This window comes from Alcanivorax sp. IL2 (genome assembly GCF_047495475.1).
Taxonomy (GTDB): domain Bacteria; phylum Pseudomonadota; class Gammaproteobacteria; order Pseudomonadales; family Alcanivoracaceae; genus Alcanivorax.
This window is the reverse complement of sequence record NZ_CP179932.1, coordinates 2681120-2738043: the sequence shown is the minus strand read 5'-3', so window position 1 is coordinate 2738043 and position 56924 is coordinate 2681120. Positions and strand designations below refer to the sequence as shown.

Below are 56924 nucleotides of genomic sequence, written 5' to 3'. Positions count from 1 at the left end.
CATTGAGCGTCTGTAAACCGCGTCGAACGAATTCGGAGAAAGAACATGAGTGAACAAACTGCAATCCGTTGGGAACAGGACGCGGACAACATCGTTACCCTGATTCTGGATGATCCCAATCAGTCCGCGAACACCATGAACGAGCTGTACGGCAAGTCCATGGCAGCCACCGTGGAGCGTCTGGAAAAAGACAAAGACAACATTGCCGGTGTCATCATCACTTCCGCCAAGAAAACCTTCTTTGCCGGTGGTGATCTGCGTGACCTGCTCAAGGCAAAAAAGGAAGACGGCCAGGTTTTTCTGGATAACGTCACCGAGATCAAGCGTCAGCTGCGGGTGCTGGAAACCCTCGGCAAGCCGGTAGTGGCGGCGCTGAATGGCACCGCCCTGGGTGGCGGCCTGGAAATCGCCCTGGCCTGTCATCACCGTATCGCTATCAACGATAAATCCGCCCAGTTCGGTCTGCCGGAAGTGACCCTGGGTCTGCTCCCCGGTGGCGGCGGTGTCACCCGCGTGATTCGCATGCTGGGTATTCAGGATGGCCTGATGAAAGTGCTCATGCAGGGTCAGCGCATGAAAGCCGACAAGGCCCAGAAAACCGGGCTGATCGACGAGTTGGCCGCTGACCGTGACGAGATGCTGGCCAAGGCCCGCGAGTGGATCAAGGCCAATCCGAAAGCCCAGCAGCCCTGGGACCAGAAGGGTTACAAGATCCCCGGGGGCGACCCCAAGAACCCCAAGTTCGCCATGAACCTGCCGGCCTTCCCGGCCAATCTGAAAAAGCAGATCAAGGGCGCCAACTATCCGGCCCCGCTGGCGATCATGTCGGCGGCTGTGGAAGGGGCCCAGGTGGATTTCGATAATGCCTCCACCATTGAAGGTCGCTACTTTGTGTCTCTGGTTACCAGCCAGGTCGCCAAGAACATGATCACCGCCTTCTTCTTCAACCTGCAGGCGATCAACGCCGGTGCCAGCCGTCCCAAGGATGTGCCGAAATTCCGTGCCGAAAAAGTCGGCATCCTCGGCGCCGGCATGATGGGCGCGGGCATTGCCTACGTGACTGCTCGCAGCGGTGCCCAGGTGGTGCTGAAAGATATCTCCCAGGAGAACGCGGAGAAGGGCAAGGATTACTCCCGCAAGCTGCTCGACAAGGACATCTCCCGGGGCAAGATGACCGAAGAGAAGAAAGAGCAGATCCTGTCGCTGATCCATGCCACGGCAGATGCCAAGGATTTGGACGGGGTGGACTTCGTGATCGAGGCGGTGTTCGAGAGCACCGAACTGAAGCACAAGGTCTTCCAGGAAATCGAGGATGTGGTGAAGCCCGATGCGGTGCTGGGTTCCAACACCTCGTCTCTGCCGATTACCGGCCTGGCCAAGGGCGTGAAGAAGCAGGACAACTTCATCGGTATCCACTTCTTCAGCCCGGTGGATAAAATGCCACTGGTGGAAATTATTTCCGGCAAGGACACCAGCCCGGAAGCACTGGCGAAGACCTACGATTACTGCCAGCAGATCAAGAAGACCCCCATCGTGGTCAACGATGCGCGTGGTTTCTTCACCACCCGTGTCATCGGCACCTTCGCCAACGAAGGCATTGCCATGCTGGGTGAAGGTATCAATGCCCAGTCCATCGAGCAGGCCGCCATGCAGGCCGGTTACCCGGTAGGCACCCTGAACCTGATCGATGAGATCAACATGGAAACCGCCCTGAAAATCGGCAAGGCAGCCCGTGACGATGCCAAGCGTGAAGGTCAGGAGCTGCCGCCAGAGCATCCAGCAGAAGTGGTCATGAAGAAAATGGTCGAAGAGCTGGATCGTCCCGGTAAAGTCCAGGGCAAAGGCTTCTACGAGTACCCGGAAAACGGCAAGAAGCACCTGTGGTCAGGCTTGAAAGACGCCTTTGGTGGTGACAAGGAGATTCCGTTCGAAGATATCAAGGAGCGGATGATGTTCGTGGAAGCCATTGAAGCAGTGAAATGCTTTGATGAAGGCGTGATGGAGTCTGTTGCCGATGCCAACATCGGTTCCATCTTCGGTATTGGCTTCCCGGCCTGGACCGGTGGCGTGATCCAGTACATCAACCAGTACGAGGGCGGCCTGCGTGGATTCGTGGCCCGTGCCCAGGAACTGGCCAAGTCCTACGGTGATCGCTTCAACCCGCCAGCTTCCCTGGTGGAGAAAGCGGAAAAGGACGAAATCTACAAGTAACGGTGGGTTTTGTCTGATAAGAAAACCCGGCCCTGTGCCGGGTTTTTTTATGTCTGTACGTTGCGCCGATACAGGGCTAGCGTGGCCCTACCCAGAAGTGCGGGTTACAGGCCACTTCCCACAGATGGCCGTCCGGGTCGGCAAAGTAGCCGGCGTAACCGCCCCAGTCGGTGGGCTGGCCCGGCTTGATCAGTTGTGCGCCGGCTTCCTGGGCCTGGGCCAGCAACTGGTCGACCTGTTGTGGGCTTTCCACATTGTGGGCCATGGCCACACCCCGAAAACCCTCACCGGATGCTGCAACGCCAGCATCAGCGGCAAGATCGTCATGGCCGAACAGGCCCAGCCAGGTGCCGTTCAATTCAAAGAACGCCACCGGCGCATCGTCGGGCATGGCACGGCGGGGCAGGCCCAGGCCCTGTTCATAAAAACGGATCGCCGTGGTCAGGTCCCTGACGCCAAGGGTGATCATGCTGATCCGTGGTTCCATGAAAATCTCCTGTTTGTCGAGCACGCTGCCCTTTATGCTCAATACGGTATACCCAAGGGAGTACGTATGGAACTGGACCGCTTTGGTTGGCCCTCAGGGCCCACCCTCAACGTGCAGAGTTTGCCAACAGATTACCAGGAGCCGCCGCAACAGGATCTGGATGCGGTGCTGGACGGTCTGCACGAATACCAGCGGCGTCTGTTTGCCAATCGACGTCACGGGGTGCTCCTGGTGGTGCAGGGGCTGGATGCTGCCGGCAAGGACAGCCTGATTCGCACCCTGGCCAGGGCCATGGACCCGGCCGCGTTTCGGGTGCATGGGTTCAGTCGACCGCTGGGTGAAGAGGTGGATCATGATTTTCTCTGGCGAGTATGGCGCCACCTGCCGGCCCGCGGCGAAGTAGTGGCCTTCAATCGCAGCCATTACGAATCCGTGCTCGCTGAACGGTTGTGGCCGGTTACCGAACACAGCAGCGATGACTGGCCGCTCAAATACCAGGCCATCAACGCCTTTGAGCAACACCTGCATCGGGAAGGGACCCGGATCATCAAGATCTGGCTGAATACCTCGCAGGAAGAGCAACGCCGCCGCCTGTTGAAACGACTCGACAAGCCGCGCAAGCGCTGGAAGTTCGATGCCGCAGACGTAGAAAGCTGGTTGGCCAGAGACGCTTACCTGTCGCTGGTGAACGAGACCCTGACGGCCACCCATACCCTGCATGCTCCCTGGCATCTGATTCCCAACGATAACAAGCAACACGCCAGGGCGGCGGTGGCGCAATTGCTTTTGTCTACCCTGAAGGAACTGGCGCCTGAGTATCCCCAGGAAAATCCGCAGTGCATCGAGCACTATCGGCGTGTATTGACGCAACAGAATGATTGAGTGGCAGCGATGAACAGTGTGCTGACAATGGTGGCCGGGCTTGGGCTGTTCCTGTTTGCCATGCAGCTGGTGGAGCAGGCGGTGCAGACCCTGTTCAGCGAAAAGGCGTCCCACTGGTTGCAGCGCTCCACCAATACCACCCTGAAAGGCGTGCTTGCCGGGGCCCTGATTACCGCCGTGATGCAGAGCAGCTCCCTGGTCGGATTACTGGTGCTGGCCTTTGTGTCAGTGGGGATACTTCCGCTGCGTCATGCGATGGCGGTGATGCTGGGGGCCAATCTGGGCACCACGGTAACCGGCTGGTTGGTGACCCTGTTGGGTTTCAAACTCTCGCTTTCTGCGATCAGCCTGCCACTGGCCGGGGCCGGCGCGCTCTGCTATGTACTGCTGTCGAAAGGTGTGTGGCGTTCTGCGGGCTTGTTCCTGCTGGCTTTCGGCTTGCTGATCTTTGGGCTGGATACCATGAAGGTGGCCGTTGAAGGCGTCGGGCAGCGTTTTGATGTGAGCTGGCTACAGGGTTATCCGCCGCTGGTGTATCTGCTGGCCGGGGTGCTGCTGACCGCTATCATCCAGTCCTCGTCGGCAGCCATGCTGATTACGTTATCGGCACTTAACGGGGGCTTGATTGCCTTGCCGGAAGCCCTGGCGCTGGTGATCGGTGCGGACCTGGGGACCACCAGTACCTTGCTGCTTGGAGCGATCAAGGGGTCCGTGCAGAAGAAACAGGTGGCGGCGTTTCATGTGTTTTATAACCTGGGAACGGCGCTGCTGGCCTTTTTCCTGATGATGCCGGTGTGGCCAGAGATCTCTGGCTGGTTGGGTCTCAGTGATCCGCTATATGGCCTGGTGGCCTTCCATACCGGTTTCAATCTGGTCGGGATTGTGGTGTTCGCGCCGTTACTGGGTGCCATGGAGCGGAGTATTGAAAAGCATATTGGCAAGCGAGGACATCATGACCTGTTCGCCGATATCAGCCCGCAATCGGTGGAGCCGGCGTTGTTGGTGCTTGGTCGCGAGACTGACAGCCTCATCGAGCGGGTCAGGAACTATTGCCTTCACCCCCTGCAGGGGCGCTCTTTGTCTCGTTTCCTTGAGGAATACGGCCGGGTGACAGACATGGAAATGGAATTGGCTGACTATGCCAACCGGCTGGCTCAACAGCCCATGACCGAGGGGCAGGAACAGCGCCTGCGGCGTCTTCGCGCCCGGGTGCGTGAAGCGGTTTATGCCTTGAAGGCGCTGAAGGATGTGGCGGATGATCTGGCGCTTCTGGCAGCAAGCCGTGACCCCGGCCTGCAGGGGTTCAGTGAGCAGATCCTGCAGGCGCTGGAGCGACTCTATCAGGCATCACCCTGCGATGAGCTGGCGGCACAGCATCGCCTGGCCATGGAACAGCTTCAGCGCGACGCCTATTTACTGGTGGCAGATGCCCGTTTACGGGGGATCAGCGTGCTGAATCTGGCGCGGGAAGTGGATGAGAGTGGCCGCCACTGGTTGCGGAGTCTGGCTGTGATGGATGGCGATACCCTGTGAGGGCTGGCGTCAGGCTGACGCCCCGGTGGGGGAGAGGTTGCCGGTGGCTAACTGGCTGAAAGCCACTTCCAGCCAGCGTCGCAATTCACTGGGGCGCAGGGGCTTGGGCATCAAGGTCTCGCCGCCTGCGTCCAGGCATTGTTGCCGGTAGGCCTCGCTGTTGTTGCCGGAGATAAACAGAATGGGGGTCTGGCCATTCTGGTTGCGGATATCCCTGGCCACGCTGAATCCATCCAGTGTCGGTAGTTCCACGTCTAGGATCAGCAGGTCCACATTTCGCTGTCGGTAAAGACGTAGCGCTGCCTCACCGTCGGCGGCCAGTACATATTCATGGCCCAGCTCTTCGATGATACGGCAGATGATAAGACTGACAGCTTTATTGTCTTCGACAACGAGAACATTCATGAATGATTTTGTAACGTAACGGCGCGCTGATAACAAGGGTGAAAGACACGTCAAGGTAGTTTTTGTTATTTCAACGTACAATGGCGCGACCGGATCGGGTAAACACTATGTCAATTATGGCCAGTTTCTTTATTATTGGCGGTCCGGATTCCGGTCAGAGGATTCGAGATACAAGCCCGGCGGACAAGAATGCTGAACGGGTAACGATTTCAGGATACTGAAGAAGCGGTTGAACCGCTTTTTGGCATTGCCAATGGTGTGAGGGTGGCGGTCGATGTACCAGCGCAGAACAATCAATATCAATCGCGTAGTGAAGTTGCTCCAGGGGGCGGGCCGGTCCGGTGCCAGCATTCCCGATCTACTTGATCAGTGCGATATCCCCCGACAGTTGCTCGATGACCCGGACGGTACCATCGAGCGAGACACCTTTATCAAGATGATGCTGCTGATTATGCAGCAGACCCAGGACGAGTTTCTCGGTTTTGGCCAGGGTCGCAAATCAAAGCCCGGCACCTTTTCCATGATGGCCCACGCGGTGATCAATTGCCCGACCCTGGGGGCGGCCATCGAGCGGGGTATCCGCTTTTATGATCTGTTCGAGCTAAGCATGCATTCCCGTATAGAGCGGCACGGAGACATCGCCCGGCTGGTGGTAAAGGCCGACCCGCGCCTGGATTTTCGGGAAGTGATCATTGAGACGTCCCTCTTTGTCTGGCTGCGTTTTATGAGCTGGCTGGTGGGCAAGGCTATCGAGCCCCAGCTGGTGAAGCTGGATTACACCGATGTGAGGAACGATGAGGAACACCGTTTCCTGTTCGATTGCCCCATCGAGTACAGCGCCGACGAAAATGCGGTGAGTTTCCGTGCTGATTTTCTTGACCTGCCCCTGGTGCAAAACGAGCTGTCTCTTTCCAAGTTTCTCAAGGATTCCCTGGCTCAGTTGTTCGATGGCAATATCCACAATGTGGGGTTGCCGGCGCAAATCCGGGCGATCATCTCCAACGAATACGGCAACAGCTTCCCCGATTTCACGGAAATCTGCGGTAAACTCAACATGACGCCGCAAACCCTGCGCCGCCGGCTGAAAGAGGCCAATACCAGCTACCAGGAGATCAAGGACTCCATCCGCAAGGATGCGTCAGTCTATTACCTGTCCAAGCCGGATCTGAGCATCGATGAAATTGCCCTGTTGATGGGCTTCAGTGAAGCCAGCTCTTTCCACCGTGCCTTTAAAAAGTGGACGGGCAAGACCCCATCCAGCTTCCGTAAGGAGCATTTCGGCGTCAGTCATTAATCTGACCGATTACCAGGACCCGCAATGACAGTGCAAGACGCCAACACGGCCCGCCTGCTGGTAACCTGCCCGGACAAGCCGGGTATTATCAGCGCCGTCAGTACCTTTCTGTTCAACCACGGTGCCAACATCACCGATTTCGACCAGCACTCCAGCGATGCCCGGGGTGGCACTTTCTTTCTGCGCCTGGAATTCCAGACACCGGAGCTGGACTGCTCCCGGGAGGCGCTGCGCAACAATTTCGCCAGCCGGGTCGCTGAACCTTACGGCATGCAGTGGCAGATCAGCTATGCCAGCGAGAAAAAGCGCATGGCGGTGTTGGTATCACGCCATGACCACGTGATCATGGATTTGTTGTGGCGTACCTCGCGGGGCGACCTGCCGGCCACCATTCCCATGGTGATCAGCAATCATGATGATCTTCGCGGCGAAGTGGAGCGCTTCGGTATCGATTATCACCATATTCCGGTGAACGGCGATAACAAGGCCGAGGCGGAAGCCAAGGCGTTGGCGCTGTTGGAGGGCCAGGTAGACGTGATCGTGTTGGCCCGCTACATGCAGATTCTGAGCAGCGAGTTTGTTTCGCACCATCCGCACCGCATTATCAACATCCACCATTCCTTCCTGCCAGCCTTCGTGGGCGCCAACCCCTATCAGCAGGCCCACGATCGTGGCGTCAAACTGATCGGTGCCACCAGCCACTATGTGACAGAAGATCTGGATCAGGGGCCGATCATCGAGCAGAACGTGCAGCGGGTCAGCCATCGGCATTCCGCTGACGAGCTGAAGTCGCTGGGGCAGGACGTGGAACGGCAGGTAATGCTGCGCGCGGTTCGCTGGCACCTGGAAGACCGGGTCATCGTCGATGGCAACAAGACAGTGGTGTTTGTGAAGTAACCCCGGACACTGACGCCTGACGCCAAAAACTAAAATCGCACAGGCGTCAGGCGTCAGGTGGTCAGTTGCTATAACGCAGCCCGATCCCCAACGTGCCAAAGTTTTCGGATTCCAGTTGCGTGTGGCGGTAATCCGCAGTTACAGACAACTTATCCAGCACCGGGATTGCCAGGCCTACGCCGAGATAGGGCGCAATACCACTTTGACTATCGCTGCTAGGGGCTTCCGATAGCGACAACACGGTGTCGCCATTATTATCCAGCAGGGTGCGCTGCTGACGGTTCTCCAGCTCAAAATCGTAGATATAGGCGCCGCCTTTCAAGTATACCCAACGCCTGGTCTGCCACAGGAGCCCTACAGTGAAGCCATTGATCTCCAGCGAATCTTCTTCGTTGATGCGGACACTGCTGGCCCCGGCACCCTGTTCCGACACCGTTGGTGCTCTTACAAATTCACTGTCGATGGAATCCTTGCTCTGACGCAGGAAACCTGCCTCCAGTCCCAGACGGGAGTCACCACCCAGATCCACACTGTTGAGCCACATGCCAATGCGTATATTCAGCCCATCGGTGGTATCAAAGCCATAGGGGGCCAGGTCAGCACGTAGCATCTGCGCCTCGGCGTAGAAGTCCACATCCGGTGGCGCCAGTTCTTCCTCGGCATGAGCCAAAGAGACAAAAGGGGAGAGCAGGGCGGCGCCAAGGCCCAGAGTCAGCGGCAATATTGTTTTCATTATTGATCCAGCCGTTGTGATAAGGACAATGTAGAGCCTCAAAGAAGCTCCCATATTGTAACCAGCGCGAGACCAACATGCACAGTGACTTGCAGCACGCCCATGATGAAACCCTGCTGGGGTTGTGCCGACCCGGCTTCGAGAACGATCTGGCGGCGGAGCTGAGCTACCATGCGGCGGAGCAGATGGTTGGCGGTTATCCGCGTACCGTCCCGGATAGCGGCTATGTGCTCTGGCACAGCCAACAGGGTTCCATGGCGGCACTGCTGGATAGTGGGCTGATTTTTGCCCGTAGCCTTAGCCTGGCCGAAGGGCAGTTCGTGGATATCGGCGATGACCGGATTGCTGAACTATGGCCACTGCTGAAGCAGGCGGCTCCTTTCAGTGCGGTGTTTCTGGAACATCCGGACACCAATGACGGTCGTGAAATGCAGCGCTTTCTGCGCGGCTTTCGCAAGGCGCTGGAGCCACGTCTGAAAAAGGCTGGTCTGTTGAAACCCGGTGCCCGCCAACGGCTGCACCTGTTCTTCAGTGATTCCCACAATGGCTGGGTGACCAGCAGCCCGACCGCTATCCCACTTGCTGAAGGCGGGGTGCGACGGCTGAAATTGCCGGCTGAAGCACCCAGCCGCTCCGCGCTCAAGGTTGAAGAGGCGCTGATCCGTTTTTTTGGCAGCACGGACGGCCTCACAGCAAAAACCGCTGTGGATCTGGGCGCTGCCCCGGGCGGCTGGAGCTGGCAACTGGCCCGCCGTGGCATCAAGGTGCAGGCGGTGGATCACGGTAAACTGGATACCCGCCTGATGGATGAATATCCGGTGGAGCATATCCACGGTGATGCCTTCACCTGGCGGCCCCGAAGCAGTGTGGACCTGGTGGTTTGCGATGTGGTGGACAAGCCGGCGCGCACCCTGCAGCAAATGGAAAAATGGCTAACCCAGGGTTGGTCCAGAGCGGCCCTGTTCAATCTCAAGCTACCCATGAAGCGTCGTTTCCAGGAGGCATGGCAATTGCTCGAGAAACTGACCGTTGCCATGGAGCGTCACGAGAATCTGGGCGTGCCCGAGATCAAGGCGGCCCAGCTTTACTATGATCGTGAGGAAATTACCGTGTGGGCTGCGTTCCACCGGGACTATTGATCATGCCCACAACCCGTGCCACCCCGGCACTCTTTGCCACCCTGGGTATGCTGTACTTTGCCCAGGGTCTGCCGGCCGGCTTGTTGGGTAAGTCCATGCCGGCCCTGGCCAGGGATGCAGGCCTGTCACCGGAATGGATCGGCCTGCTGGCGCTACCGGCGTTGCCCTGGGCGCTGAAATTTCTCTGGGCGCCTTGGGTAGACCGCTGGGGCAGTGGCAAACCCAATCACCGCAAGCGATGGATTCTGGCCTGCGTATTTGCCGTGATGGTGGTGCTGGCCATCACCGCACTGTTCCCCCGGGAATGGCTGTTCGGCCCGGGCTTTGTGCTGCTGGTGGCGCTGCTGTTCCTGCTCAACCTGTTCAGTGCCACCCAGGATATCGCCACCGACGGTCTGGCTACGCGCTTGTTAACGCCGGACCTGCGTGGGCTGGGCAACAGCATCCAGGTCAATGGCTACAAGATCGGCATGATTTTGGGTAGTGGTGCGTTACTGATTTTGGTCGGTCGCTGGGGTTGGCAGGGCACCATGGCGTGCATGATCATCGCCTTGATGCTGGTTGCCCTGGTGGCGTGGCGATTCCGGGAGCCGCCAGAACCGGTGAAGCCCCGCCGGCCGGTTACCTTGCGCTGGTGGCGGCGGCAACTGACGTTATTCTGGTGGCGACCGCAAATGGCGGTCTGGTTGCTCATTCTGCTGGGTTACAAGGTTGGCGATGGATTCGGTTCCCGTATGATCAAACCCTTTCTGGTAGATCGGCAGTGGAGCCTGGAAGCCATTGGGCACCTGGATCTGGTGTCTTCCCTGGTGGGGCTGGCCGGGGCCGCGTTGGCAGGCGTGCTGATGATGAGGATGTCGCGCAAACTGGCCCTGTTCGGTTTTGCCGGCTTGCAGGCCGTGTCCTTTCTTGGCTGGTGGATGGTGGCCAGCAGCCCGGCGGATCACTGGATCTGGCCGGTGGCCCTGTTCGAGCAATTCGCCGACGGCCTTTCCACCGTCGCCCTGTTTGTACTGATGATGGACTATTGCCGCAGCGGCCACGAGGGCAGTGACTACACCATGCAGGCCTCGGTGCAGTTGTTTGCGGTGGGAGCCTTCACCCTGGCCAGCGGCTTCAGTGTGGCCTGGCTGGGCTATGCCAGCCACTTCTTGCTGGCTGCGATTCTCTGCACAGCCGTTATAATGGCCGCCTTTTTCTGGCAAGCGCCCATTGATGGCAACGCAAAAAAGGTAACTCCATGAGCCACGACGCCCAGCACCACCTCGATGCCACCGGCCTGCTGTGTCCTGAACCGGTGATGATGTTGCACAACAAGGTGCGCGACATGGCCCCAGGCGAGGTCCTGGAAGTGCGCGCCACCGACCCGTCCACCGAACGGGATATTCCCAAGTTCTGCCAGTTTCTTGGCCATACCTTGTTGGGGCAGGCGCAGGAAGGGGAGCTTTGGGTTTATTGGATACGGAAAAAGCAGTGAACAGTTAATAGTTAACAGTGAATAGTTGCGCGCCCAAGCGCATTGAAAGTTGAACGCAAAGAGGCCGCGTCCATGGCTTGGACGCGGCCTCTTTGCGTTGTGGATTCACTCACGGATCAATCCGCGTAGCTTTTCACTATTCACTATTCACTGTTAACGATTAACTGCATTTTCAACTCCTTGCCAGCATGGCCACCGCCGCCAGTGCTTCCGGGTCGCGTTCTTTCAGTTTGTTGGCGATGCCGTGCTGAAAGAAGTAGCGGAAGTCCGGCAATTGTTGCGCCTGGATCAGGCATTTGGCGCCGGGTAGTACCGGGGTTTCCATGGTGCCGCTTTCATCGGCCACCATAGCGGCCAGGGTGCCGTCTGCGGTCAGCCGCCAGCTCACCACTTCCATCAGGCTGATGGTGTGAAAATCATCCTCGGAAAATACTGCATGAGTGCCGATGGTATCGGGGATTTCCTGAATCATCTGTTGGCCGGGCTGGGGTTTGCCAAAGAAGCCCAGTGCCGCATCCAGCTCCTGTACCTTGTGCTCGGGAGCCTCAACGAACAGGTAGTCGCTTTCCGGCAGCCGGTAGCCTTCCCAGCGACCGTTCAGAGGGTCCGCCAGCGCCATGGCGGTCACCGGTTCTTTCAGCCAGGGAACCATGGCCACGGTATCGCCATTGGCGAGACGAGCCCAGGCCAGGATTTTCAGGGAGAAGAGTTTATCGGGGTGGTGGTCGTTGGCGTACAACAGCTCAATGCCATCGTATTCCGGGGAAAGACGCAAAATGGGGGGCTGTGCCGCTTTGCGGCGTGGAGAGAAAGGAACCACATTGTTCCCGCCAGGGTGTTGCCGGTGAGCCTGAGTCATGGGCACCTCCCGGTACAAGTCCTTGGCGCCGCCAGCCCGACACACAGTGTTCGTTCTGCACGGCCCGTTAATTCACGTTAGCCTGTACGAGGCGGCCATGCAAGCCGGTGCAGAAAGCAATTGATAGTTGATAATGGATAATTGATAGCTGCGCGGTTTTGGTACTGAGGTGGCTCGCCGCGAAGGTGCCCGCGCGTCGGGGTGGCGTAGCCTGTAGGCCTGAACGCGGTTGACTTGTGGTTCGGCTTTATCCCCTTTTAATGTTCATTTCATCCAGGAGGCGGGTGTGCAGTGTGAGTATTATTTTGCCTATGGCTCGAATATGAATCCGGCCCGCATGGCGGTACGGGGCATGCAGTATCGGGAGTCCACGGCGGCGCGGCTGGAAGGGTGGGCGCTGGCATTTAACAAGCGGGCCCATGGCAAGCAGGGCATTGCCTACGCCAACATTGTGCCGACCAATGATGTGGTGGAAGGGGTGTTGTACCGCTTGCGCGATCACAATGAAATCGAACGGATGGACCCCTTCGAAGGCCACCCGGTACGCTACCGGCGTGAATGCCTGCCGGTACTGACCGGCGCAGGGGAGATCCCCACCTGGGTCTACATTGCCAACGCAGACTGGCAGGCAGAAAACCTGAAACCGGAGCGCTGGTATCTTAATCATCTGTTGAGCGGGCGCCCCTGGTTGACCGACAGTTATTACCGAAGGCTGTTGCAGGTGCCGGTATTTGAAACGTAGGCGGGCGGCTGCCGAGAAGATGCCGGACAGTATCGTAGGGTGGATTAGCCTAAGCGTAATCCACCTGCTGCCTGACTGGGCAACCTGTCATCACGCCAAAACGATGGTGGATTACGCCCAGGCTAATCCACCCTACGGGAGACGCGGGACAGGGATGATGTCAGGTGGTTGGTGACAAGGTTTGCTGCATCCGCCAGCGCAGTCGCCAGCCTAGCAGAATGGCCGCCACGGTCAGGCCGGCTACCAGCCCGATCCAGAAGCCGGCCGGGCCCATGGGCTCGCCGAACCACTGGGTCAGGCCCAGGCCGTAACCCAGTGGCAGGCCTACACCCCAGTAGGCGAACAGGGTCATGATCATCGGCCAGGCAGTGTCTTCGAAGCCGCGCAGGCAGCCGTTGGCGCAGACCTGCAGGGCGTCGGATACCTGGTATAACGCTGCGAACAGCAACAGATAGGTGGCCAGTTCGATCACGTCCCGGTTATTGGTATAGATATGGGGGATCCAGCTTCTTGCCAGGACCAGCGCCGCTGCTGCCGTCACCCCCACCACGGTGGTGATACACAGTGCCACCTGCACCGCATGTCGCAGTCCCGGCTCGTCGTGGCGTCCCCTGGCATGACCCACCCGGACCGAGGCGGCCAGGGAAAAGCTGAGCGGCACCATGAAAATCAGCGAGGTGAAATTCAGGGCGATCTGGTGGCTGGCCACGATCTGTGCGCCCAGGCTGCCAATCAACAGGGCAATCACGGCAAAGATGCTGACCTCGAAAAAGATCGACAACCCCACCGGCAGGCCCAGGCGCAGCATGTACCCCAGGCTGGCCATTTCAAAATGGCGCCGGCGCAGATTGAGCGGGGCGTGCTGGTACACAGGATGGCGATGGGTATAAAACAGCATCATCAGCGCCATGGACCACATCACCAGGGAGGTGGCCCAGCCACAGCCCACACCGCCCATGGCAGGAAAGCCCAGCTTGCCGTAAATCAGCACATAGTTACTGGGAATATTGATCAGCAGCCCGATCACGCTGAACAGCAGCACCGGGCGGGTGTGATTCATGGATTCCGTGTAGCTGCGCATGGCCAGCATCAGGGCGGCACCGGGCATGCCCCAGCTGAGCGCATCCAGATAGCCGCTGACCAGCGGGCGAATGGCCGGGTCCACATCCATCCATACCAGTACCGGGGCGATGCTGCGCAGGATCAGGGCGCAGAGAATCCCCAGCCCCAGGCCCAGCCAGATGCCCTGCTGGGCGAGCGGGTTGATGCGATGGTAAGCTTCGCCGCCGAGATGGCGGGAGAGAATCGGGGTGGCGCTCATCAGCACGCCGGTCATGAACAGAAACAGGGGCACCCAGATACTGGCGCCCACCGCCACTGCGGCCAGATCATTGGCACTGACTCTCCCTGCCATCATGGTATCCACAAAGCCATTGGCGGTCTGGGCCAACTGGCCGCCGAGAATGGGCAGGGCAAGTGTGAGCTGGGCGACGAGCTCCTGACGACGGGATGACATAGGCGCGACGAATCTTATGGGTGATCTTGGCGGTAAACCACAGGGCCAAACAAAGGCGGCTACCATACCGCAAAGCGCTGTCCGGGGGCACCGTAGCGAGGACCTGGACAGACTGTTTAGGGCCACTTTTTTTCATTCCCACACCACTGTGCTGGAAGGTGGCGCGGACGAGCCTGTATATCGTCCGGGCAACCCCCATCGTATCTGTTATACCCGCGATTATTTCCGCAGCGCCCTGCACGAAATCGCCCACTGGTGCGTGGCGGGTTCGGCGCGGCGTCAGCAGGAAGATTATGGCTACTGGTATGCCCCGGACGGACGCAATGCCGAGCAGCAGGCGCAGTTCACCCAAGTAGAAGTGTTGCCCCAGGCTTATGAGGCGCTTTTCTGCGCTGCTTGCGGCCATCCGTTCCGGGTGTCACTGGATAACCTGAATGGGGATGCGGGGGATGAGAGGGACTTTGCAATGAAGGTGCATGACAAGGCGCGCTCCTTGGTAAAAAACGGCCTTCCAGAACGCCCCCGACTCTGGTGTCAGACCCTGGCAGATTTCTACGGTCGGACGTCTATTTCCCTGGAGGAGGGGCTTGGCGAGGTTTTTGATTGCCCCTGATGAATGGACTGAAGTGTTTCAGTTAACAGTGAACAGTTAACAGCGACGCGACCGGGCTTTTCTGGTGCTGAAACGAAAGAGGCCGCGCTCAAATCATGGGCGCGGCCTCTTTCGTTGTAGATTGTGCTGACCTTTGGCGCGAGCTATTAACTGTTAACTATTCACTGCCCTTAAAGTCTGCCGCTGCGTTTCAGCATCAGATAAAGGTTGTTGAGCTGCGCCGGCATGTGCTGCGGGGTGGTAGCAGTGACCAGGGCGCCGGCGTGGCGCAGGCGGGTGTGCAGCTCGTGGCGGGCCTGTTGCTCTTGAGCATCGGCGCACACTTGCAGGGCCTGATCAAAATCGTTGCCCACCGGTTGGCGTGACAGCTGTTGCTGCTCTGGCAGCAGCATGTCGGCAATCAGCACCAGATGGTGACGGCGCAACAGCGACACGGCAGTCATCAGATCGTCCAGGTCTTCCTGCTGCAGGCGGGTAACCAGTACCACAAGGGCTCGTCGGCGGCTGCGGCGGACCAGTTGCCGGGCGGCCAGGCTGAAGTCGCTGGCATGCTGGCTGGGGTGCAGGTCGTAAAGCCCGTTGAGCAGGTGGTTGATGCCCTGCTGGCCCTGCACCGGCGGTAGCCAGCGTGGCTGGTCGCCGGAGAACAGCATGGCGCCGGCCTTGTCCTTTTGCTTTAGCGCGCTCCAGGCCAGCAGCAGGGCGGCGTTGAGGGCGTGATCGAAGCCGGTCAGGGCACCCACCGGCATGCCGAGGCGGCGCCCGCCATCCAGCATCACCAGCACCTGCTGATTCTGCTCATCCTGGTATTCCCGGCTGATCAGGCTGCGGCGCCGGGCAGTGGCCTTCCAGTCGATCTGGCGCAGGCTGTCACCGGGGTGATATTCGCGTAGCTGATGAAATTCCATGCCTTCGCCCCGGCGCGGTTGCAGGCGGGTGCCGGTGAGCAGGTGAGCATGGTTGGCATCCAGTCCGCTGTGGCTGAGCCGGGAAAAATCCGGATAGACCGGCACGGTGCAGGCGGCGTCGCATACCTTGCGCACCTGCCACAGCTTCAGGCGGCTGGGGAACCAGAACACCAGATCGCCGAACTGTACCGGGCCGCGTCGGCTGGGCCGATAGTGATAGGTCAGCTCGGTCAGTTCTGCCTTGGCCCGCGTCAGGGTGGCTGGCAGGCCGGTGTGGGGATCATCACCGGGGTGCTGGTCGGCCAACTCTACGCTTTCCGGCAGGCTAGCCGAAGAAACCCGTACTCGTACCGGGTGCGGCTGCTGAACTGAAAGAGCGGTGGGCAGCTCCCGCTGCGCCTGCGGTGCAGGCAGGCGGCGGGCGTGCCACAGGTCCAGCAGGGCAATCACCACGGACAAAGCGCCCAGCGCCCACCACAGGGCCACGGCAAGAATCCCCGGTATGACCAGCAACGCCAGGGCCAGTAGTGCCCAGAGGCCGGTGAGCAGGAGAAGACGCGGTGCCGGCTTCATTGCTTCGGCGCTTCCACCTGTTCCAGCAGTCGACCCAGGACGGTTTCCGGAGTCTGGCCTTCGATTTCCGCATCGGCACTGAGCTGGATGCGGTGGCGCAGCACTGGGCGGGCCACCTGCTGTACATCGTCCGGGGTGACAAAATCGCGGCCCTCGAACAGGGCCTGTACCCGGCTGGCACGGGCCAGGGCGATGCTGGCGCGGGGGCTGGCGCCGTGGCTCAGGCCGCTGAAATCACGGGTGGCGCGAACGATGCGCAAAGCATAGTCGAGCACCTCGTCATCAATCAGCACGCTGTCGCTGAGCGCCTTCATGGCTTTCAGGCCGGCGGCATCGGTGACCGGGCTCAGGCTTTCCACATCCAGGCTGGCGCGGATGGTGCCGTCCAGCACCATGTTTACCAGGCGAGTTTCGTCGGCGTGGTCCGGGTAATCGATCAAGACCTTGAACAGGAAACGGTCCAGTTCCGCTTCAGGCAACGGATAAGTACCTTCCTGGTCCAGAGGGTTCTGGGTGGCCAGCACCATGTAGGGTTCGTTCAGGGTGAACGCCTTGCCTTCGATGGTGATCTGCCGCTCCTGCATCACTTCCAGCAATGCTGCCTGGGTCTTGGCCGGGGCCCGGTTGATTTCATCGGCCAGCAGCAGTTGCGTGAAGGCGGGACCGCGGCGAATGCGGAACTGCTCGCTTTTCTGGTCGTACATGGCGTGGCCGGTCACGTCCGTGGGCATCAGGTCCGGGGTGAACTGGATGCGGTTGAAATCCAGCTCCAGCACCTTGCCCAGGCTGCGAACCAACAGGGTCTTGCCGAGCCCGGGCACGCCTTCGATCAGTACGTGGCCACCGGAAACCAGGGCGATCAGCACTTCACGAACCACCTGGCGCTGACCAATCAGCACCTGGTTGAGGTGGTGTTCAATATCCTGGGCCAGGCGGGCAGCCTCGGCCAGGGTGGTGGGCTGTGTCATGTTTCACTCCTCAGTGCTTGCAGCAGGGCCACCTGCTGGGTGAGCTGGTCGCGGTTTGCCGGGGGCTGTGTCAGTGCATGGTCCAGTTGCGCCACGGTGACCTTCAGATGCGCGGCGGCACGTTCCAGGGCCTGCTGGCGCTGGTGATGGTAACGGTTGAGTCGGGCTTGCGCCTGCTGGCGCAGGGCGGTGAGCAGGGTGTCCTGCTGTTCGGTGCGCCACTGGAAATAGCCACTGGCGTGCAGATGCTGCAGGTAATCCCGGTTGTTGTCTTCGGCCACTGGCTGAATCGGGCCCCGACGGGGGATGCGTGACCATAGCCACAGGGCGACAAGCAGCAGCAGCGCGGTTCCCAGTTCCGGGGCGCGCAGCCATAACCATTGCAGTAGTGGTGGCATGGCTACAGAGCGCACGAACCACACCGGCTGGTTGCCGGTGAGCCAGGCCAGCAGCCAGGCGTGGTCGAAATAATGCAGATTCTGGTTGTCCCACAGCCCCAGGTCGGTGAGCACGGTGACCTGACCGTCGCCCAGGGAGAGCTGGACCAGCTGACTACCGTATTCGTTGTCCGCATAGGCTGTCACTTCCACCGGCCACTCGGGGAGAAATTCTTGCTCACCGCTGTCCTCATTCCAGCTGTTGTGCCAGAGCACATGCTGACTGTGCAGCTGGATACGGCGGGAGGGCTGGTCATCGCCGGCATGCAGCAGCAGGGGATCCGGTTGTGGGGGCGCCTCGCAGGCCAGTGCCTCGCAGGTTTCACGCAGTTCGTCGTTATCGGTCTGCAGGCAGTATTGCAGGGGGTTGCCAGCAAAGGCAGGCAGGGCATCGAGCAGTTCGAAAAACGGATCCAGCTCTTCGTCGTCGGTTTCGTGCTCACTTTTCCAGACAGTGATCCCGAGGCTGTAGAGCAGAGGGTCATTGTCCTGCCACTCCATCTCGGTGGCGGTATCTTCATCCCGGGATTTTGGCAGTGGGCGTGCTTCGACGATCAGTTCGCCGCCAGTTTCCACCCATTGCAGGAGCGTTCGGACCTGACTGTGATTGAGCAGGCCGCGCTGTTTATCGATGACCAGGGTGGTGGCGTCTTCCGGCAACGGAAACAGGGCCGCGGCACTGAGCACCCGTTTGCTGGGCTGCCCTCGCTGTGCCAGCCAGTCCTGGGTGGCGCTGTAGGGATTTCTTTGAATGGTGCTATCCGGCGCCGCCCGCTCGATCACAGTGACCGGCTCGGTGAGTGCGTAGTAGGCGATTATCAGGGCCATCACCAACAGGGCGCCCAGCCAGGGGAGCTTTCTACGCATTGGCAGCCTCCTCGGCGTTGATCTGCTCCCAGTCAGTCAGCAGGGCGCGCACCGCATCGGCATCCACCGGACGATGTGCCCAGGCGGTGCTGATCCACGCCTGGATCAGGCGCTGCAGGTAGAGAATCGGCAGGGGCTCGCCATGGGTGGCCTTGAGGTTACGCAGGCATTGCTGCTCGGTGCTGCCCGCCGCCAGTGCTACCGGATAGCGGCGCAGCAGGCTGGCCAGGGCACTGCGCAGCATCAGCGACAGGGCCAGGCGAATGTCGTTGGCGGCCAGTGCTTTTTCTACCGCCTGGCGCAGGTTTTTTGGCAGGCTCTGGCGGCGAATATCCATGCCGGCAACGTGGGTGGGAATCACCGGGGTGGGGGCCTGATGCCGTCTGCCCAGACCCAACTGATCCATCACCTTGGTGAGCAACCAGATAACCAGCCCGGCGAACAGGGCCCAGAACAGAATCCACAGCACGGCATCGGGGATGTCGAAGGGCCGAGAGGAAGGTTCCTCTTGCTCATCATCGTCCAGGTTATCGAAGAAGTGCTTCCAGAACTTTTCCAGCCAGCTGTTGCTGTCGTCGTCCCGGTCTTTCCATTGGCGCTCGGTGCGCTCTTCGAAGGGCATATAGTCCGGGCTGGCCAGTAACTCGATGACCTGTTGTTGTTCTTCATTGCGGGGGGCGGGTTGAGCCGACACGGGTTCCGGCAGGGGCAGCATCAGGCCTAGTAGGATGAGCACGGTGGCGCCAGCGCCGGTGCGGGTTGCCCGGTGGCGGCCAAGACGGGTCAGCCCCAGTTGCAGATCCCAGCCTTCCAGCCAGGTGCGCTTGTTAAGATAGAGGGCAAAGCCACAGGCCACGTAGAGCGGTTCGGTGACACACATGACCAGGTACAGGGTGGCACTGGCAATGGCCATCTGCAGGGCGCCCTGATCGTAGAACCAGTCGCTCCATTCCAGGCTGAACTGCCAGGGCACCAGGGTATAAAGCAGCACCATCAGCCCCATGGCCATAAACTGCTCCAGGTGCAGTACCACGATGGTCATGATGCCGGCCCGGTTGGAGGGGTAGCTGTTCAGCGCCCGCAAGCGCTGGCTGAGCTGTTCGCCTTTCGCGCCCTCCAGCTGCCAGACGCAGGTATTGAAACTGCGTGCGGGGCTGAAACGCCGCCAGGTGAGCTGGCTGGCGAGGCCGGGCAGGGCGTAGTGACGCCAGCGCTGGAATAATTGCTTCAGGGTCAGGGTTTCCGCAAACAGGGCATGGCTGTACCAGGCCAGTAACGGACGCTCCCAGAGTGGCTTGAGCCACCAGAAAAGAAACAGCGGCCACAGCGCTTCTGCCAGTAGCGACCAGCCAAGCATGAGTCCGAAAGGCACCAGTGTGAATGCCAGCCATACCCACAACACCGGTGCGGCCCATTGCCGATACAGTTTTGTGCCCAGGTCCACCGCCTGCCAGGGGCTACGCGGTGCCAGGCGGGCGCTAGCCTTTTCCAGCTCCACGTTGACGTCCCCCGAAGAAAAGATAGAGATAAAGCAGTGCCCAGCAGGCGGCACCGACACTGTATTTTATGGTGGCGTCGAAGTCTCTGGGCGACCAGAAGGCTTCGATGAAAGCGGCCAGCAGCAGCAGGGCAAAGACCCCGTACATGGTTGGCAATGCATCCCGTGCGGCCAGGCGCAGGGCATCCAGCCGCGACCATTGGCCCGGCGCGATAATCGCCCAGCCCAGTCGCAGCCCAGCTCCCCCAGCCAGCACGATGGCGGTGAGTTCCGGAGCGCCGTGGGCGATCACGAAGGTAAAGAAGGCCTCATGGCCGCCGGTGTTGATCAGGTGGCCGGCGATGGCACCAAAGAAACTGCCGTTGAACAGCATGACAAAAATGGCGCCTACGCCTAAAAGCAGGCCGCCGGCAAAGGTACGAAAGGCAATGCCGATGTTGTTCTTGATGTAGTAACCGAACATCAGCACATCATCTTCGCCCTCGCGCCCGGCATGGATGTCGCCGCCGGCAGAATCCTCCGGCTGGTACATGAGCTCCAGCTCCGAGAGCATGGCTTCGTCCACCACGGTGTAGACCATCTCCGGTTGTTGTTGCACCAGAGCCCAGGCAAGAGTGATGGAGAGAATAAAACTGAGTGCGCTGATCAGGTGCCACTTCCATTGTCGGCGAACGGCACCGGGGAATCCGCTGGCAAAGAATTCGCCAATGCGATCCGCCAGGGGCGGGTTGTAGCGGTACAGTTGGCGGTGGGCGCGCAGCACCAGATTGTTCAGGTATTGCTGAAGTTCCAGGCTGTAGGTGCGCTCCCGGGCCAATGCCAGTTGATGGCAGAGCTGGCGGTAATCCGCCACGAAGCGGTCCAGTGGCAGGCGTTTCTTGCGCGCCACCCGCAGAGCTTCCAGTTGATCCAGTTGCTGTTCCAATGAGTCCCACAGCGCGCGGTACTGTTGTTCGAAGCGAGCCTGTTTCATTGGGCTCCCTCAAGCAGGTAACGGGTCACGGAGCGCAGACGTTCCAGTGCCAGTTGCGGGCTCAGTTCCGGGAACGCCAGTTGCGCCAGCTCTTGCTGGCGGGCTTCAGAAAACTGGTCCCGTCGCTCGTGGAAAGCCAGGAGGGCCAGTTGGTCCTGGGCGCTGAGTGGCCAGTCCGGTGGATTGGCCGGGTCGTTATGTTGCTTGCGGGTGGTCTCGGTTTTCTCGATATGCACCACAAGGGTATTGGCTGCCATATCTCCCAGGCGCTGATAGCGGGGGCTGATCAGTGTAGTGACGAAACCCAGCAGGTAAAACAGCGGGAAGGCATCGGCGGTGCGCAGCAGATTTCGGATCAGACTGCCGTTGAAACTGAGCGGGCTGCCGTTGGCGTGGACCACGGCAATGCCCATGGCTTTCTTGCCAGGGGTCTGGCCATGGCGCAGGGCTTCGAACAGGGTGGGGTAAAACCATTCCAGAGCAAAGCCGATGATCAGCAGCAGACCGATGCCCATTTTGCCGAGCAGGCTGAGCACAATGGCCAGTACCGCGAAGATAATTAAGCGAAGGGTGAGGTCGATGCCATAGGCCATGGCCCGGGTCACCGGGCCGGCCAGGGACAGGCTGAGCATGGCCCCTTCCGGTGTTTCGACCTCGAACCGTTCGTCAATCAGCATGTTGCCCCTGGCGAATCTGCAGCGCAGAGAACACGAACAGCATTACCGTCAGTGAGGTCTTGGCAATGGCCAGGGTGCGTATCGGCGGCGGGTCCAGAAGCTGGATGGCATAACCGCAGAAATAGAACAACAGGATGAAGCACAACCAGGTGGCCTGGCGCTTGTTGCCACTGATCACGGCCGGCAGCATCAAGAGCAGCGGGGCATAGAGAATCACCGCAAAGATAATACTGGAGACAATATGCACGTCTGGCGGCGCCAGGCTGAACAGCCCGGTAATACCGACAAACAACAACAGTGCGTAGCTGATACGCAGAAGCAGAAGATTCATGTTCAGGCCTTGAGTTGGCGGGCGAGGGTGGCGAGACGTTTGCCCAGCGCCCTTGCCAGAGAGATTTCATGGTCGGTCAGCGACGGGTCTGCGTCGGTGCCGGCGAAGTGGGTGGGGCCATAGGGCGTGCCGCCACTGCGGGTATCCAGTAGTGCTTGTTCGGAATAGGGCACACCGGTTATCACCATGCCGTGGTGCAGCAGCGGGGTCATCATGGACAGCAAGGTGCTTTCCTGGCCGCCGTGCAGGCTGCTGGTGGAACAGAACACGCCGGCGGGTTTGCCGATCAGAATGCCTTTCATCCACAGATCGCTGGTCTGGTCGACAAAGTATTTCAGGGGGGCCGCCATATTGCCGAAGCGGGTGGGCGACCCCAGCGCCAGACCACTGCATCCGGCCAGGTCATCCAGGCTGGCGTAGGGAGCTCCCTGTTCGGGTACGGCGGGTTCGCTGGCTTCACAGTTGGCAGAGACTGCCGGCACCGTGCGCAGTCGCGCCTCCATGCCGGTGCTTTCGATACCGCGGGCTACCTGTTGCGCCAGGTTGGCGACACTGCCGTTACGGCTGTAGTAAAGCACCAGTACATAATCCGTCATGATGGTGTCAGTCCAGCAGGTTAAGGGCGTTTTCTGGCGGGCGGCCCAGTGCGGCCTTATTGCCCCTTACCACGATGGGGCGTTCAATCAGTTTCGGATACTGAATCATTGCTGCGATGACATCATCATCGCTGCTTTCCGTCGACAAGCCGGCAGTTTTATAGTCGGCTTCCTTGTTGCGTACCAGATCATGAGCCCTGGCAAAGCCGAGTTTCTTGACCAGGCTTTTCAGGGTGGCGGCATTCGGGGTGTCGTCCAGATACTTTACGATGGTGGGCTGGATGCCGTTTTCTTCCAGCAATGCCAGCGTCTGGCGGGATTTCGAACAACGCGGATTATGGAAGATGGTGTAGTCCGTCATGAGTTTTGCATATTCTGTGGGTGAGGGTGACATTGTAAGGTGCCTGAATCCGCTGGCAAGGAGAGGATGCCGATAACATGGAAACTGATGAAAACGTCATTCCGGTACGCGCCAGGCTGGATTCCATTCGCGCTTTTTTTGCACTGCTGGTGCGTCAGTTCAAGGAAGATGGTTGTCGGGAAAGCGCTGCCGCACTGACGTACACCACGCTGTTTGCCATTGTGCCGGTGATGACAGTGAGTTTTTCGGTGCTGGCCTCGGTGCCTGCGCTGAAAGGCAAGGGGGTTCAGCTCCAGCAATGGGCGTTTGAATACTTCGTGCCGTCGGCGGGCAATATGCTCCTGGAGCACCTGCAGTCGTTTGCCCGGCAGGCCACCAATCTGACCGGCCCGGGGGTGATTATTCTGATCATCACCTCGGTATTGATGCTGCGTACCATCGAGCAGACCGTGAACCGTATCTGGAAAGTACGCAGCGCTCGCAAGGGACTCACCAGCCTGATGATGTACTGGGCGGTGTTGTCGCTGGGGCCGATTTGTCTGGGGGCGGGTCTGGCGATCTCTTCCTACCTGACCTCCCAGGCTATTTTCAGTGATACCGTGAATTATCTCGGTGGGGTCAGGCTGTGGCTGTCGTTGCTGCCTTTCCTCTTTACCACGGCCATGCTTACCTTGATGTATACGGTGGTGCCCAATACCAATGTGCCGCTACGCCAGGGCATACTGGGTGCGGCTTGCGCGGCGCTGCTGTTCGAGCTGGCGAAAAGCGCGTTTGCCTTTTTTATCCGCCAGACTCCCAGTTATGAAGTGGTGTACGGTGCCTTTGCGGCGGTGCCGGTGTTCCTGTTATGGGTCTATATTTCCTGGATTATCGTGCTCGGCGGCGCGGAGCTGGTGCGTGCTCTGGTGGTATTTCAGGAACATCGACGCCAGGTTCCCAGAATGCATGCGTTGATGCGTTTGCTGCATTCCTTCTGGCTGCGTCAACAACATGGCAAGGTACTGCGCAGCAAGGAAGTCCGTCAGGTGATGCGCGACTGCGGCGTGAGCCAGTGGGATGAATTCCGCAATCTGTTGATGGACGCCAAGCTGATACGGCGTACAGAGGAGGGCGGTTACATGTTATCCCGGGATCTGCGCAACCTGACCCTGGGGCAGCTGGTGGCCATGCTGCCCTGGCCTGCCCATAGCCAGTTGCGTGTGCGGCTGGGTAATGATGAATCCGCCTGGGAGCGGACATTGAAGGAAAAGATGGATCAGGCCCGTGACGGTATGATGGCGCCGCTGGAGATGCCGCTGGATACACTCTTTCAACGTCGCGACAGTATTGCCGACGAAGAGGAGAATCGGGAGAGCAATGATGGCGATCACTAAACATGTACTGGTGAGCGGTATGGTTCAGGGGGTAGGCTACCGGGCCTGGACCCAACACCAAGCCAGCCTGCGAGATCTTGCCGGTTGGGTACGTAATTGTGACGACGGCCGTGTGGAAGCCATCTTGCACGGCCCGCCGGATGCGGTATCGGCGATGCTGGACGCTATGCGCCAGGGGCCGGCCATGGCCCGGGTGGAGGAGGTCATCACCCGGGATGCAGAGGCGCCGCAGACCCGCCATTTTGAGGTAACTCGATGAAACAGGTTGAACTGGTAAACGGGGACTTGCGCTTTCCGGCCCTGATGGCTGGCAGCGGCGAGCCCGTGATTTTGCTGCACGGTTTTCCGGACACCTACGAAAACTGGGCGGTACAGATCAATGCCCTGGCGGCGGCCGGGTATACGGCGATTGCTCCGGCTCTGCGCGGTTATGCACCTAGCTGTCAGTCCGGGAGTGGTGATTATTCTGTTTATGCAGGGGTGGATGACCTGATGGTATTCGCCGCTCAGCTGGGCGGCCGTGTCCATTTGATCGGTCATGACTGGGGCGCAGCGGTGGGCTATCTGGCCTGTGCCCAGTCTCCGGAAACCTTCTGCTCTTTCAGTGCCCTGGCGATTCCGCCCTTGAGGCGTATCCCCCAGGCGCTGCTCAAAGTGCCCGAACAAGTGTTACTTAGCGGGTACATGCAATTTTTCCAGTTGCCGGTTGCACCGGAAGCCTGGCTCAAGCGTGGTGATCTCAGTGGTGTGGACACCCTGTGGCGGCGCTGGTCGCCGGACTGGGACCCCGGTCTCTATCTGGACAATGCCAAGCACACCCTGGCCGAACCGGGTGTTATCGGGGCGGCGCTGGGCTGGTACCGGGCCATGTTCAAGCTGTGGAAGAAGGAGCAGCGCAAAGCCCTGAGCTGGCTGGGTCAGGATATTTCCACGCCCACTCAGATACTGATCGGCGAGAATGATGGCTGTATGAGCCCCAAACTGCTCGAACACACTCTGGTAGAGAGTGACTTCAGCGGTGGTGTGGAGCTGCAGCGGATCGCCAATGCCGGGCACTTCCTGCACCTGGAGCAACCGGAAGTTGTCAACGATCATCTGCTGCGGTTACTCAATAATACCCGCTGCGATTGACAGAGCTACGAGCTACGAGCTACGAGCTACGAGCTACGAGCTACGAGCTACGAGCTACGAGCTACGAGCTACGAGCTACGAGCTACGAGCTACGAGCTACGAGCTACGAGCTACGCTTGGTTGGATCGGAAAGATTGGAAAGTTCCCGGGACTTCCTCATTTCTTACGAAGCCGCTGTAGGAGTACCTCTTGAGGTGCGAACCGCGCTTGCGCGGAAATCGACCGAAGGGCGATCAGGAATCCCAAAGCTCGACAGGTTCCAGAAAGAATGGTGGGTGGACCATCGTTGTCGCCTCGCTGCGCTCGGTTCGCGCCTCAAGAGGCGCTCCTACGGGCGGTTCTCTGGTTCGGGAGCGTTTTGTAAAATGTTCAGGCTTCACACTCTGCGCTATACTACGCGCCCCCAATTTGTCCCAGCAGGAGTAATCCCATGACGGTGATTCGCCAGGATGACCTGATTCAGAGCGTGGCCGATGCCTTGCAGTATATCTCTTACTACCACCCGGTGGATTTCATCCGCGCGGTGAAAGAAGCCTACGAGAAGGAAGAGAGCAAGGCTGCCAAGGACGCCATGGCGCAGATCCTGGTCAACTCCCGCATGGCCGCCATGGGCCGTCGTCCGATCTGCCAGGACACAGGTATCGTGACGGTGTTTGCCAAGGTGGGCATGAATGTCACCTTCGAAGCGTCCTCTGAAGGTGAAAGTATGAGCCTGGACGACATGATCAACGAAGGTGTGCGCCGGGCCTACAACCACCCGGAGAACGTGTTGCGTGCCTCGGTGCTGGCGGACCCAGACGGCAAGCGTGCCAACACCAAGGACAATACCCCAGCGGTGATCAACTACTCCATCGTGCCCGGTGACACCCTGGAAATCGATGTGGCCGCCAAAGGCGGTGGCTCAGAAGCGAAATCCAAGTTCGCCATGCTCAACCCGTCCGATTCCGTGGTGGATTGGGTGCTGGAACAGATTCCCAAGATGGGGGCCGGTTGGTGTCCGCCAGGCATGCTCGGCATCGGCATCGGCGGCACCGCCGAGAAAGCCATGCTGATCGCCAAGGAATCCCTGATGGATCCCATCGACATCCACGAGCTGCAGGCCCGTGGCGCCCAGACCCGTTCTGAAGAGCTGCGTCTGGAGTTGTTCGAAAAAGTAAACGCCCTCGGCGTTGGCGCCCAGGGCCTGGGCGGCCTGACCACCGTGCTGGACGTGAAAGTGGTGGATTACCCCACCCACGCGGCCAACAAACCTGTGGCGCTGATCCCCAACTGCGCGGCTACCCGTCATGCTCACTTCATTCTCGATGGAACCGGCCCGGCGGATCTGAAGGCACCGGACCTGGAAGAGTGGCCGGACATTGCCTGGGGCAACGACGAAGGCGCCAAGCGCGTCAATCTGGATACTGTCACCCCGGAAGAAGTGCAGACCTGGCAGCCCGGCGATACCCTGCTGCTGTCCGGCAAGCTGCTCACCGGCCGTGATGCCGCCCACAAGCGCATGGTGGACATGATCTCCAAGGGTGAAAAACTGCCCGTGGACTTCACCAACCGCTTTATCTACTACGTGGGCCCGGTGGACCCGGTGGGTGACGAAGTGGTCGGCCCCGCCGGCCCCACCACAGCCACCCGCATGGACAAGTTCACCCGCACCATGCTGGAAGAAACCGGTCTGATCGGCATGGTCGGCAAGGCTGAGCGTGGCGATACCGCCATTGAAGCCATCAAGGACAACAAGGCGGTATATCTGATGGCCGTGGGCGGCGCTGCCTACCTGGTGTCCAAGGCGATCCGTAAATCACGCGTGGCGGCCTTTGAAGATCTGGGCATGGAAGCCATCTACGAATTCGAAGTGGAAGATATGCCGGTGACCGTGGCCGTGGACTCCACAGGTGAATCCGTTCACAAGACCGGCCCGGTGATCTGGAAAGAAAAGATCGCTGCACGTTAAGCTCCTGCAAGTCTCGGAGGGGGTAGCCTGGCTACCCCCTTTCTTTCCCGTCCCGATCTCACAGGCGACGTTCTGTTGTGCGTATTGTTCCGGCTTTTCTCATTGGGTGCTTGATAGCGACTGTCAGCGGTTGCAGCACTGTGGTGCCGACCACGGCCGACTGGCTGGGCTGGACCCGTGCGCCAGCCCAGGTGGATGGGCTCGACTACCATGAGATCGACGCGCTGGGCGCCCGCGTAGGGGGCTGTCAGTCTCTCTATCAGCACCACCGGGATGCCCGTTACCTGAAAGAGCAGCAGGCTACGGCATGGCAGGGTGACTGCGTGGAGCAAATCGCCCGAGCCCGCAAGGCCCGGCGTTATGCGCAACAGGTGGATCTGGAGGTAGAAAGGGCCTGGCAGGCCGTGCTGGCCCACAAGGAAGCGCAGCGTCGGCAGGCACAGCGGCGTCGGGAGCTACGCGATGACATGCTTCAGGCCCAGAAAATGGCGGAAAGCCTGCGCAATGCCGAAGAGGAACAGGAAAAGGCCCAGAGCCAGCGTCTGGAAAGGCTGGACGGCGCCAATATCCACAACCTGATGCTGGAAGTGCCGAACCTGCCACTGGCGTTTACCGTGGGCTCCGCCTCGGCAATGACCTTGAAACGGTTTCTGGCCTGTCTGGAAGTGCTGTATCCCAATGAGGGGTATCAGATCCGGCGTGATGGCGACAAGCTGACGGTGAAGGCGGAGCGAGCCACCATGATGCGTGGTGATGTGCTGCTGGAAAGTCGCTATACGAGAATTTGGGACAACTGGACCTTGCAGTACCTGTCTGTGGGTGAGATCCGGGCGGAAAATGCCCAGGATCGCTACGTGCTTGCCCAGAACCTGCTGGGTTCCCAGTGTCAGCCTGACCGGCAAGAGGGCAATTAAGCCGGCTGCTCCCGTTTCTTAACGGCTCACCCCAAATCCTAAATCCCTGACCACGCGATTATCGTTCTGCGCCGTAGGGTGGATTAGCCGTAGGCGTAATCCACATATTCACGGTGTGCTGGTGGATTACGCTTGAAGCTAATCGACCCTACGCAACTGGCTTAGGCTTGAGGTTCGCGTTGCGAAACCCAGCCTGCCAGATCTGTCGAATAAGTCCGGGAGCCCGGCCCCATCCCTGGGGCTACGGAGATCAATCAGGTCTTCCTGGGGTCACAGTACGAAGGCCTGGGGCCACCCGGACAATCAATATACTGTTCATTTGGTCAGTGGTCAATCAAAGTGGCCAAACCCTGTCCAGACTCCACCGTAGGAGCGGCGCTCTCTGTGCTCCGCGGGTATGAGCCGCGAACTGACTTGCGAAGGCATTCCCAAGTACGGTTCGCGGCTTGAGCGCCGCTCCTACAGCTGGCTTCAACCCGCCCGCAGCTTCGGCTTCACCGAGATCAGCAGTGCCGGCAGCAGCGTCAGGTTGCTGAGCAGGGCCACCAGCATGGCCAGACCGGTGAGCAGGCCGAAGTACACCGTGGGGTTGAAGTTGGAGAACGCCAGAATCGAGAAGCCGGCAATGATGGTTAGCGAGGTGTAGTACATGGCCTTGCCGATGGAGCCGTGGCAGCGCTTCATGGTGGCCACGTAGTCGTTGTCTTTCGGCAGCTCTTCATGGAAGCGGTGGATGTAGTGAATGGTGTCATCCACGGCGATGCCGATAGTGATGGCAGTGATGGTGATGGTCATCAGATCCAGCGGCAGGCCGATCCAGCCCATCAGCCCCAGCACCAGCGATGCTGAGATCAGGCTCGGCACCATGCTGATCAGTGCCACAGGCAGGCTGCGGAAGAGAATCAGCAGCATCACCAGAATGGCGGCGAACACATAGCCCAGGGTCTTGATCTGGGAATCGAACAAGCTCTGCAACATGTTGTTGTAAAGCACCATGGCGCCGGTCAGATGCACCTGTTCCGGTTGCAGGCCGAAGTTGTTTTCCATATCGGTGCGGATCTTGGCGAGCAGCTCGTTGCGATTCAGGTTTTCGTCCGAGTCGATCACCCGCACGCTGAAGCGCACCTGGTTGCCGTCGTCTGACAGGTAGGGGCGCACCAGCTGGTCGCGCAGGTCCTCGGGAATGAAGCTGGCCAGCAGCATCAGCTGTACATAGCTGAGCGGCCCCTCGTTCAGTTTTTCCGCAACCTTGTAAGTCGTGGCGATGGACAACACCTTGCCGGTTTCTGGCAGGGATTGCAGGTAGTTCTGGATCTCCACCAGTTGGGCCAATCGGGCCGGGGTGAACCAGTAGGCGCCTTTCAGGGGATTGGGTTTGGCCTGTTGTGGTTCGGCAAACGGGTCGTCGGAAGGGGCGCTGGCAAAGGGATCTTCACTGCCTGAGGCGCCAGAGAACGGATCGCTGCCACTGTCTGCAAACGGATCGGGCTCTGCACTGGTGAACGGGTCGCTATCGCCGCCAGATGCGAACGGATCTTCGGCGCTATCGTCCATGGATTCACCATCCCAGCCGGTAGCCGGCTGGGATGACGCTGTCGCCGTGCGGGCTTCAGTGCTGGGCGCATCGATGACGATATCCAGTGGCGTCGTGCCTCCCAGCTTGCGATCAATCTGCAGCATGCCCTGGTAGATTTCGGTGTCTTCCTGGAAATAGTCGATAAAGCGGTTTTCCACCGTCAATCGGCTGACGCCCCACAGCGAGGCGACTACGGTGATAATGGCCAGCACCATCAGGGTAGGGCGGTGCTGTTCGGTAAAGCTGGCAAACGCCAGTGTGAACTTGCGGCTGAAGTCACGCCCCTGTTGTGGTTGGCCGGCCTTCAACGGACCCAGCAGGGCCGGGAAAACCAGAAAACAGACCACCAGCGCCACGCCCAGGCCAAAGGTCATCATCCAGCCGAAGTCGATCACCGGGCGAATCCCGCTGATCACCAGAGAAGAGAAGCCCACCATGGTGGTGAGGATCATGTAGATCATGGGCCGCATCATGTGGGCGGCGGTTTCCCGGATCAGCCACTTCTGGCTCGCATCCGGGTTTTCCTCATGCAGCTCCCGGAAACGCACGGTCAGGTGGATGGTGATCGACATGGTGATGATCAGCAGCAGTGATATGTAATTGCTGCTGATCACCGAAACCTTCCAGTCCATCCAGCCCAGCCAGCCGGTCACGGTCAGCACGGTGACGCCACAGCAGGCCAGGGGCACCACCACCCAGCGGGGGCGGCGGAAAATCATGAACAGGGTAACGATCAGAAAGGCCAGTACGCCGATCCCGAAAATTTTCAGGTCTGCGCGGATAAAACGCACCAGGTCAGTGGCGATCATGGGGACCCCGCCCAGGAACAGTTTTGCCTCGTCCCGGTAGGTGTCCATGATGTCGCGCACCTGATCAATCTCGCCGGCGGTGCGTTCCTGAATCTTGCTGCTGTAGTCACTGAAGGCCTGTGAGGCCTCTTCCAGCGCCTGTTCGCCGTCTTCGTCCAGTTCGCCCTCGTGTTGCTGAGTGCGTAGCTCATTACGCCGGTAGAGCAGCTCGTAATAGGTTTCGTCGCGCTCGAAACTCACCAGCAGGGCGGTGGTGTTGCCATCGTCGCTGACCAGCAGATCTTCATACAGCGGGTTTTCTTCGGTGAACTCCTTTTCCGCCAATGACAGGTCCACATCCTGGTCCGTAAGGGTACGGTAGTCGTTGGCCAGATCGCTGAATTCCACCTGGGGGCTGAACAGCAACGGCACATCCAGCATGCTGTACACCGAACTGACCCGGTCGACCTGTTTCAGATCGCTCTGTAATGCTTGCAAGTGTTCCAGCGTATTGCGCTGGAACAGCGGCGCCTGGGACGGCGTATAGGTGATGATCAGGAAATCACTGCCGCCATAGCGCTTGGAAATCTTCCGGTAGTACTGCAATGCCTCATCGTTCTCGAGCACCAGCGAATCTGCCGATGCATCAATTTTGAACTCCCGGGCCTGCCAGGCAGCAACCGCACAGAGCAGGGCCAGCAGAGCCAGCCAGAAAACCGGGTGTGCCAGCACAACCCGGCAGTAGGCATTAAACAGTCGATGAGTCATGAAGGAATCCGTTCAGGGTCAATAATCAGAACATGGCAGCGTATTCTGCCGCAAAGCGGGTATCGAAGCGGTGAATCAGTTTGCCGGCAGGCCAGGCCAGCAGGGTGAGCAGCCCTTCGGTCCATTCTTCCTGATGCACTCGGCAGCCACCCTGACCATCGTCGATAAACGTAAAGCGATGGGTAATACGGGCGAAGGGTAGATGCAAACCCCAGGTGATGCGCTCGTTTTCCTTGTATTCCATCACCCGGACCACCACCGGCGCCGGCGGCAGGCCGGGCAGGTCTGCCACAAACAACAGCAGGGCGCCGGGGCGCCAGTTGCCATTCAGGAGACGGGCATGACGCACTACCGAACACCAGTTCTGCCAGTTGGTGGCGTCGGTAAACAGTTTGAAAGCCTGCTTGCGCGAGGCCCGGGTGTCGGTGACCTCGTCGACCAGATAGCGTTTGAGCATAATCGATCCGGTTGTTGATTGGTTGAGCAAGGAGTTGTTCAGCGGCTCCCTAGAGTACTCACTGTCTGAGGGAAGCTCCAGTCGGTCAAACGGGCCAATCTATCAGGGTTGGTTGACCTGTCCGATGCCTTTGCCTAGTTTCGGGTGATTGCGAGGAAACACCATGACCACAACGTTGCTTCCAGCTTCCATTTTACCCGGCCTCCTTGAGGTATCGCTGCGCAGCCGCCTGGATGTGCAATCCCTGTTCGAGCGTGCCGGTATTGATGCGGACATTGTCGGTCGCAACGACCGTTTTATCAGCCTGCTGCAACTGGACGAGTTGCTTTATTCCGCGTTCAGCGACAGTGACGATCCGTTGTTCGGTTTGCATGTGGGGGCTGACAATCACTATGGCAATCTGGATCTGCTTGGCAACGTGATGGCAACGGCCGACACCCTGGAACAAGGGCTGGCCATGCTGTTTCGCTACAAGGATCTGGTGGTCCCTTATCTGGACTTCTCTCTGAATGCCATCGATAACGATGTGATGTTGGCGGTGGCCAGCAAGGACCCGACCCTGCGCTTTACCGCCACCCGCACCCATAACGAAGTGGTGGTGGCTACTATGGTGGCCATCGGCCGCTCCCTGCTGGGTGGCTCCATGCCGGTAAACGGAGCCTGTTTTTTGCACGACGAGCCGGTGGCGGATCAGGTGGCGGTTTACCAGCAGTTTTTTCAGTGCCCGTTGCATTTTGCCCAGCAACACAATGCCATCACTATCCCGGCCAGTCTGCTCAATGAACCGTTGCCCCGGGCTTATCCCAAATACAACGAGCGCCTGCGCAAATCCGCCGATGAGGTACTGTCCGGTTTATCACGGGCTGCCGGTGTGTCCGGCCAGGTGATCAAACAGCTGGAAATCATGCTGGGCGGGCAGGGCGTGACCATGGAAGCGGTGGCCGCCGCCCTGGCCATGACACCCCGCACCCTGCAACGTCGCTTGCAGGAGGAAGGCACCCGCTTTGCCCAGCTGCGCGACCAGGTTCGTCACCAGCACGCCTGTCAGGCCCTGCGTGAGCCGGGTTGTGACATGCAGGCATTGGCCATGGAACTGGGCTTTTCCGACACTGCTAATTTCTACCATGCCTTCAAACGCTGGCAGGGCTGCGCGCCGGGCCAGTACCGCAAGCAATTCGCCTGATATAGACAAGACTGCGACGTTTTGCCGCATTGGCATTGCCGGCGGTATCCGTAAGCTGCTCGCAATTGTTATTCAGTGGGGAAGCGAGATGCGCAGAACAGTTCATCTTCTCGTCGCGGCAACCGCGATGACCAGCATGGGTCAGGCTCAGGCCCATTACGATGGCGGGCGTGCCGACAGCCATGCGCCCATTTCAGTGATGGGCGACCATACCCATGGCAAAGGCGAATGGATGCTGTCCTATCGTTATATGGGCATGGGGATGAGTGGCGCCAGGTCAGGCAGTGAGTCGCTGAGCACCAATGAAGCCTTCGGCGAGATCCCCGGTATGGGCATGATGAACATGAAGGCATTGCCTTATGAGATGACCATGCACATGCACATGCTCGGAGCCATGTACGCGCCGACGGACAATCTCACCCTGATGGCCATGCTGCCGTACACCACCAACAAGATGACCACCAAAACTCGCATGGCCATGATGATGAACACCATGGATGACGAGTTCGACACCGAAACCTCCGGTATCGGTGACGCCAGCATTGGCGGCCTGTACAAGTTCTTTGATCAAGACGGCTATCGTCTTCACCTGAATCTGGTGCTGGGCTTGCCCACCGGCTCCATCGAGGAAGACGACTATGTGCCCATGCAGGGCAAGGAGATCCAGTTGCCATACCCCATGCAGTTGGGCTCTGGCAGCTACGAGGCGCGCCCGGGTATTACCCTGAACAAGCAATATCAAGGCTGGAGCTGGGGAGCGCAGGTCAGTGCCAAAATTGCGCTGGATGAGAATGATCAGGGCTACAAATTAGGCTCCCGGCGTTACTTGACGGCTTGGGCGGCCAAGCCGCTGGCTCCTTGGGCTTCCATCTCCCTGGCTGCCTACAAGAGCTGGTGGTCTGATATTCACGGTGCTGCCGAAGACCTGACTATCTCACCAATGATGAATCCGGCCGCTGACCCGGACGCCAAGGGTGGGCAGCGACTGGATATCGGTTTGGGACTGAACCTGTTGGGCAAGAACGGCACATTGAACGGCCATCGTCTGGCTCTGGAATACAAGGTCCCGGTTCACCAATCCCTGCATGGGGTTCAGATGGAAACCGACTACACCTTCACGGTGGGCTGGCAGAAGGCCTTCGGCGGGAGATAAGGGTTTTTTCGCAGGATGGTCCAAACAAGAAAAGCCGCCTCAAGAGGCGGCTTTTTTGTGATTCGATGGTGCCGGAACGCGGAATCGAACCGCGGACCTACTGATTACGAATTATTTTGATGTCATATTCGCCATAATTCATGGTGATTCATTATCTATCATTAGTCTTTGCAAATCATTGGGTTAGGCGGCATTATCGGTCCATGTAGATTCATGGGAATACCCGTGAATTCCTGCACGCTGTAGCACCAGCGTAGCACTGGGGTTAAGGGTTGGATGGGCCGATGACCAACAAACTGAATTTCACCAAGCGTAGCATTGACGGGTTGCCGCTCCCTGAGGGCAGCAAGCGCGCCTACTACAACGACGAGCAGGTGAAGGGGCTACAGCTGGCTGTAACCTCCAAGGGCGCAAAGTCTTTCGTGCTGTACCGCCGCTTGGAAGGCAAGCCGACCCGGTTGAAGTTGGGGGACTATCCCGCCATGACACCGGCTATCGCCAGGCAAGAGGCCTACAAGCTTCTAGGCGAGATCTCCAAGGGGGAGAACCCTCAGACTAAGAAAGTTGCCGAGAGGGCAAACAAGGTCACTCTGCTGGAAGCGTTTGAGGCCTATGTATCCACCCGCAAGCAGAACCTCAAGGAAAAGACCCTCTACGACTACCGGCGTCTGATGACTACGGCCTTTAAGGATTGGCACCGGAAGCGACTGGTAGACATTACAAAGGCCAATGTGCAGCGCAAGCACCAGGCTTTGACCACCAATAGCGGCCCCTCCTATGCCAACTCCGCCATGAGAGTGCTGAACGCGGTATTCAACTTCTCCCAGTACCAATACGAGGATGCCCAGGGAAATCCCCTAATACCGGTTAACCCTGTCGATATCCTTTCTCGCACTAGGACCTGGAACCGGACAAAACCTAGAGAAAGGTACATTCAGCCCCACCAACTCAAGGCTTTCGTTGGTGCTCTGGATACCTTGAGGTTAGAGGGGGTGGGGACACCGGCTGAAACCGTGGCGGATTACCTGGAATTGATACTATTTACCGGTTTACGTCGCAATGAGGCAGCTCAGTTAACCTGGGGGGGTATCAGTTTCGAGGCGAGGACCTTGACGATATCCGATACCAAAAACCGAAACACTCATATCCTCCCTCTGCCAGAAAACCTACAAAACCTGTTAAAGCGTAGGTTTACGGCCCAGAAAGAAAACCTAGGGCAGGTTTCTGGAGAAAACCTAAAAACAGGTTTTTCTAAAACCTATGTGTTCCAGGGGGAGGGGGCAAAGGGGTATCTGATTGAGCCACGGGCTCAGGTGCGCAAGGTTGTCAGCTTGTCGGGGATAGAATTCACTATTCATGATCTGAGGAGGACCTTCTCGATGATCGTCGCCGACCTCGATATCAATGCCTACAAGCAAAAGCGGCTTCTGAACCACAAAACCATGGATGTGACCGCTGGATATACTCCAATTGATTTGGAGCAGCTGAGAAAGCCTATGGATCAAGTGGCTAGCTTTATCCTCAGAGCCTCAGGCAGAGTCGAAGAGGTTTCGGTAGTCACAGCCATCGAGAGACAAATTTAGGAATTGGCGATCGGATATGAGCGACGATAAAAGTAGGAAGACACCATCTATCAATGATTTGGGGTCTAATGCCACTCCCGAGCAAATCGGGGAAGCGGTTCAGGCAACACTGAATGAGTTCAAGGAAGGCTTTGAAAAGATTGACCGGGCTAACCTAGAAAGGAGAGCTCGAGCCGTTCAGACCAACTTTCAAGGTGTCTGCGATGAGTGGGCAAAACGTGATTTTTGGTTGATTCGCGAAGGTATAAACCTTCTTATGCGAGAGCACCCTGAAACACGTAGCTACGATGAAAAATTTACCAAGCTGTGGGCGTTTGCCAGGACTTGCATCGGTCCGGGAGGCAGTTTGTTCGTCGTGAATCCAGAGGCGAAAGCTCTAACTAAGGCCGCTTTGTCAGATAAATACAGAGTGCGCCCGGCGGATCTTCTTGCTTGGGCGAAAAGTAAGCAAGTTCTGGTGCCTCAAGAATTGTTGGCTGCGGTTTATGGTGATGCCCCTGTTACTCCGACTTCAGCAGGAACAGCATCCCAGGAAGAGAAGAAGAGAGCTAGACGCCAGTCTATCCGGCAGTTCAAAGAGGTTGTGTACAGGCGAGCAAAGGAAGTGGGATTGGAATGGGCAGTAAACAACGGCCCGATCAATGTCACAAAAGCAGAGTTCAAAGATCTATTCGAACGGTACACGGGGGTTTCCCCAGAAGATCAAGTGAAGCTCGAAACCTTCAAACTTGATCTGAAAGAGCTGGGGATTCCATTCGCTCGGGGGGTTAAGAAACGGTCAAATAATGATCTGGGGAAGCTGTTTAATGCTTAATTGGGTATAGGAATTCACGAGATTACCCAATTTCGGGTGGTCGTATACCCAGCTTACCCAATTTTTTTTCCTCTTAAAAAACAACAAATTGCCTCCATACGTTAACTCACTTGGAGGCATTCGCATGAATTCCAATGACGGGCTCTGTACCCCAGTTGAAGCATCCCAGATTCTTGGGGTTACTACCCACACCCTTGCCGTATGGCGTTGCGAAAAACGCTACAACCTTCCCTATGTGAAAGTTGGGCGCTTGGTCCGTTACCGGCGCTCTGATATCACTGATTTTATTGAGCGTAGCCTCCAAGCTGCACCTGTCACTTGTGGCCTCCAGGCATAGGGGGCTGATGTGATAGCGGCCAATACTCCTCGGCACATGCAAGGTGTGGTGTCTCAGGCTGTAGAGACTCTGGGAACTGTAGCGAATGAGTTAGCCCCTGGTACTTGGGCATACATTCAAGAGAACCTTTGCGATCTGGACCCAGGTCAGCAACGGGGTGTTGCTCGAGCCTATGCGGTGACGATTCAGCGATGCCGGGACGAAAGACTTGCAGGTGTCTACAAAGGGAGTATCGAAGCTGAAGCCAATACGAAGCTCAGAGAATATCGGTCTCGCTATCAGAAACATGACTTGTGTTTGACAGGCTCAGATCGGGATCTGAAGGACTTTAGCCTAGAAAGAGCGACAGAATGCAGATCTATCATCTATCGAGAGGAAGATGAAGGGCGTCTTCTAAGACGGGTAGCAGCAGTGCTTGAGAGGTATGACTTGGCGTGGCCAGCCCCCTTCTCAAAAATTGATGAACGACAAGATTTAACGCCGCTACTGAATCGGTTTAAGTGCAATCGGTGGTGGATGAGGCAAATCCGTCGGTTGCAGGCCTTGGAGGTTGAGAAGGTCAAACGATCAAGGGGGGATGTCGGTGCGGGTAGGCAGCTGTATTGCTCGAACTGGAATGTGAAGCGCCTGACCCGTGCCATCGTAAGGAATACACAGACTCTGGCGGGGGTTGAGGCCATTAACGATGATGGCGAGGTTTTCACTCTCGATGAGCTGCAGCAACTTGGGGTGGCAAATCCCGAGATACGGCGCTCTGAGCTTATGGTGAGAATGCGAGGCTTTGAGGAGGTGGCGGAAAAGTATGGCCACAAAGGCGAATTCTGGACCTTTACGACCCCTTCACGATTTCACCGTATGACCAAGGTCAAGAATTCAAAAACACCTAAGGTATTCAAGAACCCTAAGTGGGATGGTTCGTGCCCTGGTGCAGGCCAAGACTGGTTATCTAATAAGTGGGCATCCATTCGATCAAAATTCGCTCGAGAGGGTATTCGTTGCTATGGGTTCCGAATTGCCGAGCCCCACCACGATGGCACCCCTCACTGGCACTTGCTGCTGTTCTTTCACCCTGATGAAGCGGCACAGGCCCGCAAAATTGCCCGACATTACCTCTGGAAAACCGATTCTCCTGGTGAGCCTGGCGCATGGCGCCATAGGTTCAATTCAAAAGCCATTGACCCAGAGAAAGGTACAGCCGCTGGGTACCTAGCCAAATACGTCTCCAAGAACATCAATGGGACTGGGTTGGGAGGCTTGGAAAGTGATGAGGATGGGACGACCACACTGGCGGAAAGCGCCAATAGGGTCAGATCCTGGGCCAGTGCCTGGGGCATTCGTCAGTTTCAGCAGATAGGTGGCCCCTCCGTGACCGTCTGGCGTGAACTACGGCGTCTGGGGCCAGAGGATGACCAGGTAGATGAAGAAGAGGGTGGTGCCCTTTGGGAGGCGGTTACAGCAGCGGATCAGGGCGATTGGTGCAGCTTTGTAATTGCGATGGGTGGCCCTTCAATCCCCAGGTCTGCCAGACCCCTAAAACCGGCTTATTGGATTCAGTCCAGACCTATAGGTACAGAGGGGGTAGGGGGTGTACCTATAGGTACCGATACCTCTAGGTACGAACCGACTCAAGAGCCGGTACAAACCGGCTCTGTACCTAGGGTTAATCAGGGTTTGGGGTCGGTACATGATGAACCTGAGGTACCGGCTTTTATACCCGGTAGGGCTTATACCGAGTATGGGGACCTATCAAAGGGCAAAGTGTTTGGGTTGTGGGTATTGGGTAAGCCGGTACTAACCCGGCTCCAGACCTGGATTATTCAGCTGGCCAAAACCTCAGGTTCAGATTGGGGTTTGAATCAGCGGCGCGGATGCGCCGCCTTGGACTTGTGTTAATAACTGTACGAGGGCTCCAGGAGCGCAAATAAAACTATCTCACGCATTTCAAGAACTGCATTACAATCCGGTATGCTGGTTCAAAACAGGCGAGTATCGACGGATCTGGTTCAATCTCACCATGCAAAAGGCCATTTCGTAGCGCATAAACTGTCTCAATTAAGCCAGAGAAAAGCTCTTCATCGGTACATTGAAACTCGACTGAGCCGATCTGCAATGGCGGGGCACCGTTTCTCAATAAGTCGATCATCGGCCTGGGGTTACAGGAGTCAAAGAGTAGGCGAAGCTTCGTTTTCTGATCTTGGGATAAGTTGTCAAACGCTGGGAGAGCGTACAATGATGGTGGATCGTACGTCTCCTGAGTTTCGTTGAACTTTTCAGTCCCGTTAGCTATTGAGTTAACACGAACCTGAATGTGGCCACCAGCCACCCGACGAACTTCGAATTCATGGCGCCTGTGTTCTATTCGTTCGTTATTGAGGTGGCGAGGATAAATGCAAACCGTACGCAGAGACACACGCTCGCGAATGCCTTTACGCACGACCTCTAAATGAATGTCATCTAGGCATTGTTGGAAGTCGCAAACCGCCTGTTGGAATGCAAGAGCGTCGGTCGTCTCGTTTTCCTCCCGCATGAGAGGCATAGTTCCGCGGCGAACCGCGTTTGGTTGGCTCTTGAGCCAATTTAGCATCGCTCGTTCTTGGTCTTGCCCGGATGCATGCCGAAACCAAGCGTTGAATGCAGCCCAAGCTTTAACGAAAGGACCTATATAGTCGATTTCTGCACGGTCCATCCAATCGGTAGCATGCGGAGGTAATGTCATTAAATTCCCTTTCTTATATTCTCTATATACGCTATAGAGGCGGGCTCACCGTGTTCTATAGCTATCTCAACGGATCTTTTGGCGGCTTCTAATAGCTTGCGTGCTAAATAGCGTGCGGCGAAGCCTTCTTGCACGATTTTCGTAATTTCTGGCGAAAGCTCGGCCACAACGTTAGGAACCGGAATCTCGAGCAAATCACTTTCGCTAAATCGTGGATGTTGCGACCCGTCTTGGCACCATTTCAAGATGGTTTGGACCGGGGAGGACCGCAGAAATATCATAAGCGTCTCGGGAGAGATGGCGCTGCTCTTTGGGCGTAGAACAATGAACTCTGATGACCCAACCGAGGGTATGTTGTCACCAGTCCGAACTACAGCAACTTCTTTCAAATACGCCCTAAGTCTAGATATTGCTACGTCCCCGTCGTTTAAAACCTTTTTCATACTGCCGATTTCGGCTGCTGTGGTTGGTTCCTTCTCAGAATCTAGCCGTGGAACAAGAGCATCGGTCACATCGTAGTTGCGAACTAGGGTTGATCCAGGTGCTCGGGCGGGAACCCACTGTTTTCGAATGCTGTCAACCCACTCTGATAGAGGCCGGCTAGGAAGGGCAGATAGCGATTGTCGAACTTGTTTCTTGGCTGGCATGTAATACTGGGCATCTATCCTTCCGCAGTTAAAAATTTCGGAGGCAGTGGCGGTGTAAGATAGCGGCTCTGGCGGCGTCCAATCAGAAAGCCCTAGCCCTGAGAGCAATATAGCCTGGGCTGCATCCTGTTTCGAAAGGATTTCATTCCGAGTGTTGAGTGATCCTTCGACTAGCTGATGAATCATTTCGGATAGTTGTTCACTGAGTTTTGGTACCGGGATTCGGTATAGGTCATTTTTGGCTATGTAGGCTACGAGAAGGTTGGTTTTAAGTCGATCTTTCAATATGCTCCCGTATCGTCCTGTCAAATGCGCAATCAACAATGAACGTTGCCAATCTTCGTGCGTCGATAGTTTATAGCAAGTTCCCGTTACAAGCGTTTTTTCGGGAAAATCTTTTGGAACTACTGCGACTTTCTCAGCCTTTCCCTTTACTTCTATTAGCAGCTCGCCGGGCTTTATTCGCCCTCTCGGATACCTGATCCAATCCGATTCCGACACACACGCCATTTGTTCATGGTTAATGAATGGTGTGTTTATATTCGCGCTTTGTAGGAAAAATGGAAGATCTAATGATATTCCTTCTTCACGGTCTATGGACTTAGTGTTTTCATATACGACTCTATACCCGTTTTTAACAAAGTTACCTAGACGGGGCGAGGTTTTCAGTAGACGAAAGGCTTCTACCGCTGCTTTAGCAAAATACTCAGGATCCAAGCGGTTTGTAGTATTTTCTGTCAATGCTTCGCTGAGCGGAATAATAGAGGCTTCAAGCCCCTCTAACAGATGCGCTAAGCGCTTTTTGTTAGAGGGGCGTGGCGAAAAAAACTTAGTCTCTCTTCGTGAGCGAATTCCTCGAAGGCCTCGGCGATACCATCCTCAGTTAAACCATCGTGGTTGAACAAGTCATGCTTCACTACAAAATGTCCATGGGTGTCACGCAAAAGCGTTCCATCAGATTTTTTTCGATAGACTTTCCGACCTGAGGTGTCGACGCTTTCTAGTTTTTGTGTGGCGAAGAATATATTGTAATCTTCTTTTCGAGGGCAAAGAGGTCCCGCATTTTCGTCCTCGTTCCACTTCTGAATAAAGAGAACGCTAGTTTTTGTACCAGTGTGTGGTTTAAAGGTGTTTGGGTGTAAACCCACTACGCCTAGGATGCGGCAATTTTCCATGATGAATTCGCGAAGGCGCTGGTCTGAGGAGTTGTTAAAGCGGCCTTGAGGGAGCACAACAGCCATGCGTCCTCCAGGTTTTATGAAGTCGATGTTTCGCTCAATGAATAGCAGATCGCGAGCGACTTTTGTTTCCCTCTTTCCATTGCTTTTCTCCGCTAAATCGTAGGGAGCAAGCATATCGGATTGTTTGATGTCGCCAGCAAAAGGAGGATTGGCCATTAGCACGTCAAACGTGAAATTTCGATAGTCTTTCTGACGCGAATTTTTTCGTAGCTTGCGGAGCCTTCGCCAGCCAGCCCCGTAGGTGTCTTGCCAGTCGTCTTGCTTCGTAGTTTCGTCCCACTTTGTGAAGTCGAGAGTGTTGAGGTGCAGTACGTTAGTCTCCCCATCGCCTGCAATCAGATTTAGGCAGCGAGCTACGCGGACGCTTTTTTCATCAAAATCTATTCCGAAGACGTTGTTGCGAACATAATCGATACATCGAGCAGGCTTCTCATCCATTGTGAAAAGGTGACTTTCTTCTCTCCCCATATCGTTGATTATTTGCCGCCACACGTGAAACATAGTGTGCACCGTGAATCCTGCCGATCCGCAGGCTGTATCGATGACGGTCTCGGTCTCTCGAGGGTTCATCATTTTTACGCACATATCGATGACCCAGCGAGGAGTAAAGTACTGGCCTTTTTCTCCCTTGGACGATTTTGATACCAAGTATTCGAATGCATCATCGATCACGTCTAGGTTAGAGTTGAAGAGCTTCCACTCTTCAAGAGAACCAACGCACACCTGAAGATGATCGGGGGATAGACGTATACGTTCATCTTCGAGGAACACCCCTTCCCATTTTCCTTTTGCATCATCGAAAAGATTTTGGAGAGCATCTTTTAGCTGTGCAGCGGTATTTTGGTTGCGAAATCGTAATGCTGTTCCCTGGCGGTGTGAGGTCATCTCGTCATAGAGTTTTGTGAAAATTAGCTTGAAGACCTCTTCGAATACATCGACCCCCGCGTTTGCTAGAACCTCATCTTCCATGTCCTCAATCAAATCGCGAAGGGATCGGGCGAATTTTCCTTCCTTTACTCGCTCATTCTCAAGGCGAATCAACGTGTCGATTGTCCACGGCTGATCCACTACTTGCTCAATGGTTTGATCCGCTCTGGGAAGTTCGTGGATCGCCATGAAGTAATTTGGGTTTTTCCGATGCCAGACTTCAGCTAGAATTCCGTCGCTCCAAACGGCAAGTGGGGCGCCCGTCGCATGTGCATAGGATCGGAGTTGTTCTTTGCCGTCTTTATACCGCTGTTGTTTTACTTCGATAATGATGTACGGGACGGTAGGGCGACGTTCGTCGAAAACGACGATATCAGCCCGTTTTGAGCTGTCTCGCCCAAAAGTAATGGGGTACTCGACGCTGATCCGGGATGAACAATAGCCTAATATATCGATTAAGCGGGAAATCCAAAGCTGACGATTTCTTTCCTCTGGCTTTAGCTGTACATCTTTATTGCGAATCAGGCATCTAACGTAGGTGGTTTTCCTGCCCTTGATTTCCCGTTCAAAGCTGCGCTCGTCTAATGCTTGGTTCTCTGCTTCAGAAAATAGCACATACTCGTTGAAGTCTTGCTGAGAGTTGCTGGCCGCCATCTTTGTGAAATTCCTTGGTCTGATGCGATTGGCTTAGGTCGCTAATCTTCAATGAAGCACTTTGGTTTAGCAACGTCCTGAGCAATTTGAACTGGCTGGGGTCGAGTATCCAGTAGGCTAAATTCCTAGCCAAGGAATGTGACCGATTTCAAAATATACGAAAGATCCCGAGTCTAACGCGGGAAGCCTCGATTTTCGCGATGGAAGCTGGGCATGGTGAGGGGCGGAGTCCGAGCCAATAGAAGCTTCTCATAGCTTCAAATTACTGAAGGAAGCGCTTGGTGTAGCACCGGCGTAGCGCTAACATTGCATTCTTTTTATGCTGCGGAGAGTCTTCCGCTAAGCTTATGAAAAATAATAGGATAATGGTGCCGGAACGCGGAATCGAACCGCGGACCTACTGATTACGAATCAGTTGCTCTACCGACTGAGCTATCCCGGCATGCCCTCGGGGCGGCGCTAGTTTAGCAGGACGCCCCGGGCTGGCAAGTATCGGCGTCAAGAAACCTGCTTGATGCCGGCCAGTTTGCGGGCGTGCCATTTCTTGGTGTCCACGTCCATGCCGCGCAGGATCTGGATGCGCTGGGCCTGGGGGCTGCCAGCGCCGTGCATGGATTCGGTCAGGTAGCCCACCGCGTTGCGGCCCAGAGTCATGTTCTCGATCAGACGCAGGATGCGCATGCGGTCTTCGGTGGGGATGTCGTCGCGGCCTTTCAGGAAGCGGCGAATGATGTCGCCGGCTTCCTGGTTTTCCAGGTCCTTCTCACTGGGCATGGTGACCATGATGCCGCCGGCCAGGTCCTGGGCCAGACGTGAGATCTCGTAGGGGAAGCGGGTCACGTTGTGCTTGCACACATTGGAGAGCATGGCGTCGTTCATGAAGATGCCGCTGGGCATCTGCTTTGCCTCGTGGGAGCTGGCAATCCCGGAGGAGTAGATGGTCTCGTTCAGGTGCACCATTTCCACCAGCTTGTCGCGAATATGGCTGACTTTTTCCAGCCCGTTGTATTCGGCGATGGACGCGGCGGCGCCCACCAGTACATCACCCAGGCCGGTTTTGCAGACATAGCTGGCCCGGTGGTAGGCGGTGAAACGGGCGACCATGTCCTGGGCAAACTCGTACTCGCCGTCCATGAAGACATGCTCATGGGGAATAAAGACGTCATCGAAGTAGACCAGGACTTCCTGGCCGCCGTATTCGGCATTGCCCTGATCGATGTCGCCCCCTTCCATGGCGCGGGTGTCGCAGCTCTGGCGGCCGTAGATGTAGGTGATGCCTTCCGCGTCGCCGGGGATCATGCCGACTACCGCATAATCGCGATCTTCTTCTGTCAGGTTCATGGTGGGCATGACGCAGATCCAGTGCTGGTTCCAGCCCCCCGTCATATGAGCTTTCACGCCTTTCACGTAGATGCCCTTGTCGGTGCGCCGGGTCACGCGCATGAACATGTCCGGGTCGCTCTGTTGAGCCGGGCGCTTGCTGCGGTCGCCTTTGGGGTCGGTCATGCCAGCGGCGATCAGGATGTTCTTGCGTTGCGCTTCACCGAGGAAATCCAGGAAACGATGGTGATACTGGGTGCCGTGTTTTTCGTCGATTTCGTAGGTGATCGAATGCAGGACACTGATGGTGTCCAGTCCCGTGCAGCGTTGAAAACAGGTGCCGGTAATCTGGCCCATACGCCGCTGCATCTTGTTCTTTTTCACCAGGTCCGCCGGCGATTCGACGATGTGCAGAAAGCGGTTTACCTGTGCATCAATCAGCGGGGACCAGGCGGTGGCCAGTTCCGGATCCTCAATGGCCAGGTCATAGCTGGCACGCAGGGCGTTGATGCTGGGCTTGATAATCGGGTGGTCGGCGGGCTCATCAATCAGCTCACCAAACAGGAACAGGCGTGTGCCGCGGTTGCGCAGGCTGGCCAGGTAATCGTCACCGGTCTTGAGGACGGAAAAGCGGTTCCAGCGCTGTTCGGCGCTTTCCTCGCGGCGCGGGGCAGGGGTCGCGGCGTTCATGGTGCCTCCTGTGATTTCCATTGCTCTGGCAGCGGCCAGGTTGTCGTGACTTGGGGGTCACTTCCGATGGTATACAGGGTGTTGCGGGAGGCAATGACAGAAACTGCCGCTGTACGCTGCGGTCAAGTCAGGGTGTACGAGTTGCAAGTTTCAAGTTGCAAGATACAAGGCGCGCCATAAGGCTAATCGAACCGGATACTTCGTGCCGGCGCCCGACTCGAGTGCGCGAAACGCGGTGGCAGCAAGATGATGACAGCATTGCCCGCGTTGTTTCTTGCAACTTGAAACTTGCGATCTCAACCCTGCGCCTTGAACACCATCGACGCTGAATTCAGGCAATAGCGCAGTCCCGTCGGGGGCGGGCCATCGGGGAATACGTGGCCCAGGTGGCCGTCGCAGCGGGCACAACGGATTTCTACCCGAACCATGCCGTGGCTGCTGTCACGTAGTTCGCGGATATGCTCCGGGTCAAAGGGCTGGTAGAAGCTGGGCCAGCCGGTGCCGGATTCGAATTTGGCGTTGGCGGCAAAAAGGGGTAGCTCGCACAGTTTGCATTGGTAAACCCCGTCTTCCTTGTTGTCGAGCAGGCCGCCGCAGAAGGGAGGCTCGGTGCCCTGATTGAGCAGGATGCGTCTTTCCTCATCGGTGAGGTGTTCCGCTCGTTGCTGTTTCTCTGCGTCGCTGAGCGGAGTCAGATCATGGCCACTGGCGGAGTGTGTTTCGCTCATTACGAGTCTCCCTTGAGCAGGTCGGGAAAGGCGTGGATGAGTTTTTCCACCTTGGGTCTGGCCACGTGAACGATATAACCCTGGTTAGGGTTGTGGTTGGCAAAGTTCTGGTGGTAATCCTCGCCGCGATAGAATGTCTCCAGCGGTTCCAGCGTGGTCACGATAGGCGCGGTAAAGGCGCCGGCGTTGTCCAGCTGACGAATATAGGCTTCGGCGACCGCTTTTTCCTCCGGGCTATGATAGAAGATGGCGGACCGGTACTGGGTACCCCGGTCGTTGCCCTGGCGGTCTTTCTGGGTGGGGTCGTGGGCCACGGAGAAGAATACCTTGAGCAGCTGTCCGTAGCTGATTACCTGGCTGTCGTACTCGATTTCCACCACTTCCGCATGGCCGGTGGTGCCGGTGCAGACTGCCTCATAATTGGCTCGGGCGGCATGGCCACCGGCATAACCGGAGGTGACTGCCAATACGCCATCCAGATTGAGGTAGACCGCTTCCACGCACCAGAAACAGCCCCCCGCCAGTACGGCTTTCTGGATGCCGTCAGTTGGCAGGTCGTCCACCGGATCGGGGAAACGTTCCGGATGAATGGCCAGGGATGTTCCGGGTATCACTGCACTCATGGTGTCCTCCGCTAGTCAGAATGCCCCGGCTTGTGGCAGGGGGCTCTGCTGGCCTGAAAAAGGGGCTGTTGGAGCTTTGCTCGCAAAGCGAAGGTTTCAGGTTGCACGCAACTTGACCAACCCCTTCGCCTTGCGAGCAAGGCTCCAACAGTGGCTCAGGTCAGTCTTGCTTCACTGCGCCACTGCTGATCAATGTGTCGATCTGTTCGTCACTGAAACCGGCTTGACGCAGTACCGCCTGGCTGTCGGCCCCGGCGCTGGCTGCGGCTTTGATATCGCCGGCGGCGCTGCGCGAGAAGCGTGGTGTCGGTGCCGGCTGTACCGTGTTGCCGACTGTGACAAAGGAACCTCTTGCCACGTTATGCGGGTGTGAAGGCGCTTCTTCAAGGCTCAATACCGGTGCAAAGCACACGTCGGTACCTTCCATCAACGCGGTCCATTCATCACGGCTCTTCTGTTTGATGACCGCCGCCAGTTTTTGTTTCAGTTCCGGCCACATGGCCGGGTTCATCTGCTGGCCAAAGTCCTCGGCGGGTAACTCTGCAATGCGGCACAGTTCGGCGTAGAACTGCGGCTCAATACTGCCGATGGAAACATATTTGCCATCTGCGGTTTCGTAGATCTCATAAAAGTGGGCGCCGGAATCGAGCATGTGAGTGCCGCGATTTTCGGTGAACATGCCCTGGGCCTTGAGGCCATAGAACATGGCCATGAGGGCGGCGGAGCCTTCTACCATGGAGCTGTCGACCACCTGCCCTTCGCCGGAGCGCTGGGCTTCCAGGGCGGCACAGACCATGCCGAAGGCGAGCATCATGCCGCCGCCGCCGAAATCACCCACCAGGTTCAGCGGAATGGCGGGCTTTTCCCCCTGGCGGCCCATGGCATGGAGGGCACCGGACAGTGAGATGTAATTCATGTCGTGACCGGCCGCTTTGGCCAGCGGACCCGTCTGGCCCCAACCGGTCATGCGGCCGTATACCAGTTTTGGATTGCGGGCCAGGCACTGTTCCGGGCCGATACCCAGGCGCTCGGTCACACCCGGGCGAAAGCCTTCGAACAGGCCATCGGCGGTTTCACAGAGCTTGAGGACGGTCTCGATGCCTTCCGGGCTTTTCAGGTCCAGGGCCAGGTTCTGTCGATTGCGGAACAGAACGCTATGGCCGATGGCGGCGTGGGGGTTGCCGCCGGGGCGATCAATGCGGATCACGGTGGCGCCCATGTCAGCGAGCATCATGCCGCAGAAGGGGCCGGGGCCGATGCCGGCCAGTTCGATAAAGGTCAGTCCGTTCAGTGGGCCAGTCATAGTCTTTGCTTTCCGTTGTCAGGGTATCAGAGCGTGCTCTTTGAGTGTGTTGCGCAGAGCCGTACATTGGCTCTTGGCAATGGCAACGGTGTTACTGGCTTCGTGTGTGGTGGCAATACCGGTCCACAGGGGCTTGCCGTCAGCATTGATCAGCTCCGCACCGTGTTGACGCAGTGCCTCGGGAACTGCTTCCCGGGCGAGTTCGCCACCAACCCCCACTTGCCAGGTCGGCGTTATTTCACTGGCGGACTGGTCCATGGGGTTGAGGCGATTGCCTCCTGTCGGGGGGGCCGCCGCATCAATCAACAGATGGGTCAGTTCCACCACCAGAATCCGTTGCACATCATTGTTTTGCGCCCAGTCGAGAATGCGGTTTTTTCCGCCTTCGTACCATAACGGCAATTCCTGATGGCTGAGCAAAATGGTCAACGAACTACTTGAAAATATTTCCTTGCAGGTCAGTTCCCAGGTTTCACGGGTGCCGCCTTCCGGGGTGTGGGCCACCAGAAGCAATGTCTCCCGCGGAGGATGGCTCCCTTCAGCGGTGAAGCGAGTTGTAACCTGGGTGGTGCTGGCACAGCCGGCAACGAGCAGGGCAGGCAGCAGAAAGCGGAACAGCGGGCGCATGACGGATCTCCGGGAGAAAAAGCGGTGCCTTGTAGCACGACTCCAGTGTAGCAGCGCCATTGGCAAGGCTCATCCGTTAACGGCCATACCACGTCTGTGGCTGTGACAGGGTCGTCAGCACAGTGCTGAGTAGCCTCGGAGATGTGAGGCTGACTCAGCGCTGTTTGCTGGACGGACTATGGCAGAGGAGCGGACAACACTGCTTGTGGCTGGTTGGCGCTAACGGAAAAACGGCAGGCCCCGGAAGGAGAGGGGGTGGCGGGGTACCAGCGCACCTCATAACGACCGTGCCCTTTCTCAGTGTCTTGCTGATGCAACAACTGTAACTCGGCGCTGTCATCGCTGATCACTTTATCGTCGCAGTGAACCGCCATTAGAGGGCGATCCAGTGCCAGTTGATCTGCTGGTTCCGCTTCCAGTAGCAGGCTCCAGTAAGGGCCGGTGGAGGCGTTACCGTCATGACGGGTAGGCTCGCTTAACCAGCGCCTTGTGCCCGGACTTGCCAGCGAGTCAGGAAAGTATTGTCGGCTGAGCAGGGAAAAGGTCTGCTGGACCGGGATGTCGTTGATGTCGCCTTGTTGTAGAAGATCCCGGCTCAGCCTCTCGCTCTGCTGAATCAGGAAATCCAGGGTGTGTGGACCATAAAGAGTGTGGCCGCCCTCGTAGTACTGGAGCGCATATTCTTCCGGAGTCACGGCATAGCCGAAGTAGCCATTGGCCAGACTGGAAATTTCCACCTTCCAGTCGCTGCCTTCGGGCAGGGTGCTCGCTACCGCCTGACGGAGTCTGTTGCCGCTTTCCAGGGTGATTTCCCAAGGCAGGGGAACCAGTACCAGATCGTTGATGCGCACAATCTGAAACAGGGCCTGGTGGGGAAAGCGCTCGGGCGGTAGCAACAGCTGCAGTTTGGACAGCATCCACTGCTTCACGCCCTGGCAGTTGTCGGTAAAGACCCGGCGGGGCCAGTCTTCCTTCAGAAACGGGAGATAGGAAATCGGGAAGACTTCGTCGCCGTTGGCGGCGCCGGCGACGGCGGCACCGGCGATGGCCCTTTCGCAAAGGCCGAAACGGCCGGTATCAATGTCGTCGAGCAGGTCCAGCTGGCGGCTGGCGACGGCGGTGCTGAGGGTGTCAGTGAGCTGACTTTCCAGGGAATGAAACAGCTGTGAGGCATGTTTGCCCAGTGCCTTGCCGATCCGTTCAGCTTCACGGTCGCCGCGCAGGTCCTCTTTCCAGGCCGGGTTGTTATCTGCATGGGTTGCCTGGGCGGGGCCGTGGATGAATTGGGGGTAATCACTGGCCAATTCGCTTTCCAGTTGCTCGCTGATCCAGTGCCAGACATCCGCATGGTAGGGGCGGGTAAAGGGGGGTATGGCCGTGCCGTGGATGGAGTAGAGGCTGAGCGCGCCGGCAGGTTCGAAGCTGCTGCCCTGGCGCTGGTCAATGCGCAGCAGGGTCATGGTGGGGTTCACTGCCTGCATGGGGTCGGCGTTGGCGTGATCACGGTCTGGGAAGTTATTGGCCCAGGCCTCGATGGAGCGGTTACGGGTAACGCCAAACAGGTCGCTCTGACCCACGGCAAAGCGCGCCTCGAGCCGGGACTCATAAGCATCGATGACCGCATCGGCAATACGCTGGCTGAGAAACTCGAACAGGGCCGGGTCGAAGCCCGGCCGGTTACTGCCGAAAACATTGTAGAAATCGCTGCCCAGATACTGGCCGGGACCCGAGTGGGTGTGGGTAACCAGCAGGGTCACGGCATGGGAGGGCACATCGGTATGGTCGGCGATCAGTTCTGCTACCCGGTGACGCAGCACCAGCGAGCCGCTGCCAAGATCCAGTTGTACGATAGCAAGCGGGGTCTGGCCGGGGCCTTTCAGGTAGAACGCCCTTGCCTTGAGCCGGGTGCGAAAGCCGTCTGCATCCTTTGCCCAGGCGGAATAACCGAACTTGGGTATGCCGGCGGGCGGCGTAATGTCCCGTTCAGCGATACCTGCTTTTGCTGTTGAGTCATCTGCTGTTATCGCTTGTACAGGGAATGAGAAAAACAGGTTCTGCCGGGGGTAAAACAGGAACGGCCAGGCCGTGTGCAGCAGGCCACCGATAATGCCGGCAAACAAGAGTAGTAGCAGTAGGTAGCGGGTGCGCAATATTCGCATGGAGAATGGTATTCCAATTAATTTGCACCATCGTGCCATATATGGGTTAATTGTGAAATGTAACCCTTTGAACGGCGCCATTTCCCTCTTTTTGATACGAAAAGATACGCTCAGAAACAAAATAGGGTGCCAGCAACCATCCGGCAACATTAAAGCAACGTAACGGCACTCGTTGGATGTTTTAAAGCGCCCCCAATCCTATTTCAATAATTGCACAGATCAATCATACCCGAGGGGGGTAACCATGAAAGGATGCATACGACTCTCAGCACTTGCACTTTCTGTGGCCATGGCAAACCAGGCATTCGCAGAAAACAAGTCAGAGGACACTACTCGTCAGTACCTGGCGCCTATGGCCAGCTATCTGGTTCTGGACGAAGACCGTGAAATCTCTCGCAAGGGGTTGGGTGCCAGTCTGATTTATGGCCGTGAGCTGTCTGAACACTGGTGGTGGGAGACCGAGGGCGCCGCATACGGCCTGGATAGCGGCATTGACGGTGCGACCGACTTTTACCAATACACGGCCAGCACAGGTCTGGCTTATGCATTCGGTGATCGTGAAGGCTTTACGCCTTTCGTATTGGCAAATATCGGGGCGATCTACAACGATGTAGTGCCGGACGATGATGATGGTGTAGACCTTCATGCCAACGTTGGCATCGGTGCCGTAACGGGGCCTATCTTCGACAATGGCCTGAAACTGCGCGCTGAAGCTCGTTACATGTATGACGACTTTGACGGCGTCACTGGAACCCTATCTGAAGACGAAGGCGGCTTCAATGACTGGCGCTTCTCCCTGGGTCTGGAAATCCCGCTGGGTGTGACCAGGGTGGTTGAAGTCGAGAAGATCGTCTATGAAACCCGTGAAGTGGAAAAAATTGTCGAGAAGCCCTTTGTGGACAGCGATAGCGACGGTGTGCCGGATGATCGTGACAAGTGCCCGGATACCATCCAGGGTGCCAAAGTTGATTCCGATGGCTGCATGATCACCAACCAGACCATCACCTTCAATAATATCAATTTCGAGTTGAACTCCGCGGAGATTACCGCAAGTTCAGGTCCCTCTCTGAACCGTGTGGCCAAGGCGTTGAAGGCGCAGCAAAACTTCAACGTTGAGATTGCCGGTCATACTGATAGCACCGGTTCTGCGTCTTACAACGAGAAACTGTCTGACGAGCGTGCCAAATCAGTGCGGCAATACCTGATTGAGCAAGGCATTGATGCGGATCGCCTGACTGCTCGCGGTTACGGTGAAATCGAGCCGATCGCCAGCAACGAAAATCAGTCTGGTCGTGCCATGAATCGTCGCGTCGAATTCCGCGTTACTGAGAAATAAGGGATAAAGATATGAACTCGCAAATGAGAATCTTGTTTGCCATGCTCCTGACCGCTTTGTTGGGAATGGGGCTGGCAGGCTGTGAAGCCGAAGGCGATGGAAGCAGCGTTGGTAATAACAACCCTGTCTCGCGTGACAATGATCAGGACAATGATGGCGTTCCGGATGACGTTGACAACTGTCCCGCTAACGCTAACGCCATGCAGGAAGACCAGGATGGTGACGGCATTGGAGATGTCTGCGATGACGACCGTGATGGGGATGGTGAAGACAACCCTACCGATAACTGTCCGCTAGTTGCCAATCCGAATCAGGAAGACACCGATGGCGACGGTATCGGTGATGCCTGTGACATGAATAACGATCAAGACAACGACGGCATCGATGACGGCGTTGATAACTGTCCGACCATCTTCAACCCTGAGCAGAGTGACGTTGACAATGATGGTATCGGTGATGTTTGTGATGATGATGCTGATGGCGATGGCATCGATAACAACAACGACAACTGTGTATACACCCCGAACAATGATCAGGTGGATACAGACACTGATGGCATCGGTGATGCGTGCGAAGATGACCGCGACGGTGACACCATTCTGGACCCGAATGATAACTGCCTGAACACGCCGAATACGGATCAGGCGGATCAGGATCTGGACGCCATCGGTGATGTGTGTGATGACGACCGTGATGGCGATGGCATCCCGAATGACACCGATAACTGCCCGTTTACTGCCAATGCGGATCAGGCTGATTCCGATGGCAATGGTGTTGGCGACGTCTGCGATGGCGGCGGCGGTGATCCCACCGATACCGACGGCGATAGCATTCCCGATGTGACGGATAACTGCCCGATGATTCCGAATTTTGATCAGGCTGATGCGGATGGCGACGGTAAAGGTGATGTGTGTGATGACGATGGTTTCAATTGCGCCGCCACCAACACCTACCAGCAGCTTGGAAATACTGATTACACGGCAGACAGTGGTGTTCTGGGTGTTTGCTTGGGTTGCTCCGTAGATGACGAAGCCAATGCGCTGGATGCTAGTAACGCTACCTTTGCGCAAATCAACATCGGTGCAGCACTGGTGTACGGCGGCGGATTTGTGGCTGCAGTCGCTAACGATACTTCAATGGACATCGCTGACAGTGAAGTGGGCTTCGTGATCAGCGACCCGTCGTCTCAACTGGTTAACCTGGAACTGCTGGGCAACTTCATCACCATCCGCTTCTTCAACGATGGGGTAGAAGTGGACAGTGCAACCGTCGGTGGCGGTCTGTTGGATTTGGACCTGCTAGGTTTGGGGGCGAACTCCGATCAGCGTTTCGTTGCCGCACCTGCGTCCAGCCAGGCGTTTGATTCAATCCAGCTTGATTACGCTGGCTTGGTAAACGTGAACAAGTCCTTCCGTGTACATGACGTCTGCGTAGGAACTCCCTGATTTCGCATGGGAGTGACTGAAAGGGGCCTTCGGGCCCCTTTTTTTGTATGAGATTTTCTGCTGCTAGCCCCTTCACGTGACAGCGGTATTACTATCGACAAAATAATCGCCTGATTCGCCCTGAATCGTTACTCTGTCTATAAGGCCCTTTTTGGCCTCAAGAATGATAATCAGTGTAGTAAGGGGGCATCATGCGAAGCCGTATTTTTCTTACAGTGTGTCTGTTGGTTTCCCTGTTGGCGGGTTGCGACAAGGAGCCAGGAGTCGGCGAAGTCGTCAGCACCTTCAACAACTATGAAGAAACCGGCGATTTGCCTGCCTTGCAGGAGCGAGGGTATATCCGTCTGTTGGCTCCCCGTTTCGATGAGCCCTCCGGCCTGCCCCGGGAGGGGGTTCCTGCCAGAGAATATCAGGCCCAGGCCGAGGCGTTTGTCAGGCACCTGGGGCTGCAGCCCCGCTGGGTCTACGCGGAAAGTTTTGCGGAGCTGGGTGCACTCATCAATGCGGGTGCTGCCGACGTTATCGTGACGAACTATTCGGTGACCAAAGACCGACAGAAAACCCTGGCATTCTCAACCCCGGTAAATGCAGTGCAGGAGAAGCTGGTTGTGCCTGCAGAGAAGGCAGACCTGACTCTGACCAAGCTGAAAAACCTGACTATCTCGGTCCCGGAAGGGACCTCTTACCAGGAAACCGCAGAAAAACTGGCGCGCCGGCATGACAACATTTCGGTGGACATTCTGGATGCCAACCTTTCCGACGAAGAACTGGTTGAGGGAGTGGAATCCGGGGAATTGGCTGCCACTATTATCGACAGCAACATGTTGGATGTCCTTATCAGCCCTGATGGCGAGGCAGCTATCGGCCCGGTGGTGAACCGTAAACGGCGCATCGCCTGGGCAGTGAGGCAGGACAGTACCGAGCTGCTGGATCGCATCAACCAGTACATAACCAGTGAGCGGGTTATATCTTCTGTCAAAGAACAAGAAAAGCGTGACTGGTCGGCGATCAAGGAGCAGGGCGTTCTACGAGTCATTACCTCCAACAATCCCGCCAGTTATTTCATGTGGCGTGGTGAGTTGATGGGGTTTGATTACGACTTGATCAACGATTTTGCCAAGAAGCATCGGCTGAGAGTGAGTGTCGTTGTCCGAGACAGCCCTTCAGCCATGTTTGCAGCGCTGCAGGCCGGGGAGGGAGATGTCATTGCGGCCTCCATGACTATTACCGAGGATCGCCAGAAACAAGGCTGGATGTTCAGCGATCGTTATTTGGAAGTAAACGAGCAATTGATCGGCCGTTCCGATCAAGTGCCGCTGGAAAACATCGGCCAGTTGGCCGGTCGTACCGTAGCCGTCAACCCTGAAACCGCCTATTACGACACCCTACAGACGCTTCGAGAGAGTGATTTTCCCTTCATCGTTCAGGAGGTGCCGGGCGCCAGCACCGAGATGCTGATTAATGCTGTCGCCAATGGCGAATATGATCTGACCATGGCCGATAGTCACCTGGCCGCCATGGAGTCCACCTACCGGGAAGATATTGCGGTGTTGTTTGAATTCGAACCCGCCAAGCAGATTGGCTGGGGGCTGCGCCCTGAACAGCAGGCACTGGAAGAGCAGCTTAATAGCTACATCGCCCGCCATTACCGGGGTCTGAACTACAACATCACCTATAACCGCTACTTCCGCGAGAAAAAAACCATCAATACCCACGAGGCCTATCGCGTTGGCTCGGGGAAAGCCATTTCTCCCTACGACGAGTTGGTAAAAAGCGAGGCCCTTAAATATGGGCTGGATTGGCGTCTGATTACCTCGCAGATGTACCAGGAAAGCCGGTTCAATCCCAAGGCGCGCTCGTTTGCCGGGGCGCAGGGCTTGTTACAAGTAATGCCGCGTACCGGGCGCCAACTCGGGTATAGCAACCTGACTCGACCAGAGAACGGAGTGGCGGCAGGTGTGGCCTATATGGACTGGCTGGAACAGCGTTTCCCGGCACGTCTGGACCTGGCGGAAAAACTCTATTTTACTCTGGCTGCCTACAACGCCGGGCACGGCCATGTGGAAGACGCACGCCGCTTGGCGGAACGTCTGGGCAAGGATCCGGATAAATGGTTCGGCAACGTGGAAGAGGCCATGCTGTTACTTTCCCGGCCGGAGTACGCCCGTCAGGCTCGCTACGGCTATGTGCGCGGGGCCGAGCCGGTGAAATATGTCCGGCAGATCAAGAACCGTTATCTGGGCTATGTGTCGGCGCTGGAGGAAGAAGAGGGCTAACCGTTTGTGCAGCCCATGCTGAAAACTCTGTAAATTGATATTTTACAAAGTCGCCATGGAAAAGTGTCTTGGCAGCCCCATGATAAAGGGTACCCATTCATTGAAAGGAGATTGTGATGGATCGCAATGCTTTCATCGAAAAGATTAAAGGTAAGCTGAACGAGCTGGATAATGAATTCGACCAGTTGCAAGTCAAGGCGGACCAAGCCAGTGAAGATGTTCGCCACAAGTGGGAAAGCCGTAAGCTGGAACTGAAAGAAAAACGTCAGGAACTGGCGGCGCGGCTGGATGAAGTCCGTAATGATAGCAACGCGCGCTGGGAAGATGTAAAAGCCAGTGTGGAAAAAACCTGGGATAGCACCTTGGAAGGCCTTAAGGACATCAAAAACAACCTTTTGAAATAATTCCCAGTAACACTCGTTACGTCTGATTGGAAAAAGCGCGCCAACCTTGTTGGCGCGCTTTTTTTATGGGGTCGCTTCGATATGGGCAGATATCTCGACCTCACTCTAGGGCGGAGCTGAATGATTTCGCTCTTTTTGCTCTGCAGGTATTACAGGCATGGATTTGACTCAGCCTTTTAGGGAAACGTTGTCTAGAGTCGCGAATCCAGGAGGTGTTGAGAGTGATCGCTTGATGGTAGAAACCGAGAGCACTTCAGATCCCGCGCATCGAACTGACGGTTGCAGTCGGTCTGTTCAGTGCACTAAATGTTCACACTGAGGAGTGTTGGGCCGATCCCTTGCAGCGCAGCAATAACCGAAGAAAACGGAAATCATAGGCGTTACGTTTGTTATCCGATATTTTGCCGACAGCCGCAAAACCCATCGTTGGAGCCTTGTCAGCAGGGCAGATGCATCAGGGAATCACTCTGATGGAGGAGGAGCTTGGCCGGCTTTCATCCCTTCAGTGCCAGAGGCTCAAGCCATTGGCTCATCGCATCCAGTACCTGGTCCCGGCAATGATCGTTGAGAATTTCATGGCGCCCTTCGGGCCAGAAGTGGGCGGTCAATGGCTGCTCCATGGTATGCAACACCTGCTCCAGAGCCATCATGCCCTTGCCCATGTCGCTCATGGGATCTTGCTCGCCACCAAGCAGCAGGACCGGAAGTTGGTCGGGCAGCTCGGCGAGCTGGACGATGCTGTGGATCTGGCGCAAGCCCTCAATCAACTGACACCATGACTCCGTGGTGCAATCGAAGCCACACAGGTCGTCGTCCAGATAGCGCT

Annotated in this window: 52 protein-coding genes and 1 tRNA gene (2 of these 53 running past the window's edge); 26 read left to right on the top strand and 27 right to left on the bottom strand. The window is 57.2% G+C overall.

From position 1 onward, the window contains the following. Together ACMG4N_RS12705 and ACMG4N_RS12700 are read left to right on the top strand one after the other, a co-directional pair. Positions 1 to 16: the 3' portion of an acetyl-CoA C-acetyltransferase gene (locus tag ACMG4N_RS12705; RefSeq protein WP_414431929.1), read on the top strand. Its footprint begins 1196 nt before the window's first position; the window shows 16 of its 1212 coding nt (coding positions 1197–1212); its start codon lies beyond the left edge, outside the window; its stop codon occupies positions 14 to 16. A gap of 29 nt (positions 17 to 45) precedes the next feature. Continuing rightward, complete coding sequence (locus ACMG4N_RS12700; RefSeq protein ID WP_414431927.1) at positions 46 to 2211, top strand: 3-hydroxyacyl-CoA dehydrogenase NAD-binding domain-containing protein; 2166 nt, start codon at positions 46 to 48, stop codon at positions 2209 to 2211. A gap of 76 nt (positions 2212 to 2287) precedes the next feature. Here ACMG4N_RS12700 and ACMG4N_RS12695 read toward each other — a convergent pair whose 3' ends face one another. Beyond that, on the bottom strand, positions 2288 to 2698 hold the full coding sequence (locus tag ACMG4N_RS12695) for a VOC family protein (RefSeq protein ID WP_414431926.1): 411 nt from the start codon (positions 2696 to 2698) through the stop codon (positions 2288 to 2290). A gap of 66 nt (positions 2699 to 2764) precedes the next feature. On the opposite strand from ACMG4N_RS12695, the gene ACMG4N_RS12690 reads away from it, so the two are divergent. Beyond that, on the top strand, positions 2765 to 3580 hold the full coding sequence (locus ACMG4N_RS12690; RefSeq protein ID WP_414431925.1) for a polyphosphate kinase 2 family protein: 816 nt from the start codon (positions 2765 to 2767) through the stop codon (positions 3578 to 3580). A 9-nt stretch (positions 3581 to 3589) separates the two neighbouring features. Continuing rightward, entirely contained in the window at positions 3590 to 5113 is a 1524-nt protein-coding gene (locus ACMG4N_RS12685) for a Na/Pi cotransporter family protein (protein ID WP_414431923.1), read from the top strand. A 9-nt stretch (positions 5114 to 5122) separates the two neighbouring features. On the opposite strand, the gene ACMG4N_RS12680 is transcribed toward ACMG4N_RS12685, so the two are convergent. Continuing rightward, positions 5123 to 5518, bottom strand: a complete 396-nt coding sequence (locus tag ACMG4N_RS12680; RefSeq protein ID WP_297769306.1) for a response regulator — start codon at positions 5516 to 5518, stop codon at positions 5123 to 5125. 274 nt (positions 5519 to 5792) lie between these two features. On the opposite strand from ACMG4N_RS12680, the gene ACMG4N_RS12675 reads away from it, so the two are divergent. Continuing rightward, positions 5793 to 6812: an AraC family transcriptional regulator gene (locus tag ACMG4N_RS12675; RefSeq protein WP_273009443.1), complete on the top strand. Its 1020-nt coding sequence runs from the start codon at positions 5793 to 5795 to the stop codon at positions 6810 to 6812. Positions 6813 to 6836: 24 nt separating this feature from the next. Beyond that, a complete protein-coding gene (gene purU / locus ACMG4N_RS12670) occupies positions 6837 to 7709 on the top strand; it encodes a formyltetrahydrofolate deformylase (RefSeq protein WP_273009441.1) in 873 nt (290 codons plus the stop codon). Positions 7710 to 7770: 61 nt separating this feature from the next. Here the strand turns inward: purU and ACMG4N_RS12665 are convergent, their stop codons facing one another. After that, entirely contained in the window at positions 7771 to 8442 is a 672-nt protein-coding gene (locus ACMG4N_RS12665) for an outer membrane beta-barrel protein (protein ID WP_297769311.1), read from the bottom strand. Positions 8443 to 8519: 77 nt separating this feature from the next. On the opposite strand from ACMG4N_RS12665, the gene rlmM reads away from it, so the two are divergent. From rlmM to tusA, 3 genes are read left to right on the top strand one after another with little or no spacing between them, the layout of a single operon-like run. Next, positions 8520 to 9581 (top strand): 23S rRNA (cytidine(2498)-2'-O)-methyltransferase RlmM, encoded by a 1062-nt coding sequence (gene rlmM, locus ACMG4N_RS12660; RefSeq protein WP_414431921.1) that lies wholly within the window; start codon positions 8520 to 8522, stop codon positions 9579 to 9581. A gap of 2 nt (positions 9582 to 9583) precedes the next feature. Continuing rightward, positions 9584 to 10825, top strand: a complete 1242-nt coding sequence (locus ACMG4N_RS12655; RefSeq protein WP_414431919.1) for an MFS transporter — start codon at positions 9584 to 9586, stop codon at positions 10823 to 10825. Beyond that, the gene (gene tusA, locus ACMG4N_RS12650; protein ID WP_297769318.1) at positions 10822 to 11058 is read left to right on the top strand and encodes a sulfurtransferase TusA; all 237 of its coding nucleotides are present in this window, start codon (positions 10822 to 10824) and stop codon (positions 11056 to 11058) included. The genes ACMG4N_RS12655 and tusA overlap by 4 nt, the downstream gene beginning before the upstream one ends. A 172-nt stretch (positions 11059 to 11230) precedes the next feature. On the opposite strand, the gene ACMG4N_RS12645 is transcribed toward tusA, so the two are convergent. Further along, entirely contained in the window at positions 11231 to 11917 is a 687-nt protein-coding gene (locus ACMG4N_RS12645) for a hypothetical protein (RefSeq protein ID WP_297769321.1), read from the bottom strand. 286 nt (positions 11918 to 12203) lie between these two features. Between ACMG4N_RS12645 and ACMG4N_RS12640 the strand changes: the two genes are divergently transcribed. Next, positions 12204 to 12659 (top strand): gamma-glutamylcyclotransferase family protein, encoded by a 456-nt coding sequence (locus tag ACMG4N_RS12640; protein ID WP_414431916.1) that lies wholly within the window; start codon positions 12204 to 12206, stop codon positions 12657 to 12659. Between the two features lie 160 nt (positions 12660 to 12819). Here the strand turns inward: ACMG4N_RS12640 and ACMG4N_RS12635 are convergent, their stop codons facing one another. Continuing rightward, positions 12820 to 14175: an MATE family efflux transporter gene (locus tag ACMG4N_RS12635; protein ID WP_414431915.1), complete on the bottom strand. Its 1356-nt coding sequence runs from the start codon at positions 14173 to 14175 to the stop codon at positions 12820 to 12822. A 64-nt stretch (positions 14176 to 14239) separates the two neighbouring features. Here ACMG4N_RS12635 and ACMG4N_RS12630 point away from each other — a divergent pair, with 64 nt between their 5' ends. Further along, positions 14240 to 14788 carry an elongation factor P hydroxylase gene (locus ACMG4N_RS12630; protein WP_414433314.1) on the top strand — a complete coding sequence of 183 codons (549 nt, stop codon included), beginning with the start codon at positions 14240 to 14242 and terminating at the stop codon, positions 14786 to 14788. A gap of 170 nt (positions 14789 to 14958) precedes the next feature. Here the strand turns inward: ACMG4N_RS12630 and ACMG4N_RS12625 are convergent, their stop codons facing one another. The 9 genes from ACMG4N_RS12625 to arsC are packed head-to-tail and all read right to left on the bottom strand — an operon-like array spanning position 14959 to position 22977. After that, the gene (locus ACMG4N_RS12625; RefSeq protein ID WP_414431914.1) at positions 14959 to 16269 is read right to left on the bottom strand and encodes a DUF58 domain-containing protein; all 1311 of its coding nucleotides are present in this window, start codon (positions 16267 to 16269) and stop codon (positions 14959 to 14961) included. Further along, a complete protein-coding gene (locus ACMG4N_RS12620; RefSeq protein ID WP_297769337.1) occupies positions 16266 to 17237 on the bottom strand; it encodes an AAA family ATPase in 972 nt (323 codons plus the stop codon). Before ACMG4N_RS12620 ends, ACMG4N_RS12625 begins: the two co-directional genes overlap by 4 nt. After that, a complete protein-coding gene (locus ACMG4N_RS12615) occupies positions 17234 to 18541 on the bottom strand; it encodes a DUF4350 domain-containing protein (protein WP_414431912.1) in 1308 nt (435 codons plus the stop codon). Before ACMG4N_RS12615 ends, ACMG4N_RS12620 begins: the two co-directional genes overlap by 4 nt. Then, entirely contained in the window at positions 18534 to 20039 is a 1506-nt protein-coding gene (locus ACMG4N_RS12610) for a DUF4129 domain-containing protein (protein WP_414431911.1), read from the bottom strand. Before ACMG4N_RS12610 ends, ACMG4N_RS12615 begins: the two co-directional genes overlap by 8 nt. Further along, complete coding sequence (locus ACMG4N_RS12605; protein WP_414431909.1) at positions 20020 to 21012, bottom strand: stage II sporulation protein M; 993 nt, start codon at positions 21010 to 21012, stop codon at positions 20020 to 20022. The genes ACMG4N_RS12610 and ACMG4N_RS12605 overlap by 20 nt, the downstream gene beginning before the upstream one ends. Beyond that, positions 21009 to 21689: an RDD family protein gene (locus ACMG4N_RS12600; RefSeq protein ID WP_414431908.1), complete on the bottom strand. Its 681-nt coding sequence runs from the start codon at positions 21687 to 21689 to the stop codon at positions 21009 to 21011. The genes ACMG4N_RS12605 and ACMG4N_RS12600 overlap by 4 nt, the downstream gene beginning before the upstream one ends. Next, a complete protein-coding gene (locus ACMG4N_RS12595; protein ID WP_297769352.1) occupies positions 21679 to 22020 on the bottom strand; it encodes a DUF2069 domain-containing protein in 342 nt (113 codons plus the stop codon). The genes ACMG4N_RS12600 and ACMG4N_RS12595 overlap by 11 nt, the downstream gene beginning before the upstream one ends. A 2-nt stretch (positions 22021 to 22022) precedes the next feature. Beyond that, positions 22023 to 22616 carry an NAD(P)H:quinone oxidoreductase gene (gene wrbA, locus ACMG4N_RS12590; RefSeq protein WP_414431906.1) on the bottom strand — a complete coding sequence of 198 codons (594 nt, stop codon included), beginning with the start codon at positions 22614 to 22616 and terminating at the stop codon, positions 22023 to 22025. Between the two features lie 7 nt (positions 22617 to 22623). Next, the gene (arsC, locus tag ACMG4N_RS12585; protein WP_297769357.1) at positions 22624 to 22977 is read right to left on the bottom strand and encodes an arsenate reductase (glutaredoxin); all 354 of its coding nucleotides are present in this window, start codon (positions 22975 to 22977) and stop codon (positions 22624 to 22626) included. Between the two features lie 77 nt (positions 22978 to 23054). Here arsC and ACMG4N_RS12580 point away from each other — a divergent pair, with 77 nt between their 5' ends. From ACMG4N_RS12580 to ACMG4N_RS12560, 5 genes are all read left to right on the top strand, one after another. Further along, positions 23055 to 24350: a YihY family inner membrane protein gene (locus tag ACMG4N_RS12580; protein ID WP_297769360.1), complete on the top strand. Its 1296-nt coding sequence runs from the start codon at positions 23055 to 23057 to the stop codon at positions 24348 to 24350. Then, positions 24334 to 24609, top strand: coding sequence for an acylphosphatase (locus tag ACMG4N_RS12575; RefSeq protein ID WP_297769363.1), 276 nt, complete (start codon positions 24334 to 24336; stop codon positions 24607 to 24609). Before ACMG4N_RS12580 ends, ACMG4N_RS12575 begins: the two co-directional genes overlap by 17 nt. Continuing rightward, positions 24606 to 25481 carry an alpha/beta fold hydrolase gene (locus tag ACMG4N_RS12570; protein WP_297769365.1) on the top strand — a complete coding sequence of 292 codons (876 nt, stop codon included), beginning with the start codon at positions 24606 to 24608 and terminating at the stop codon, positions 25479 to 25481. Before ACMG4N_RS12575 ends, ACMG4N_RS12570 begins: the two co-directional genes overlap by 4 nt. A 430-nt stretch (positions 25482 to 25911) precedes the next feature. After that, complete coding sequence (locus ACMG4N_RS12565; protein WP_414431903.1) at positions 25912 to 27429, top strand: fumarate hydratase; 1518 nt, start codon at positions 25912 to 25914, stop codon at positions 27427 to 27429. A gap of 143 nt (positions 27430 to 27572) precedes the next feature. Next, positions 27573 to 28343: a hypothetical protein gene (locus ACMG4N_RS12560; protein WP_297769371.1), complete on the top strand. Its 771-nt coding sequence runs from the start codon at positions 27573 to 27575 to the stop codon at positions 28341 to 28343. A gap of 471 nt (positions 28344 to 28814) precedes the next feature. Here the strand turns inward: ACMG4N_RS12560 and ACMG4N_RS12555 are convergent, their stop codons facing one another. After that, complete coding sequence (locus ACMG4N_RS12555; protein WP_297769373.1) at positions 28815 to 31475, bottom strand: efflux RND transporter permease subunit; 2661 nt, start codon at positions 31473 to 31475, stop codon at positions 28815 to 28817. 25 nt (positions 31476 to 31500) lie between these two features. Next, positions 31501 to 31932: an SRPBCC domain-containing protein gene (locus ACMG4N_RS12550; RefSeq protein ID WP_062816225.1), complete on the bottom strand. Its 432-nt coding sequence runs from the start codon at positions 31930 to 31932 to the stop codon at positions 31501 to 31503. 163 nt (positions 31933 to 32095) lie between these two features. Between ACMG4N_RS12550 and ACMG4N_RS12545 the strand changes: the two genes are divergently transcribed. The 6 genes from ACMG4N_RS12545 to ACMG4N_RS12520 all read left to right on the top strand — a co-directional run bounded on the left by ACMG4N_RS12545 (position 32096) and on the right by ACMG4N_RS12520 (position 38895). Next, complete coding sequence (locus ACMG4N_RS12545; protein ID WP_297769379.1) at positions 32096 to 33115, top strand: AraC family transcriptional regulator; 1020 nt, start codon at positions 32096 to 32098, stop codon at positions 33113 to 33115. An 88-nt stretch (positions 33116 to 33203) separates the two neighbouring features. Then, on the top strand, positions 33204 to 34268 hold the full coding sequence (locus tag ACMG4N_RS12540) for a transporter (RefSeq protein ID WP_297769381.1): 1065 nt from the start codon (positions 33204 to 33206) through the stop codon (positions 34266 to 34268). Positions 34269 to 34552: 284 nt separating this feature from the next. Further along, positions 34553 to 35851: a tyrosine-type recombinase/integrase gene (locus ACMG4N_RS12535; protein WP_414431899.1), complete on the top strand. Its 1299-nt coding sequence runs from the start codon at positions 34553 to 34555 to the stop codon at positions 35849 to 35851. A gap of 16 nt (positions 35852 to 35867) precedes the next feature. After that, positions 35868 to 36665: a hypothetical protein gene (locus ACMG4N_RS12530; RefSeq protein ID WP_414431897.1), complete on the top strand. Its 798-nt coding sequence runs from the start codon at positions 35868 to 35870 to the stop codon at positions 36663 to 36665. Positions 36666 to 36789: 124 nt separating this feature from the next. Continuing rightward, positions 36790 to 37002, top strand: coding sequence for a helix-turn-helix domain-containing protein (locus ACMG4N_RS12525; RefSeq protein WP_414431895.1), 213 nt, complete (start codon positions 36790 to 36792; stop codon positions 37000 to 37002). A gap of 9 nt (positions 37003 to 37011) precedes the next feature. Then, positions 37012 to 38895 carry a replication endonuclease gene (locus ACMG4N_RS12520; protein WP_414431894.1) on the top strand — a complete coding sequence of 628 codons (1884 nt, stop codon included), beginning with the start codon at positions 37012 to 37014 and terminating at the stop codon, positions 38893 to 38895. A 34-nt stretch (positions 38896 to 38929) separates the two neighbouring features. Here ACMG4N_RS12520 and ACMG4N_RS12515 read toward each other — a convergent pair whose 3' ends face one another. The 10 genes from ACMG4N_RS12515 to ACMG4N_RS12470 all read right to left on the bottom strand — a co-directional run bounded on the left by ACMG4N_RS12515 (position 38930) and on the right by ACMG4N_RS12470 (position 50637). Continuing rightward, positions 38930 to 39718 carry a hypothetical protein gene (locus ACMG4N_RS12515; protein ID WP_414431892.1) on the bottom strand — a complete coding sequence of 263 codons (789 nt, stop codon included), beginning with the start codon at positions 39716 to 39718 and terminating at the stop codon, positions 38930 to 38932. Beyond that, positions 39718 to 41106, bottom strand: a complete 1389-nt coding sequence (locus ACMG4N_RS12510; protein WP_414431891.1) for a hypothetical protein — start codon at positions 41104 to 41106, stop codon at positions 39718 to 39720. Before ACMG4N_RS12510 ends, ACMG4N_RS12515 begins: the two co-directional genes overlap by 1 nt. A 50-nt stretch (positions 41107 to 41156) precedes the next feature. Further along, the gene (locus ACMG4N_RS12505) at positions 41157 to 43187 is read right to left on the bottom strand and encodes an N-6 DNA methylase (protein WP_414431889.1); all 2031 of its coding nucleotides are present in this window, start codon (positions 43185 to 43187) and stop codon (positions 41157 to 41159) included. Positions 43188 to 43553: 366 nt separating this feature from the next. After that, a tRNA-Thr gene (locus tag ACMG4N_RS12500) sits at positions 43554 to 43629 on the bottom strand. Positions 43630 to 43685: 56 nt separating this feature from the next. After that, a complete protein-coding gene (locus ACMG4N_RS12495) occupies positions 43686 to 45197 on the bottom strand; it encodes a 4-hydroxyphenylacetate 3-hydroxylase family protein (protein ID WP_414431887.1) in 1512 nt (503 codons plus the stop codon). Positions 45198 to 45493: 296 nt separating this feature from the next. Continuing rightward, entirely contained in the window at positions 45494 to 45925 is a 432-nt protein-coding gene (msrB, locus tag ACMG4N_RS12490) for a peptide-methionine (R)-S-oxide reductase MsrB (protein WP_414431885.1), read from the bottom strand. Beyond that, positions 45925 to 46548 (bottom strand): peptide-methionine (S)-S-oxide reductase MsrA, encoded by a 624-nt coding sequence (msrA, locus tag ACMG4N_RS12485; protein WP_414431883.1) that lies wholly within the window; start codon positions 46546 to 46548, stop codon positions 45925 to 45927. Before msrA ends, msrB begins: the two co-directional genes overlap by 1 nt. Before the next feature lie 160 nt (positions 46549 to 46708). Beyond that, positions 46709 to 47851 (bottom strand): CaiB/BaiF CoA transferase family protein, encoded by a 1143-nt coding sequence (locus ACMG4N_RS12480; protein WP_272962035.1) that lies wholly within the window; start codon positions 47849 to 47851, stop codon positions 46709 to 46711. Between the two features lie 18 nt (positions 47852 to 47869). Continuing rightward, complete coding sequence (locus ACMG4N_RS12475) at positions 47870 to 48478, bottom strand: hypothetical protein (protein ID WP_414431881.1); 609 nt, start codon at positions 48476 to 48478, stop codon at positions 47870 to 47872. 176 nt (positions 48479 to 48654) lie between these two features. After that, positions 48655 to 50637, bottom strand: a complete 1983-nt coding sequence (locus tag ACMG4N_RS12470; RefSeq protein WP_414431880.1) for a neutral/alkaline non-lysosomal ceramidase N-terminal domain-containing protein — start codon at positions 50635 to 50637, stop codon at positions 48655 to 48657. A 244-nt stretch (positions 50638 to 50881) separates the two neighbouring features. Between ACMG4N_RS12470 and ACMG4N_RS12465 the strand changes: the two genes are divergently transcribed. From ACMG4N_RS12465 to ACMG4N_RS12450, 4 genes are all read left to right on the top strand, one after another. Further along, the gene (locus ACMG4N_RS12465; RefSeq protein ID WP_414431879.1) at positions 50882 to 51973 is read left to right on the top strand and encodes an OmpA family protein; all 1092 of its coding nucleotides are present in this window, start codon (positions 50882 to 50884) and stop codon (positions 51971 to 51973) included. Between the two features lie 23 nt (positions 51974 to 51996). After that, a complete protein-coding gene (locus ACMG4N_RS12460; RefSeq protein WP_414431877.1) occupies positions 51997 to 53418 on the top strand; it encodes a thrombospondin type 3 repeat-containing protein in 1422 nt (473 codons plus the stop codon). A gap of 191 nt (positions 53419 to 53609) precedes the next feature. Beyond that, positions 53610 to 55694 carry a transporter substrate-binding domain-containing protein gene (locus ACMG4N_RS12455; protein WP_414431876.1) on the top strand — a complete coding sequence of 695 codons (2085 nt, stop codon included), beginning with the start codon at positions 53610 to 53612 and terminating at the stop codon, positions 55692 to 55694. A gap of 116 nt (positions 55695 to 55810) precedes the next feature. Then, complete coding sequence (locus ACMG4N_RS12450) at positions 55811 to 56098, top strand: hypothetical protein (protein ID WP_035249668.1); 288 nt, start codon at positions 55811 to 55813, stop codon at positions 56096 to 56098. A gap of 494 nt (positions 56099 to 56592) precedes the next feature. Here ACMG4N_RS12450 and ACMG4N_RS12445 read toward each other — a convergent pair whose 3' ends face one another. Further along, positions 56593 to 56924 carry the end of an alpha/beta fold hydrolase gene (locus ACMG4N_RS12445; RefSeq protein ID WP_414431874.1) on the bottom strand. The gene runs 601 nt beyond the window's last position, so only the last 332 of its 933 coding nucleotides appear in the window; the start codon falls outside the window, past its right edge — the gene reads right to left on this strand; the stop codon is at positions 56593 to 56595.

Excerpts from the sequence above, each read along its gene's own strand:
- ACMG4N_RS12700 (WP_414431927.1), top strand. The coding sequence starts at position 46 with ATGAGTGAACAAACTGCAATCCGTTGGGAACAGGACGCGGACAACATC.
- ACMG4N_RS12695 (WP_414431926.1), bottom strand. The coding sequence starts at position 2,698 with ATGGAACCACGGATCAGCATGATCACCCTTGGCGTCAGGGACCTGACC.
- ACMG4N_RS12690 (WP_414431925.1), top strand. The coding sequence starts at position 2,765 with ATGGAACTGGACCGCTTTGGTTGGCCCTCAGGGCCCACCCTCAACGTG.
- ACMG4N_RS12685 (WP_414431923.1), top strand. The coding sequence starts at position 3,590 with ATGAACAGTGTGCTGACAATGGTGGCCGGGCTTGGGCTGTTCCTGTTT.
- ACMG4N_RS12680 (WP_297769306.1), bottom strand. The coding sequence starts at position 5,518 with ATGAATGTTCTCGTTGTCGAAGACAATAAAGCTGTCAGTCTTATCATC.
- ACMG4N_RS12675 (WP_273009443.1), top strand. The coding sequence starts at position 5,793 with ATGTACCAGCGCAGAACAATCAATATCAATCGCGTAGTGAAGTTGCTC.
- purU (WP_273009441.1), top strand. The coding sequence starts at position 6,837 with ATGACAGTGCAAGACGCCAACACGGCCCGCCTGCTGGTAACCTGCCCG.
- ACMG4N_RS12665 (WP_297769311.1), bottom strand. The coding sequence starts at position 8,442 with ATGAAAACAATATTGCCGCTGACTCTGGGCCTTGGCGCCGCCCTGCTC.
- rlmM (WP_414431921.1), top strand. The coding sequence starts at position 8,520 with ATGCACAGTGACTTGCAGCACGCCCATGATGAAACCCTGCTGGGGTTG.
- ACMG4N_RS12655 (WP_414431919.1), top strand. The coding sequence starts at position 9,584 with ATGCCCACAACCCGTGCCACCCCGGCACTCTTTGCCACCCTGGGTATG.
- tusA (WP_297769318.1), top strand. The coding sequence starts at position 10,822 with ATGAGCCACGACGCCCAGCACCACCTCGATGCCACCGGCCTGCTGTGT.
- ACMG4N_RS12645 (WP_297769321.1), bottom strand. The coding sequence starts at position 11,917 with ATGACTCAGGCTCACCGGCAACACCCTGGCGGGAACAATGTGGTTCCT.
- ACMG4N_RS12635 (WP_414431915.1), bottom strand. The coding sequence starts at position 14,175 with ATGTCATCCCGTCGTCAGGAGCTCGTCGCCCAGCTCACACTTGCCCTG.
- ACMG4N_RS12625 (WP_414431914.1), bottom strand. The coding sequence starts at position 16,269 with ATGAAGCCGGCACCGCGTCTTCTCCTGCTCACCGGCCTCTGGGCACTA.
- ACMG4N_RS12620 (WP_297769337.1), bottom strand. The coding sequence starts at position 17,237 with ATGACACAGCCCACCACCCTGGCCGAGGCTGCCCGCCTGGCCCAGGAT.
- ACMG4N_RS12615 (WP_414431912.1), bottom strand. The coding sequence starts at position 18,541 with ATGCGTAGAAAGCTCCCCTGGCTGGGCGCCCTGTTGGTGATGGCCCTG.
- ACMG4N_RS12605 (WP_414431909.1), bottom strand. The coding sequence starts at position 21,012 with ATGAAACAGGCTCGCTTCGAACAACAGTACCGCGCGCTGTGGGACTCA.
- ACMG4N_RS12600 (WP_414431908.1), bottom strand. The coding sequence starts at position 21,689 with ATGCTGATTGACGAACGGTTCGAGGTCGAAACACCGGAAGGGGCCATG.
- ACMG4N_RS12595 (WP_297769352.1), bottom strand. The coding sequence starts at position 22,020 with ATGAATCTTCTGCTTCTGCGTATCAGCTACGCACTGTTGTTGTTTGTC.
- wrbA (WP_414431906.1), bottom strand. The coding sequence starts at position 22,616 with ATGACGGATTATGTACTGGTGCTTTACTACAGCCGTAACGGCAGTGTC.
- arsC (WP_297769357.1), bottom strand. The coding sequence starts at position 22,977 with ATGACGGACTACACCATCTTCCATAATCCGCGTTGTTCGAAATCCCGC.
- ACMG4N_RS12580 (WP_297769360.1), top strand. The coding sequence starts at position 23,055 with ATGGAAACTGATGAAAACGTCATTCCGGTACGCGCCAGGCTGGATTCC.
- ACMG4N_RS12575 (WP_297769363.1), top strand. The coding sequence starts at position 24,334 with ATGATGGCGATCACTAAACATGTACTGGTGAGCGGTATGGTTCAGGGG.
- ACMG4N_RS12570 (WP_297769365.1), top strand. The coding sequence starts at position 24,606 with ATGAAACAGGTTGAACTGGTAAACGGGGACTTGCGCTTTCCGGCCCTG.
- ACMG4N_RS12565 (WP_414431903.1), top strand. The coding sequence starts at position 25,912 with ATGACGGTGATTCGCCAGGATGACCTGATTCAGAGCGTGGCCGATGCC.
- ACMG4N_RS12555 (WP_297769373.1), bottom strand. The coding sequence starts at position 31,475 with ATGACTCATCGACTGTTTAATGCCTACTGCCGGGTTGTGCTGGCACAC.
- ACMG4N_RS12550 (WP_062816225.1), bottom strand. The coding sequence starts at position 31,932 with ATGCTCAAACGCTATCTGGTCGACGAGGTCACCGACACCCGGGCCTCG.
- ACMG4N_RS12545 (WP_297769379.1), top strand. The coding sequence starts at position 32,096 with ATGACCACAACGTTGCTTCCAGCTTCCATTTTACCCGGCCTCCTTGAG.
- ACMG4N_RS12540 (WP_297769381.1), top strand. The coding sequence starts at position 33,204 with ATGCGCAGAACAGTTCATCTTCTCGTCGCGGCAACCGCGATGACCAGC.
- ACMG4N_RS12535 (WP_414431899.1), top strand. The coding sequence starts at position 34,553 with ATGACCAACAAACTGAATTTCACCAAGCGTAGCATTGACGGGTTGCCG.
- ACMG4N_RS12530 (WP_414431897.1), top strand. The coding sequence starts at position 35,868 with ATGAGCGACGATAAAAGTAGGAAGACACCATCTATCAATGATTTGGGG.
- ACMG4N_RS12525 (WP_414431895.1), top strand. The coding sequence starts at position 36,790 with ATGAATTCCAATGACGGGCTCTGTACCCCAGTTGAAGCATCCCAGATT.
- ACMG4N_RS12515 (WP_414431892.1), bottom strand. The coding sequence starts at position 39,718 with ATGACATTACCTCCGCATGCTACCGATTGGATGGACCGTGCAGAAATC.
- ACMG4N_RS12505 (WP_414431889.1), bottom strand. The coding sequence starts at position 43,187 with ATGGCGGCCAGCAACTCTCAGCAAGACTTCAACGAGTATGTGCTATTT.
- ACMG4N_RS12495 (WP_414431887.1), bottom strand. The coding sequence starts at position 45,197 with ATGAACGCCGCGACCCCTGCCCCGCGCCGCGAGGAAAGCGCCGAACAG.
- msrB (WP_414431885.1), bottom strand. The coding sequence starts at position 45,925 with ATGAGCGAAACACACTCCGCCAGTGGCCATGATCTGACTCCGCTCAGC.
- msrA (WP_414431883.1), bottom strand. The coding sequence starts at position 46,548 with ATGAGTGCAGTGATACCCGGAACATCCCTGGCCATTCATCCGGAACGT.
- ACMG4N_RS12480 (WP_272962035.1), bottom strand. The coding sequence starts at position 47,851 with ATGACTGGCCCACTGAACGGACTGACCTTTATCGAACTGGCCGGCATC.
- ACMG4N_RS12475 (WP_414431881.1), bottom strand. The coding sequence starts at position 48,478 with ATGCGCCCGCTGTTCCGCTTTCTGCTGCCTGCCCTGCTCGTTGCCGGC.
- ACMG4N_RS12470 (WP_414431880.1), bottom strand. The coding sequence starts at position 50,637 with ATGCGAATATTGCGCACCCGCTACCTACTGCTACTACTCTTGTTTGCC.
- ACMG4N_RS12465 (WP_414431879.1), top strand. The coding sequence starts at position 50,882 with ATGAAAGGATGCATACGACTCTCAGCACTTGCACTTTCTGTGGCCATG.
- ACMG4N_RS12460 (WP_414431877.1), top strand. The coding sequence starts at position 51,997 with ATGAGAATCTTGTTTGCCATGCTCCTGACCGCTTTGTTGGGAATGGGG.
- ACMG4N_RS12455 (WP_414431876.1), top strand. The coding sequence starts at position 53,610 with ATGCGAAGCCGTATTTTTCTTACAGTGTGTCTGTTGGTTTCCCTGTTG.
- ACMG4N_RS12450 (WP_035249668.1), top strand. The coding sequence starts at position 55,811 with ATGGATCGCAATGCTTTCATCGAAAAGATTAAAGGTAAGCTGAACGAG.